Below are 55,469 nucleotides of genomic sequence, written 5' to 3'. Positions count from 1 at the left end.
ATTTGCCTGGCGGCAATAGCGCGGTGGTCCCACCTGACCCCATGCCGAACTCAGAAGTGAAACGCCGTAGCGCCGATGGTAGTGTGGGGTCTCCCCATGCGAGAGTAGGACACTGCCAGGCATCAAACAAAGCCGAAAGCCCTGAACTGACGTTCAGGGCTTTTTGCTGTGCGTAAAACGCAAAAAAGCGCAGCTACGCTGCGCTGCTTTCTCCTCCTTCTTCTCCGTCAGCGAGCCAGAGAAAAGGCCCCGAAGGGCCTTTGATTAGGGTGTGTTTGCTTTTTTCACTTATTATTCGGTCAATGCGAGCTGCCCTGAGAAATGCCCAGCCCGGTTTGCGAACGAACAAACTGCGCCCGGAAGCGTTCCCGCTCTTGCTGCCCGGCCAGTGAGCTGTCGGTGATCGAGAACAGCCAGGTGCCGACAAAGGCCACGATCATCGAGAACAGCGCCGGGTATTCGTACGGGTAAATCGGTTTCTCATGGCCGAGGATCTGCACCCAGATCGTCGGGCCGAGGATCATCAGAATCACTGCCGTCAGCAGGCCTAACCAGCCGCCAATCATCGCGCCGCGGGTCGTCAAACGCGACCAGTACATCGACAGGATGATGATAGGGAAGTTACAGCTGGCGGCGATGGAGAACGCCAGCCCGACCATAAAGGCGATATTCTGCTTCTCGAACAAAATCCCCAGGGCAATGGCGACCAGGCCTAATACCACGACGGTGATCTTGGAGACCTTCAGCTCATCGCGCTCGGTCGCCTTGCCGTTTTTAATCACGCTGGCGTACAGATCGTGGGACACGGCCGAGGCGCCGGCCAGCGTCAGGCCTGCAACCACCGCCAGAATGGTGGCGAACGCCACCGCCGAGATAAAGCCGAGGAAGAAGTTGCCGCCAACGGCATTGGCCAGATGCACTGCCGCCATGTTGGTGCCGCCCAGCAACGCGCCGGTGGCATCTTTGAACGCCGGATTGGCGCTGACCAGCAGGATGGCGCCGAAGCCGATGATAAAGGTCAGAATATAGAAGTAACCGATAAAGCCGGTGGCGTAGAACACGCTCTTGCGCGCTTCCTTGGCGTCACTCACGGTGAAGAAACGCATCAAGATGTGCGGCAGACCGGCGGTGCCGAACATCAGCGCCAGGCCAAGCGACAGCGCGGAAATCGGATCGGACACCAGCCCGCCGGGGCTCATGATGGCGATGCCTTTCGGATGCACCTTCACCGCTTCGGCGAACAGGGTATTGAAGTCGAAGTTAACCGACTTCATCACCATCAGCGCCATAAAGCTGGCGCCGGCCAGCAGCAGCACCGCTTTGATGATCTGCACCCAGGTGGTGGCCAGCATGCCGCCGAACAGCACGTACAGCACCATCAGGATACCGACCAGGATCACCGCCACATGGTAGTTGAGCCCGAACAGCAGCTGGATCAGCTTGCCGGCGCCGACCATCTGCGCGATCAGATACAACGCCACCACCACCAACGAGCCGCAGGCCGAGAGGGTGCGGATCGGTTTCTGCTGCAGACGGTAAGAGGCGACATCGGCGAAGGTATAGCGGCCGAGATTGCGCAGGCGTTCCGCGATCAGGAACAGAATGATCGGCCAGCCGATGAGGAAGCCGATGGAGTAGATCAGGCCGTCATAGCCCGAGGTATAGACCAGTGCGGAGATGCCGAGGAACGAGGCGGCGGACATGAAGTCGCCGGCGATCGCCAGCCCGTTTTGCAGACCGGTGATGCGCCCGCCCGCAGTGTAGTAGTCCTGACGGGAACGGGTGCGTTTGGAGGCCCAATAGGTGATGTAGAGCGTGGCGCCGACAAACAGGATAAACATCACGATCGCCTGGATGTTCAGCGGCTGACGATGCACCTCGCCGCCAATGGCGTCGGCGCAGGCCAGGCCCGGCAGCAACAGCAGCGCGGCGGCGGACAATAAGCGCTTCATTGTTTCACCTCGCGCAGAATCTCTGCGGTGAGGCGATCGAATTCGCCGTTGGCGCGAAACACATAGATCCCGGTCAAGACGAAAGAGATCACGATCAGCCCGACGCCGACCGGGATCCCGCGGGTAATGGTCGATCCGGCGGCGATCGGCGTGCCGAGCCATTGGGGATCGAAGGCGATCAACAAAATGAAGCCGACGTACAGCGCCAGCGTAATCAGCGAAAGCAGCCAGGCGAACCGGCCGCGTTTTCTCACCAGCTCTTTAAAGCGCGGGTTTTCTTCAATCCCTTGATAAATGGTGTCATTCATCAGAGTGTCTCCAGTAGGTATTGATAGAGTACGCCGCGCCAGGGCCGCTCAACGGCGCGTTATCCGAATGAGCGGCCTGAAGCGGCGTAAATTATGACGGCACTTTCATTGATTGTTTTTCTTCCAACAGCTTGTCGACTACAGCCGGATCCGCCAGCGTGGAGGTATCCCCCAGGTTGCTGGTGTCGCCGGCGGCAATTTTGCGCAGGATACGCCGCATGATCTTGCCGGAGCGCGTTTTGGGCAGCGAGTCTGTCCAGTGCAGCACGTCCGGCGTGGCGATCGGCCCTATCTCTTTGCGCACCCAGTTGCGCACTTCGGCATAGAGCTCCGGCGTCGGTTCTTCGCCGTGGTTCAGCGTGATATAGGCGTAGATCGCCTGGCCTTTGATGTTATGAGGAATGCCGACCACCGCCGCTTCGGCGATTTTCGGGTGAGATACCAGCGCGGACTCGATCTCGGCGGTGCCCAAACGGTGGCCGGAGACGTTCAGCACGTCATCGACGCGGCCGGTGATCCAGTAGTAACCGTCCTCGTCGCGGCGGGCGCCGTCGCCGCTGAAATACATGCCTTTGAAGGTCGAGAAGTAGGTTTGCTCGAAGCGGTCATGATCGCCGAACAGGGTGCGCGCCTGGCCCGGCCAGGAATCGACGATCACCAGGTTGCCTTCGCAGGCGCCTTCCTGCGGCGTGCCGACATTATCGACCAGCGCCGGCTGTACGCCGAAGAAAGGCCGCGTGGCGGAACCGGCCTTCAGCTCGGTGGCGCCCGGCAGCGGGGTAATCATGAAGCCGCCGGTTTCAGTTTGCCACCAGGTGTCGACGATCGGGCATTTGGCGTTGCCTATCTTGTTGTAGTACCACTCCCAGGCTTCCGGGTTGATCGGTTCGCCGACCGAGCCCATGATGCGCAGCGAATCGCGTCGGGTGCCTTCGATCGCCTTGTCGCCTTCGGCCATCAGGGCACGAATGGCGGTCGGCGCGGTATACAGAATGTTGACCTGGTGTTTGTCTATCACCTGCGATAGACGATTGACGCCCGGATAGTTAGGTACGCCTTCGAACATCAGCGTGGTGGCGCCGCAGGCCAGCGGGCCGTACAGCAGATAGCTGTGACCGGTGACCCAGCCGACGTCGGCGGTGCACCAGTAAATGTCGCCGTCGTGATAGTCGAACACATACTTAAAGGTCATCGCGGCGTACACCAGGTAGCCGCCAGTGGTGTGCAGCACGCCTTTTGGCTTGCCGGTCGAGCCGGAGGTGTACAGGATAAACAGCGGATCTTCGGCGTTCACTTCTTCCGGCGGGCAATCGGCGGAAACGCCCTGGGTCAGCTCATGCCACCACAGATCGCGCCCTTCCTGCCAGTAACCCGGTTTGCCGGTGCGCTGGAACACCACGACGTTGGCCACGCTGACCACGCCGGGGTTTTTCAGCGCATCGTCGACGTTCTTTTTCAGCGGCACGGCGCGGCCGGCGCGCAGGCCTTCATCGGCGGTGATCACCAGTTTGGCGTTGGAGTCGATAATGCGTCCGGCGACCGCTTCCGGTGAGAAGCCGCCGAAGATCACCGAATGTACGGCGCCGATGCGGGCGCAGGCCAGCATCGCGACCGCCGCTTCCGGCACCATCGGCATATAGATAGCCACCACGTCGCCTTTTTTCACGCCGAGCTTTTTCAGCACGTTGGCGAATTGGCAGACATCATGGTACAGCTGTTTGTAGGTCACTTTCTTGGATTGGGTCGGGTCATCGCCTTCCCAGATAATGGCGGTCTGGTCGCCGCGCTCGGCCAAATGACGGTCCAGGCAGTTGGCTGCCAGGTTCAACGTGCCGTCTTCAAACCAACGGATGCTGACGTGGCCCGGATCGAACGAGGTGTTTTTGACTTTGGTATAGGGTTTGATCCAGTCCAGGATTTTGCCATGCTCACCCCAGAAAGCTTCTGGGTCTTGAACCGACTGTTGATAATACTGTTGGTATTGTGCCGGATTAATCAGGGCGCGTTCTGCAATTGCAGAAGGAATAGCGTGTTTATGCAGTTGGCTCATAGCTTTTCTCCTTGAAGTTGTTAATGATATGTCAACTGAAGGTTAAGTATAGTTTGCTACGATTCTTTGTTTCTTTTTTGCGCGGCAGATCACGCAACAAAGATATTGATTTGTAATAGTTCTGCCGCATTTGCAGTACGTATCTATCTATTTGGCGTTTAAATCATCATAAACCCGCTTTTTTAGCCAAAAACACTTATCTAAAGAACAAAAAAGAATAAACAAAGGCGAGGGTATTTGCCTCGCGCTTAATAAGGGTGGCAGAGACCGACATTATTTCGCGCTATAAATCTTTTTTGATTATTTTTCGCTATTAATATTCGAAGTTGGTATTAACGCGATATAACGATGGACGGCACATCGTGAAATAACGTTCTATTAACGCTTAATTCCTGATGAAAACTCGGGAAATACCTTGTGGCATTCATCCTGCCGAATTGTTCGATTTTTAATCGGAATATAAAACGGCGCTGCATTTATGGGTGAAAATGTCACTCGGCCAATTCCCATTTATTTGACTTTTGGGTAACAAAATATAAACATTTGATGCGGACTAAATATGCAGAATGGACGAAAAATAACGCATTTTAATCGCGTTCAAAAAAACGTCGCCGGCGCGGTTATGTGCTTCATTATATGAAAAATTATGTTTTTAATAACAAGCAATTATGCCATTTGAAATAGTTACGCGAATTTTTTGTGATTCGATTCAGCGCTCAACCCTGACAAATCAAGGCTTGCAGAGCATGCCGCCCGGATGATACAGATTTATACTGCGTCGCACCCAGGGCAGGTGAACGCTTCCACTGAATTAACATAAGCCTGTAATAAATGATTAAGTATTCTTTTCGCCGTGTTGCGACTTTGTACGGCGCAAAGAGTCTTTGAGGACTTTTTGGGTATGAAAAGTGTAAAAATTAGCCTGGCTTGGCAAATCCTGATCGCGTTGGTGCTGGGTATTATTGTTGGCGCGGTATTGCACAACCAGACCGAATCTCGTGAGTGGCTGGTGAGCAATATTCTCAGCCCGGCGGGTGATATCTTTATTCGTCTGATTAAGATGATTGTGGTGCCGATCGTTATTTCCACGTTGATCGTCGGTATTGCCGGCGTGGGGGATGCGAAAAAGCTGGGCCGCATCGGATTGAAAACCATTATTTACTTCGAAGTGATCACCACGATCGCCATCGTGGTGGGGCTCACTTTGGCCAACGTCTTCCAACCGGGCCACGGCATCGATATGTCGACGCTGACCACGGTGGACATTTCGCAGTATGAGAAAACCACCGAACAGGTGCAAAGCGGTTCGCACAGCCTGGTGGCGACCATTCTGTCGCTGATCCCGTCGAACGTCTTCTCGTCGATGGCCAAGGGCGACATGCTGCCGATTATCTTCTTCTCGGTGCTGTTCGGTCTGGGGCTGTCGTCGTTGCCGAAAGAGACCAAAGAGCCGCTGCTGAAGGTCTTCAAAGCCGTGTCCGAGAGCATGTTCAAAGTCACCCACATGATCATGCGCTATGCGCCGATCGGGGTGTTTGGTCTGATTTCGGTCACGGTGGCGAACTTCGGTTTCGCTTCGCTGCTGCCGTTGGCCAAGCTGGTGGTGCTGGTGTACTTCGCCATCGCGTTCTTCGCCCTGGTGGTGCTGGGGGCGGTCGCTCGGCTGTGCAACCTGCGCATCTGGACGCTGATCCGCATCCTGAAAGACGAACTGATCCTGGCTTATTCCACCGCCAGTTCGGAAACGGTGCTGCCGCGCATCATCGAAAAGATGGAGGCTTACGGCGCGCCCAAGTCGATCACCAGTTTCGTGGTGCCTACCGGTTACTCCTTTAATTTGGATGGTTCGACGCTGTACCAGAGCATCGCCGCCATCTTTATCGCCCAGCTGTACGGCATTGAGCTGTCGTTGGGGCAGGAGATCGTGTTGGTGCTGACGCTGATGGTGACCTCGAAAGGGATCGCCGGCGTGCCGGGCGTCTCGTTCGTGGTGCTGCTGGCGACGTTGGGCAGCGTCGGCATTCCGCTGGAAGGCCTGGCGTTTATCGCCGGCGTGGACCGTATCCTGGATATGGCGCGCACCGCGCTGAACGTCGTGGGCAACGCGCTGGCGGTACTGGTTATCGCCAAGTGGGAGCACCAGTTCGATCGCAAGAAGGCGCTGGCCTACGAAACGGAGTTCCTGGCGCAGAAGGTGAAGCCGGCCAATCAAGGCTAATCACCGGCTAGCGGGATATGAAAATCGCCCCGGGCATCCGTGCCCGGGGCGATTTGTTTTTATGCCCTTTCAGCCTGCCACTTTCTTTTCTCTGCCCCCGCTGCGTCGCTTGCATCCCCGCTTAACAGAATCTAAAGTGTTACCAAATTATTGGAAATGATAATAGATGTTATTATCATTTTCATTTGATGATGTATGGAGACACACAAAAGCCGTTGAACGGCGGGGTATCGCCCGTTCGGCGCTTTTATTCAGGCTTATCAAAGGTAGGTAACATGTCGGACACCGCTTTGGCCTCTGAATGGTTGCCGCTGGCGCCAGCGCAGCTTGATTTCTGGGAAGAATACACCTTGCACCCTGGGCAGACCTTATCCACCGTCGCCCATTGCACCGAACTGTGCGGCGCAATAGATGAAGCGGCGCTCTGCCGGGCGATCGCCGCCACCCTCGCCGAGACGCAGGCGTTTGCCCTGCGCTTTGGCGAACGGCGTGGCGACCATCCTCCGCCGCTACGGCACGAGCCACAGCGCATACCGTCATTGCAACGTATCGATCTGCAAACGCATCGCGATCCCTGGCAGGCGGCGCAAAGCCTGATGCACGAGGATATCGCGCAGCACCGGGCGTTGCACCGCGAACCGTTAGCCGCCGCCTGGCTGCTGAAGCTGGGACCGGAGCGTTACCTCTGGTACGTGCGTGCGCACCATATTCTGGTCGACGGTTTCGGCATGGCGCTAATCGAACACCGCTGCGCCGCGCTATATGCGCACTACCTCGGCCAGGGGAGCGCGGGCATCCCTTTGGGTGCTTTCGCCCCCTTTCAACAGGCCGAGTTGGCCTACGTCGATTCTGAATGCTGCGAGCGCGATCGGCGCTTTTGGCAGGCCTATCTGCCGCCGTCGCAGGCGCTGCCGACGGTGCGTAAGGGTGGCGGAGAGTATGGCGTGCGACGCCTGAGCGTCAACCGTCGGTTGCCGACAGAAGTCGCGCAACGTCTGGCGCAGCAGTCGGAACGCAGTGGCATCAATTGGCCCGACTTGCTGGTGGCGCTGTCGGCGGCCTGGCTGTTTCAGGTCATGCCGCGCCACGTCCGGCAGGGCGATGCGTTGCCGATGTGGATGCCAGCGATGAATCGCCGCGGGCAAGCCGCCACCAACGTCCCTTCGCTGGCGGTTAATACCCTGCCGCTGCTGGTATCGCCGTCGCCAATGGAGACGCTGGGGAGCTTTCTGACCACCCTGACGCAGCAGCTGCGCGAGCTGCGCAGCCACGCCGGCTATCGTCTGCGCCAACTGGCCGCCGATCGCGGCGTGGATCCGAACTCGCGCTTCTTTATTTCTCCCTTCATCAACGTGCAACCCTTCGACGCGCCCCGTTTTGTCGGTTGTCGCGGCGCCCGGCGCGTATTGGCCGGGGGCTCGGGCGACGGTTTCAACCTGACGTATCGCGGCCGCACCGACGCCCGCGATCTGCAGGTGGATATCGACATTTATCTGGAACAGTTCCCGACGGAGGATGCGCTGGACTATGGCGAGGCGCTGCAAGAATTTCTGCTGCGCGCGCTGCAGCGGGAAGCCTGGGAACAACCGCTCGCGGCCCTGACGGCATTGCCCGCCTGATAACCTGCGGGCGGGGGATATCCCCGCCCGAGTGATGTGGCTTCAGCTGGTCAGTAACGCCGCCACTTCGCGCGCATTCTTGCACGGCAAGAGCGCACTGCTCACCAGCCGGGTGCCGAAAGCGTCATTGAGGCGCTCCGCCACCTGTTTGATATGCGGCAGCTTCAGCCCCATGGCGATAAACGCCGTCTCTTCTCCCCATTCCGGGCGCGGCGTCACGCCGATCGCCTGCCAATAGATGGTCAGGATCTCTGCGCTGCGCGCCAAAGGCGCGTTCGGCGGCGGGGCTGCGCAGGCATTCAGCGCCGGCGCGGTTTGCCGCTGGCTCAGGTCGGCGCGGATGCGATGGCGGTCGGTTTTGCCGTTGGCAGACAGCGGCAGCGCCTCGGCGTGGATAAAGCGCGTGGGAATATGGGTACAGGGCAGATAGCCGGTGGCGAAGGCGCGGATCTCGGACAGCGGCAGCGGCTTGCCGTCGCGGGTCAGATACAGGGCGCCGAGCGCCGCCTCGTTGTTCTCTCCGCTGGGATAATCCACGACCACCATATCCCGGATCGCCGGATGGCGGCGCAGCACGTCTTCGATTTCCGGCAGCGAGACGCGCACGCCGCGGATCTTCACATAGCCGTTCACCCGGGTGGCGAACATGATGTTGCCGTCCGGACGGTAATAGCCCTGATCGCCGGTACGGAAAGCGCGCAGCGGCTGCCCGTCCGGCCCTGCGAGGGTGACGAAGTCGTGCTGCTTCAGCTCCCCCTGCTCCAGGTAGCCCAACGCCAGGTTGACCCCGGCGGTATGGATGCGGCCGACCACGCCGGCCGGGCAGTGGCTGCCGTCGTCATGGCAGATGAAATAGCGGTTGGCCGGCAGCGGGCGGCCGTAAGGCACGGTGCCGCTCTCCTGCGGGGCGATCGGGTGCCAGATGCTCCAGATGGTGGTTTCGGTCGGCCCGCCGAGTGAGAACAGCGCGAGATCCGGGCGCAAGGTGCGCAGGGTTTGCACCGTCGCCGGCTTGATGTAGTCGCCGCCCTGCGCCACCAAGCGCAGCGAGCGCAGGCTGTCGGCCGTTTTACAGGTGAGCAGCATCTCCAGAATGGCGGGCACCGAGCACCACAGGCTGACCCGATGTTTTTCCACCAGTTGGTTCCAACTGATGGCGTCTTTTTCCTGATGCGGCGCCGGCAGTACCAGCGTGGCGCCGGCGCACAGCGAACCGAACAGATCGAACATCGACATGTCATGGTGCGGCGGCGTCACGGAAATAAAGACGTCGTCGGCGGTGACTCTCCAGCGCTGTTGGGTTTGGTGCACGACATTGGCGGTGGCGCGGTTGTTGAGCACCACGCACTTGGGTTTACCGGTGGTGCCGGAGGTATACAGGTAATAGCTCGCGGCCTGGCTGGCGCTGCGTTCCGTCAACGCCTGTTCATCCGGTAGCGCGGGCGCGCGATCCGTCGGCGCCAGCAGGGTCGCCGGCGTCACGCCGATCGGCGTCTCCAGATCGCCGCCGTGCACCACCAGCGTCGGCCGGCAGTTCTCCAGCAGGTAGGCGGTGCGCTCCGGCGGCGAGTTGATGTCGATAGGCACCCAGATCACCCCCTGTAGGGCGCAGGCGAGGCTGAAGATGATCTGTTCCGGGCTGCGCGGCAAATACAGCGCCACCACGTTGCCCGGCTGTACGCCGCGGCTCTGCAGGTTGGCGATCGCCGTGGCGATCCGCTGGCCCAGCTCGCGATAGGTCAGCGTCTGCTCGCCACAGATAAGCGCGTTGCCGCCGTTATGCGCGCCGAACAGCCGCTCGGCCAGCTGCGCCAGATAAGGATAAGGCACGTAATTCGCTTCGCTGTCGTTGTGGCGGTAATGCGCCAGATCGATGAAATCTCGCGGGGCGATCGCCAGATCGGCGCGTTGGCAACTGTGCAGGATGCGCCGCTGCAAGGCCGCCAGCATGGCCGCTACCTGCTCGCCGTGCAGCGCCTGCTCGGCGTAATCCACGCACAGTTGCAGGTTTTTTTCGCTGTCCAGCGTCAGACGGATATCAATAGCGACCTGCGGCGTTTGGGTCAGGCCATCGTGGAAGCGCATCGGCGCCTCGGCCGGCAGCGTTTCCCAACCCAAACAGTTGGTCAGGATCACCGGCAGCGCCGGGCCGCCCTGGCTTTGGCCGAGCAACTGACGCGCCAGATCGACGCCGGAAAACGCCAGGTGATCGAGCGCGCCGAGCACATCGTCCTGCAAGGCTTGCGCGCGCTGGATAAAGTCTTCGCCATAGCGCGAATAGCGCACCGCCACGAAGCTGGAGGCGTTGCCCAGCGCGGCGTCGGCGGCGGGGAACGCCACCGGCACCCCGACGCACAGCTCCCCGTCGGTGGTCCAGTGGGCCAGCGTATCGAGGATCAGCGCCGAGAGCAGGCTGTTGCGCAGCAGCGCATGCGGCGATCCCAGGCGGCCGAGTTGTTTGACCGTGTCGTGCGGCAGCGTCAGGGTGGCGCGGCGATAGCGTGATGCGGTGAGATTGGCGAGCGGGGCGCGCCACGGCAACGCCGACGGGGTGGTGACATCCTGCAGCTTCTCGCGCCAATAGGCGGCATCGGCCTGGCGCTGCGCCGCCGATGCCGCAGGGGGCGGCAGCGCGGCGGCGGTCGGCGTCAGAGGGCGATCGTCGAACAGGCGCGCGATCACGGCGGAGATCCCCTGGCCGTCGAGGATCAAGGCATCAAAGCTGGTAAAGATCAGCGTATCGTACGGCGATCCCGTCGGATCCTGCTGTTCGGCGCATTGGATCACGGCGATGCGCCACAGCGGTTGGCTCGGATCGTGGCGCTGGTGGGAGTAACGCTCGCGCAGTTGTTCCGTCTGGCGCTGCGCCGCTTCGTCATCCAGCGAGCGCAGGTCGTGGCGATCCAGATGCAGCGTGATTTCCGGGCGCACGTGCTGCGTGCCTCGCTGCACATCGATGCAGGTGCGCAACGCTGGGTAGTGCTGTACCAGCTCGGCCAGGCGCGCTTCAAGGCGCAGCACATCCCGCTGCCGGGCGCGGTATTCGCGGAAGTCGTGCATCGCCACGCCGCCGAGCGGCCATCGATCGCTGCGGCCGAGAAGATAGGCCTGCTGCAGTGCGGTTAATGGTGTCTCCATGGTGCTTCCCTATAGTCGCTAACCGATTAAAACGTGCCGGACGTCGCGCGCCCGGAAACCGATCTCAGTGCTGCGGCGCCAGCGCGGCGAGCAGCGTTTTCGCATGCCGTCCTGCCTCAGGCGAGCGTTGGCAGATCAATGCCGCCAGCGCCGCCGGAGAGGGATGCGCCGCCAGATCCTGCGCCGTCAGCGCCGCCGCCAGATATTTGTTGAGCACCGTTAGCAGCGCGTTCACCCCAGCATCCGGCAGGGCCAAGCGGTGGATATCGTCGTGGTCGCGCAAGCCGGCCTCGGGAGCCACCCGTGCCAGCAGCCGGTGCAACACCTGGCGCACCGGCGCCTGCTGCGCCAGCGCGTCGGGGGTACACTGCGCCAGCAGTTGCGACAGCGGGCGATCGAACGCCCCCGCTTGCCGCGCGGCCAGGTGCAGCAGCGCCCGGTAACAGGCCTGCAGGCGTGGCAACACGTGCTCGGGAAACGCGTCCAGCCGCACGTCCCAGTTGATCAGAATGCCGTCGTCGACGTGGGCGACCTGCGCATCCAGCGCGACCTGCGGCCCCTGAGAGATGACCCAGCCGAGAGGGCCGAAGGTGTCGGCGACCCGTTCGGAAAACAGCGTCTTGCCGCGGATGCCGAAACCGGCGGTAAACACCACCGGCGAAGGCTGCAGGCTGCCGTGCAGGCGTGACAGATCGCGCATCACGCTGACGCCGGGGTAATCCGCATGCTCGATCAGCTCCGCCAGCTGCGCCATCAGGCGTTGGCAGAAGGCATTCAGGTTTTCCGTCGGGTTCAATTCCACGCCGAGCAATACCAGATTAGAGAAGTCGCCGACGAGGCGATGCGCGTCTTCCCGTTCGCTCTCGCGGTGGAACAGCGGCACGTTGAGCCGGAAGCGCGTCATGTTCCAACCCTGGCCGACGGCCAGCGCGAACAGCGCCAGAAACAGCGTCGAGAGGGAGGTGTGGTGCCGCTTGGCCACGCTCTCCAGCGCGCGGCTTTCTTCTGCATTCAACTGGATGGCCAAACGATCGCTGCGGCAGCGATCCGGCGTGCGCAGCAGGCGCGGCGCCGGCGGCACCTGCGCCAGGCGAGCACGCCACCAACGCTGGCCGCGTTCGCGCCGCTGGCGCAGCGCCTCGTCGGCGTTGCGTCGTTCGAGGTGATCGAAGTAGGCCGGCGGCGCGTCATGGGAGGGCGCCGCCGGACACTGGTGATAAAACGCCGCCAGATCCTCCATCAGCAGGCGAAAGCTCATGGCATCGCCGGCGATCATGTCGAGATCGACGTGCAAGCGGCTGCGTCCCGCCGGCAGCAGGCTCAGGCTGATATCGCAGGGAACGCCCTGTTCCAGCGGCAGCAGTTGGGTGCTTTTCGCCTGGCGTTTGGCGGCGAGCGCGGCCGCCAGCGTCGCTTCATCGGCGTGTCGCCAGTCGTCGAGATGCAAGGTATGCCGGGGACCGGGGGGCGCGATCGTCTGTCGGCCATCGTCGGTAATGCGCAGGCGCAGCAGCGGATGATGCAGGTACAACATCTCTACGGCCTGGCGCAGCTGAGCGGTATCCAGCTCGCCGCCGTCGAACTCCGCATACAGGTGGGCGGCCATGCCGCCCAGAGGGGGAGCGGACTGTCGGCCTACCCAATAGGCGGCCTGCATCGTGGTTAACGCTTTCATCGGGTATCCATTTTGATTCAGCCAACGAGACTGCAAGAATATATCCAAATGTTAATAGGAATGAAAATTATTATTATTTGATCCATTTGGCGCACGGGTGCTATCTATAAGGCGTTTTAGCAATACCGAGCAGAGAGCGCGTTGGGCGTGAATAATTTATCTATATTATTCTTAGCATTGAAATGATTGCTTGTTATTTCAGCGCTCGTTTTTCCTGCGAAAGCATAAGGGCTTCTGGCAGTTATCTTGTCAGCCCTCACACCTTTATTGATAATGATTTGCATTAGAAAATGCAAAATATTATCATTCTTAACATTATTTTACGTTTTTATACAAGCTGCCGGCCGCTCCGCCGGCGGCTTGGCCGTGGACGGGGCCGCGCCCGTTCGGCCGCGAAAGACATGGGTTTGCCGCAGGGATAAGCAACAGCAAGGCCGGGAAGGCCGCAGCGTCATGATCTGTGTGAGTGTCGATGTAGGTTGTGTAAAAAAAAATCAAATTTTGTGCACCTCTGGGATGAAAGGAGAAGACATCTATGGGCAAGCATTTTGCGGCTCAACGGCATGAAAGCGTAGGAAACGGGGAAAAGGCGGGGTTGAAAGCCATTGGGGCATTTTCCTCCGTATTTTTAGGGGTTTGTTCACTGGCGATCGGTAACGTCAACGCGGCGGAAACGAAGAGCAACGAAACCTACCAGGACGCGGAAACGCTGCTGGTCACCGGTGAGAAGATCAAACGGTCCATTTTCGACACCGGCTCCAGCGTGCAGGTGTTCGACAGCAACCGCATCGCCTCGATGCCCGATGCGGTGCAGATCCCCGACCTGCTGCGCATGACCCCCAACGTGGTGGATTTGGGCATCGGCAACGAACTGCCGACCGTGCGCGGCATCGACGGTTCCGGCCCGAACGTCGGCGCCAACGCTTTCCTCAGCGGCACCCGCCCGCGCCTCAATCTGTCATTGGACGGCCGTTCGCTGACTTATAACGAACAGGCGTTCGGTCCGCAGTCGCTGTGGGATCTGGATCGCGTCGAAGTGTTCCTCGGCCCGCAAAGCTACATCCAGGGGCGCAACGCCATCGCCGGCGCCATCGTCATGGCCAGTAAGGATCCGACCTTCGAGTGGGAAAGCGCCTTCAAGGGCGGGGCCGGCAACCAGCACTCTTCACAGTTGGCGGCCATGGCGTCCGGCCCGCTGGTGGAAGATCAGCTGGCGTTCCGCGTCAGCGTCGATCGCCAGCGCCGCCGCAGCGAAGCCGATCTGCCGGCCTATGCGCCGGTGGGCGATCCGCGCGAAGTGGAAGCCACCACCGCCCGCGCCAAGCTGTTGTTCAACCCGGCCGGCCTGCGCGATCTGACCACCAAGCTGACCTTCAACCACTTCGGCAGCACCGCGCCGCAGAACGAAAGCCTCAACCCGCAGCCACATCCGACCAATCCGCGCCACGATCCGCGCCGCGCTGTGTTCAAAAGCAACATGAACAGCACCATCTGGGATCTGGCCTGGGAGCAGTCCGACGCACTGACGTTGCAAAACCGCGTTATCTACACCGACTTCAACATCAACCGTCCGACCGCTTACAACATCCAATACGCCGAGATCGACGGCCAGGAAGTTCACGTGGAGCCGGTAGTGCGCTTCGGCGGCGCGGACAGCCGCCTGCACGGGCTGGCGGGGCTGCGTTACTTCCACGGCACGCAGGATGAGTTCGTTAACATCTTTGGCGGCTCGACCTTCAAGGATAAGACCGATACCCATTCGGCGTTCGCCGAGCTGACCTATGCGCTGACGCCGCAGGTGGACGTGACCGCCGCCAGCCGTCTGGAGCGCGAACATCGTCGCCGAGACGGTGGCAGCCAGGCGGTGCGCATCGATTTCGATGAAACCTACACCGTGTTCCTGCCGAAGCTGGACGTGGCCTGGAAACCGACGGATACCCAAACCTACGGCGCCAAGATCGCACGCGGCTATAACGCCGGCGGCGGCGGCATCACGATCGGCACGCCGGTGGTCAGCTACACCTACGGTTCCGAGTATGTCTGGAACTACGAGCTGTACACCCGCCATCACCTGAAAGACGCCAACGTGGTGCTGACGGGTAACATCTTCTACAACGATTACAAGGATATGCAGCTGCCGTACTCGCTGGGTGAGAACTCCAGCGTGATCCGCAACGCCGACAAGGTGGAAACCTACGGCGCGGAAATCGGCGCTACCTGGCAGCCGCGCTGGGATTTCGAACTGTTCGGTAACCTCGGCCTGTTGAAAACCGACATCAAGAAGTTCTCGGGCAGCGGCGTGGAAGGGCATGAGCTGGCGCGCGCGCCGGCTTACACCGCCAACATGGGCGCCAAATATCAGTTCCTGAAAGGGTGGGAGCTGAGCAGTAACGTGGCGTTTACCGACTCCTACTATTCGCAATACGACAACGACTCGCGCGGGCGCATCGGTTCCTATTGGACGGCCAACGCCCAGCTGGCCTACACCTTCGACTACGGTCGCGCCACGCTGTATGCGAAAAATCTGTTTGATTCCGACCGCCGCGAGATGGTCAGAAGCAATGACATTTACACGGCGACGCTCCAGCGAGGCCGCCTGGTCGGCGCAGCGGTTGAGCTGACTTTCTAACGCTATCGCGGTGACGGGGGACGAATGTCCCCCGTTTTATGCGCTATACCGGCACGGCCGGGCAAAGGAGATAACGCAGTGATCGGTGATTTTGACAGCATTCTGAGCGATGAAGAGGCCCAGCGGCTGGAGAGCGCGTTTCAGGCGCTGGGCGCGGGGGCGGCGAACGGCGAGCGGCCGGTAAGCGAAGCCGAAGAGCGGGCATGGTTTGCCCATCTGCAGCAGGGTGACGCACGCGGGCAGCGGACGTTGGCCTGGCGCCTGACGGGAGAGGTGGATATCGCCCAACTGACGGCGGCGTTGCAGGCGCTGGTGCGGGAAACGCCGGGCGTGAACGTGCATTACGTTTTTGATGACGAAAACGGTCTGATTAAACGCGCCGCCGATTCGGCGCCGTTGCCGGTGAGCCTGCGTCAGGTGGCGGATGAACAACACGCCATGGATTGCCTGCTGCAGGCGCAGGCGGCGCCGTTTGAACTGGAAGGCGAAGCGCCGCTGCGCTTCTTGCTGTTGCTCACGCCGGGCGGTGACGTGATGTTGGGCGCGGTATTGCATGACATCCTGGCGGAAACGCTGCCGTGGCGCCACCTGCCGGCGATGTTGTCCGCCCGTTATAACGGAGATGCGATGCCTCTGCCTTTCGCGGCGGAGCCGGTCGAGCCGCCGGAAATCCCGGAGCCACAGCTGCCCTGGGCGCGCCAGGCGGTCTCGCTGCAGGATTACCGCAGCCCGGCGCAGCGAGCTGAAACGTTGCCGCCGGTGGGTGGGCGCGTGGTCACGCGCATTGCGCGCTCGCTGTTGCCCGCCAACGAGACGCCGCGGGCCTTGCTGGCGGCGGTGGCGGCGCGTTTTGCCGAGTTCGTCGCCACGCAGGCCGGCGGCCAAGCGGTGCAGCTGTGCGTGCCGGCGGCTGAGACGGCGGAGTGCGTCGGCCTGGAACTGGGGCTGACGGCAGCGCCGCTGATGCGCTTGACCGTACGTCATGGCGACGGCGATGCCGGGCAACGGCTGCTGGCGCAGACCGTGGCTGAACAGCCGGATCCGCAGCGGGCGCAGCTGCTGGTGGCCTGGCGCGACGATCTGGCTGCAGAGTGGCGGTTGGAAGGCGTTCACGCCGAACGCCTGTTGCTGCCGCCGCTGCATACGCCGTTTGAACTGGCGCTGCTGTTGAGCTCGCCCGAGGCGGAAACGCTGACGCTGGAGCTGGTCACCGATCCGCGTCTGTCTCCGCACGCGGCGCCTTTCCTGCTGGAGCAGTTCAGCGCGTTCCTGGCCGGGCAGCGGATTGCCGTCGCATTGCCGGCGGCTGAGGCCGTTTCCCCGGCGATGGCCGCGCCGGCGACGAACGGCGACGCGGACGAAAGCATTGTACCACTGATTTTGCAGGCGTTCCGTGAGGCGCTGGCTGCGCCGGAAATGACCCTGGATGAAGACTTCTTCGATCGCGGCGGCCATTCGCTGGTCGCCACCCGGGTGATCGGCCGCTTACTGAGCCTGCATCAGATCGAAATCAACATTAACGATCTGTTCAGCCATCCGACGGCGCGCGGGCTGGCGGGGTACGCCAAACGCCTGAACGTCGCGCAGCCGAATGCCGCACCGACGACCGCCGACGATCATGATCGGGCGCAGGCGCCGCTGTCGTTGGCGCAGGAATCGTTGTGGAAGGTGTATGAAGCCTTTGGTCATGACGAGATCTTCAACCTGCCGTTCTCTCTGCGTTTCTTCGATGAGGTGGATGAAACGGCCCTGCGTCAGGCGTTTATCGACGTCATGACTCGCCATACCGTGCTGCGTTCACGCTTCGTCGAGCAGCAGGGCGAGGTGGTGCAGGTGGTGGTGCCGGCTGCCGAACTGTCGGATTACCAATGGTTCCGTTTCTCTCAGGAAACGCCGGCGGGCAACGCCGCCGCCCTGTTGGCCGACGCCGGCCAGCACCGTTTCGATCTGGCCGCCGAGCTGCCGCTGCGCGTCACGCTGCTGCGCGATGCGGACAACGGCCAGCAGCTGCTGTCGCTGCTGTTCCACCACGTGGTATTGGATGAATGGTCGCTCAACCTGATGATGGATGAGCTGGGCGTCGCCTATCGCCATCGCGTCGTCGGCCAGGCGCCGCAGTGGAGCGGACAGCCGCCGCAGTTCCACACCTTCGCCCGGCAGCAGCGGGCCTCGGGGGTGCAGCAGCAACATCTGGATTACTGGCTCGATGCGCTGCGCGGCGCGCCGGTCGGCCAGCCGATCTTCCGGCAAGAACCGTCCACCCATCCGGCGGTGCCGGCGCCGGCGGACGTCAACGGCGGCTGGCTGGAGTTCGAGGTCGATCCCGCCGTGGCGGAAGGCCTGTATCAACTCGCTCGCCGCAACAACGCTTCGTTGTTCAACGTAGTGTATGCCGGGATTACCTCGGCGCTGCGCCTGCTTGGCGGCCCGGCGGATCTGCTGGTGGGCACCTCGACCTCCGGCCGTAACGACGCCGAGTTCTTCGATACCGTCGGCTACTTCACCACCGTGGTGGTGCACCGCGTGCGCTTCGACGAAGGGCTGACGGTCGCCGGGTTGGTCAGTCAGGTGAAAAACACCATCAATGGCTCGCTGCCGTACACCGACATTCCGATCGACCTGGTGGAAGAAGGGCTGTTCGGCGTGGATGCCGACCGCAAGAACCACATGTTCGAAGTGTTCATCCAGATCCACAGCCGCATCAAGCTGAACGGCGAGTTCCGGCTGCAGGACGGCCGTGCGATCGCCTACCGTCAGGTGGAGCCGGAGAAAGCCGAATCGCTGCTCGGCCTGCAGTTTGAGGTGATGGAAGACGATCTGGCCGGGAAGAAATCCCTGCGGGTGATGATGACCTATCGCCAGGATCACTACAGCAGGGAGCAGGCCACTCTGATCGCCGACGGCGTTCAGCACGTCTTTACCCAGTTTGCGCAGCACATCGCTGGCGATATCGCTCTGGCGGCGCTGCCGCCCGGGCCGCAGGCATGACGTTGTTTCACTCTAACCGAAAGCATGATTTTCAAGGAGATAAAAGGATGTCTGGAACCCTAGCAACCCCGCGCGCGTTACTGTCGCTGCTGGTGGCGGCCTCTCTGGTGGTCGCCGGCGCCGCGCAGGCGGACGATGCCAGCATCAAACCGCAGGACATCAAGCGCCAGGCGCTGTCGTCGGCGGTGGTGGAGATGGCCTACAGCACCTCGCAGCAGGCGCTGTTCGTCAGCGCGCCGGACTGGAAGGAAGAAGCGCGCTCCCGCGTGCTGCGGCTGGATCCCAACACCCTGGCGATCAAGGCGGAGATCCCGCTGCAGGTGAAAGGCTTCGGCGTGGCGCTGAACGATGCGGGCAACCGTTTGTACCTGACGCAGGCCTTCAATGGCGAAGTCGGGGTGGTGGACACCACCACCAACCATGCGCTCGGCAGCATCAAACTGCTGGATAAAGCGGTGCTAGAGCAGGCTTACAAGCAGGCGGGCATCAGCGGCAAGCGCCTGGATTTCCTGCTGGCGGAGCTGAAGAAGTTCAAGATCACCGAAGACTACCTGTACCGCATCCGCGAGATTAAATATGACGCGCAGAGCGGCCGCCTGTTCCTGCCGGGGCTGGGCTTCGGCGTCGACAGCGTGCTGTACGTGGTCGATACCAAGGCCGGCAAGCTGGAGAAAGTGATCCCGGGCTTCGGTTACAACGCGGTGGGCATCACGCTGGATGAGAAGGGCCGCCGGGTGTTCGTCTCCAACATGCAGGGGCAGGTGATCACCCTGAACGCCGACACGCTGGCGATCGCCGCCACGCACGAGGTGCAGGCCGATCAGCTGCTGAACCTGGTGTATGACCCGGCGAGCAATCGCCTGCTGGGCGTCGATCAGGGCATCGATCGCGACGACTACCGCAACCATCATCTGGGGCACGATTACGTGAAGCGCAGCAGCGGCCACCGGGTGTTTGCGCTGGATGCGGACAGCGGCAAGGTGCTGGCCAGCGAGCTGACGGATGAGGTGCCGATCGGCCTGCTGCTCGACGAGCGCAGCCAGCGGCTGTATGTCGCCAACCGCAAAGGCGTGCGCGTGGATCATGGCGCCGGGACGCTGACGGTGTTCGACGCCAAGACGCTCAAGCGCCTGCAAACCGTCGACCTGCCGCCGCACCCTAACAGCCTGGCGTTGGATCCGAAAGGCGACACGCTGTTCGTGACGGTGAAAAACGACGGCGCTGCCACCAAGGCCGGCAAGCCGGAAAGCGTGGTGCGCATTCAGCTGCACACCAACTAACTGAATATAAATATAAAAAAGGGCGCCTCGGCGCCCTTTGTCGTTGGGTCATGTCATCAGAAGTGGGTGTTGATGCTCATGTAGTAGGTACGCCCCGATTCGTTGTAGGTGGCCGCGCCCGCACCGGCGATATTGATCGCACCGGTGTTCGGATCGCCGACGTTCTGCGCGTTGCCGGCGCGGAACTGGCGTTTATCGAACAGGTTGTCGATGCCGGCGGTGAGGCTGACGTTTTTGGTCAGATCATAGGTCGCGCTGGCGCCGACGACGGCGTAAGGGCTAACCTCGCGGGTTTCGCCGCCGGTGGCCGGTTTACCCTGGTAGTTGTACTTCTTCGGCTTCTGCCGGCCGTACCAGGTCAGGGTGGACTGCATCGACAGATCCTGCATGGCCTGCCAGCTGAGGGTCGAGTTGACGGTGAACTTCGGGATCACCGACAGGTAATCGCCGGTGGTCTTGTTCTTGTTCTCGATCATGTAGGTGGCGTTGTTGCTCCAGGTGACGGTCTCGCTGACCGGCACGTTCAGCGAGCCTTCCAGCCCTTGCACCACCGCCTTCGGCACGTTTTCCCACTGATAGACCGCCGTACCGGTGCTGCTGGTGGCGATGCGGGAGTTACCCGCTTCAATCTTGTTGTGGTAATCGTTGCGGAAGTAGGTCACGCCGGCCAGCCAGCCGTCGTTATGGAACTCCAGCCCGATCTCTTTGTTGACGCTGGTTTCCGCCTTCAGATCGTCGTTGCCGAGCAGGTAGCAGCCGTTTCTGGTATCGCTACCGGCGCATCCCTGGCCTTTGCTGTACAGCAGATAGTTGCCGTTGGTCTGGAACAGGGTCGGCGCCTTGTAGGAACGGGCGATGCCCATCTTCAGCGTGAAGTAGTCGCCCAGTTCCTGCGACAGGTTCAGCGCCGGGCTCCAGTTGTTGCCGGATTCCGAATGCAGATCGTAGCGCAGACCCGGCGTCAGCATGGTGGTGTCGGTCAGTTCAATGTTGTCTTCGGCGAACAGCGAGAAGATATGCGCGGAAGCGTAAGGGCTGCGCGTACCGGTCGTCATGCCGGGAATGGTGCCGCCCATCAGCGTTTGGCTGGTGGAGGTGCCGTCCTTCATCCGTTGCTGGCTCCATTCGGTACCCAGCGTAGCGGTTTGCGCGACGCCCAGCTCGAACGGCACGCTGACTTCGCTGTGCGCCAGGAAGTCATCCAGCTTGGTGGTGCCGAAACCGGTGTTCTTGGTATCGAAGATGCCTTCGGTGCCGCCGGCCAAGCCTTCGTTCAGGCGGGTGTTGCGGGTGCGTTCGAACTGCACGTAGTTGTTGGTGCTCACGCCGTTGTCCCAGGCGCCGCGGTGGGTCAGGCCGAAGGTTTCACGGTAGATGCGGTTGGTCTCTTTGCCGTAGTTGCTCTGCACCAGGGCGTTGGTGTTGGTGTTCTGAGTATCGCCGGCGTACAGGTTGCCCTGGCGGCCATAGGCGTATTCGAACTCCAGCGACTGCAGATGGGCGAAATCCCAGTGCAGCAAGGCGTCGATGTTTTTATCGACCACCCCTTCGCGCCCGGCGGGCACGCTGTTGGCGTAGGCGCCGACGCGTTCGGATTTGTGCGATTCGTTAATGTCCCAGGCATCGGCCTGCGTTTTGCTGTAGCCGCCGAACAGGCGGAAGCTCAGGGAATCGCTCAGCGGGCCGGACAGGCTGAAATCGGTGCGCTTGGTGGCGCCTTCCTGCTTGTGCTGCGGCACGTTGAAGTAGCCGTTCAGCGAGCCGTGCAGCGCATCGCCGGCCTTCTTGGTGATGATGTTGACCACGCCGCCCGCGGCGCCGTTGCCATAGCGCGCCGCAGCCGGGCCGCGCAGCACTTCGATGCGTTCGATCATTTCCGGCGGCACCCAGGCGGTATCGCCGCGTGAGTCACGTTCGCCGCGCCAGCCCTGACGCACCGAGTTGCGACTGGAGGCCGGTTTGCCGTCGATCAGAATCAGGGTGTTTTCCGGGCCCATGCCGCGGATATCGATCTGGCGGTTGTTGCCGCGCTGGCCGCTGGTGGAGTTGCCGGTCAGGTTAACCCCGGGCATGGTGCGGATCAGCTCGCTGATGTCGCGCGCCGGCGGGCGTTTCTTGATCTCGTCGGCGGTGATGGTGGATACCCCCGGCGCCTGCAGGTTCTGCCGGGCGGCGGTCACGACGATGGTGTCTTCGCCGCGCGGCTTTTTATCCGCTGTGCCGCTGTTTTCTTCCGTGGTGGGGGTGTCGGTCTGCTGCGCGGCGTTGGCGAACGCGGACGCGCCCAATCCCAAGCCGATAAGAGTGGCCAAAGAATAACGTGATAGCTTGCTTTTCATTTGAGTGCCCTACCTTGCTGCCCTCCCTCGCCGAATGGGGGAAAGGCGGTTGTAGTTTTTGTGTAGTCGGAATAGAAAATCGGCTGCGGCAAGGGATGCCATTGATGTATCCCCGATCCCTGTCCGTTGCGCGCAATACCAGCACGATCTCCAAGCCTTACACACTATTGCAAATGCAAATTATTATCAATAGTATTTGGCCTACAGTGTGTTCGGGCGGTGGCCGGCGATAGGGAAAAGTCGACGTTCCCGGTGCCGCCAACTACAAAATGGGTAGGCGTTGTGAATACAGAACTAGAATCAGAAAGCAGCAGATTATTGGCCAGCAGCAATGCGGGCAGTCCAGGGTGGTGGTTGACGGTGGCACGACGCGGTACGCCATGGGTAGAACCGGCGGGTAACGGCCGGTGGCGAACCACCTTTTTCTGGCGCGATCCGCAGGGATGCGAATTGACTTCTGCCTACCGCCGGGTGTGGATCAACATCAACTGCCTGACCGACCACCATCAGCCGAATCCGCCGCAAAGCCTGCTGCGTTTGGCCGGTACCGACGTATGGTACTGGCAGACCGAGCTGAACGGCGCCTGGCGCGGCAGCTACTGCTTTATTCCTTGTTTTGACGAGCGGCCGCCGGCGTTCAGCGACGACGACGCGCACGCCAACATGCACAACCTGCGTCACTGGTGGCACCAGGTGTTCGCCTGCGCCACTCCCGATCTGCTCAACCCCTATCGCTCCTGGCAAAGCGCCAGCGGCCACAGCGTTTCCGGTCTGCATATGCCGGATGCGCCGCCGCAGCCGGTGTGGCGCTCGTTCGATGAGTATGAGATCGCCAGCGGGCGCTGCACGCCGCCGCTGCCGGCGCGTTTGCAGCGCCATACCTGGCAGAGCGAGCGTCTGGGCAACAGCCGCGATGTCTGGATCTACACCACCGGCGACAGCAAGCCGGCCGAACGCCCGCTCGCGATCCTGCTCGACGGCCAGTTCTGGGCGAAGCAAATGCCGGTCTGGGCGCCGTTGATGCAACTGACCCGCGAGGGGGCGTTGCCGGAAGCGGTGTATGTGCTGATCGACATTATCGATCTGCCGCACCGGGCGCGTGAGCTGACCTGCAAGGACGATTTCTGGCTGGCGGTGCAGGAAGAACTGATGCCGCAACTGGCCGAATGGGCGCCGCACAGCGACAATCCGGCCGAGACGGTGGTGGCGGGGCAAAGCTTTGGCGGCCTGGCCTCTCTGTACGCCGGGCTGCGCTGGCCGCAGCGCTTCGGCGCGGTGATCACCCAGTCCGGCTCCTATTGGTGGCCGCGGCGCGACATGCTGCAGCTGCCGAGCATTCCCGACGACGCCTGCTGGCTGATGCAACAGGTCGAACGCCACGGCCTGGGCAACCACGGCGCGCTGAAGGTATTTATGGAAGCCGGTACGCAGGAAAAGCTGGTGCATCAGGTCAGCGGGCAAATGGCGGCGCGCCTGAGCGAAGCCGGCCATCGGGTGCACTACCGGGTGGTGGAAGGCGGGCACGACGCGCTGTGCTGGCGCAGCGGCCTGACCGACGGGCTGCAGGCGGTGTGGGCTTCCGCTTTCGCCACCGCTTATCCGGCATCGGTAACGACGGCGGCACAAGGAACGCAGGATGGAAAGCCTGAATCCGTTCGATGATCAACAGCAGCGCAGCCTGGTGCTGCGCAACGTACAACAACAATACAGTTTGTGGCCGGATTTCCGCGCCATTCCACCCGATTGGACGATCGTATTTGGCCCGGCGGCGCGCACCGAATGCGCCGAGTGGCTGGAACAGCATTGGCAAGATATTCTGCCGGTCGCAGCACGCAAGGCGTGACCGGCGCCTGGTAATCACGGGAGCAATAAGCAGTGTCACACACCCCTAACTCTCTCAGCGGCCCGGCGCTTGCGGGCGAATGGCCGCTGGTCGCGGCGCAACCCGGCATCTGGGTCGCCGATCAAATCTCCCCGCATCGCAATGCTTACGCGGTGGCGCATGCCATCGAACTCAACGGCTCCGTCGCCGTGGAGCCCCTGCTGCAGGCCATCACCCAGGGCCTCGGCGAGGTTGACATGCTGCGGCTGCTTTTTGCGGAACGCGACGGCGTACCGGTGCAATGGCTGGATGACTCGCTGGCGGTGCACGCGCCGGAACGGGTCGATCTGACGACGTCGCTGGATCCCGAAGCTGCCGCTCGCGCGCTGATGGACATCGATCTGGCGAGCGATCTGCGCGCCGGCAGCGGCGCACCGCTGTATCGCCATGTGGTGATGCGCCTGGCGGACGATCGCTGGTTCTGGTATCAGCGTTATCACCATCTGCTGGTGGACGGTTTCAGCTTCACCGCCATCGCTCGCCGTGTGGCGGCGATTTATACCCACCTTTGCCGCGGCGACGCGCTGGAGCCGACGCCTTTCACGGCGTTCAGCGACGTGGTGGCGGAATACCAGGCTTACCGGCAGGCGCCGGCCTGGCAACGCGACGCCGATTTCTGGCGCGAAAAAGCGCGGCAGCTGCCGCCGCCGGCCACGATCTGCCCGCAGCCGCTGGCCGGGCAAACGCCCACGCCGCGCATCCACCGGCTGGAACAGCGCTGCGATCCGCAGGCCTTCGCCGAACTGGTGCAGCGTGGCGCGCAGCAGAAGCTCAACGCCGCCGATATGGCGGTGGCGCTGGTGGCGCTGTGGGTCTCGCGCCTGAGCGGCCAACCGAGCTTCAGCGCCGGTTTTATCTTCATGCGCCGTACCGGCTCGGCCGCCTTGTGCGCCGCCGGCCCGGTGATCAACGTGCTGCCGATGGAGATGCATCTCGAGCCGCAGGCCACGCTGTATGAGGCCGCCGCCCGCATCAGCCGCGAGCTGAAAACGGTGCGCCGCCATCAGCGCTACGACGCCGAACAGGTGCAGCGCGATCTGGGGCGCATCGGCGACGGCGAACCGCTGTACGGCACGGTCTTCAACTTCAAAATGTTCGATTACCAGCTGGATTTCGCCGGCATCGAGGGCATTACCCACGATCTGGCCTCCGGGCCGGTGCGCGATCTGGAGATTGCGCTGTTTATCGATGAAAACCACCAATTGAAGGTGGAGCTGCTGGCCAATGCCGAACGTTACAGCCGCCAGGAGCTGCAGGCGCACCTGCAACGGTTGCCGCTGCTGCTGGCGCAGTTCGCCGCGCAGGCAACGTTGCCGATCGGCGAGGCCGATATGCTGACCGCCGACGATCGCGCGCTGCTGGCGCGGATCAACGACACGGCGCATCCGGTGCCGGCGACCACGCTGAGCCAATTGCTGGCGCAGCAGGCGCAAGCCACGCCGGACGCGCCGGCGTTGGCGGATGCGCATTTCAGCTTCACCTACCGCGAAACGCGCGAGCAGGTCACGGCGCTGGCGCGCCAACTGGTGGCGCAGGGCGTGCGGCCGGGCGACATCGTGGCGGTGGCGCTGCCGCGGTCGGTGTTCCTGTCGCTGGCGTTGATGGCGATCGTCGAAGCGGGCGCCGCCTACCTGCCGCTGGACACCGGTTATCCGGACGAGCGGCTGGCGATGATGCTGGAAGACGCCGCGCCCCGCTTGATCATCACTCACCCGGCGCAGCAGGCGCGTTTCGCCGACAAGGGCGACATGTTGCTGTATGACGCGCCGCTGGCGGCCGATCACGCCGCCGGGGTGGCGATCGCGGGCCCGACGCCGGACCATGCGGCCTATATCATCTTTACCTCCGGCTCCACCGGGCGCCCGAAAGGCGTGCTGGTCGGCCATCAGGCGATCGTCAACCGCCTGCTGTGGATGCAACACCAGTATCCGCTGGGGGCCAACGACGCGGTGCTGCAGAAAACGCCGTGCAGTTTCGATGTCTCGGTGTGGGAATTCTTCTGGCCATTGATGGTCGGCGCCCGGCTGGTGATGGCGCCGCCGGAGGCGCACCGCGATCCGCAGCAGCTGCAACAGCTGATCGCCCAACACCGCATTACCACGATGCACTTCGTACCGTCGATGCTGGCGGCTTTCGTTGCCGCCCTGGACGACGACGCGGCGGTGGCGAGCTGCGCCGCACTGCGCCAGGTGTTCTGCAGCGGCGAAGCGCTGCCGGCGGAGCTGTGCCGCCTGTGGCAAAGCCGCACGGCGGTGCCGCTGCACAACCTCTACGGCCCGACCGAAGCGGCGGTGGACGTGACCTGGCATCCGGCCTACGGCGAGGCGCTGGCGAAGGTGACCGGCGCCAACGTGCCGATTGGCCTGCCGGTGTGGAACACCGGGCTGCGCATTCTGGACGCGCGTCTGCGGCCGGTGCCGCCGGGCGTAGCGGGCGATCTGTATCTGACCGGCGTCCAGTTGGCGCACGGCTACCTTGGCCGGCCGGATCTGACCGCCAGCCGCTTTGTCGCCGATCCGTTCGGCGAGGGCGGGCGCATGTACCGCACCGGCGACGTGGCGCGCTGGCTGCCGGACGGCGCGGTGGAATATTTGGGCCGCAGCGACGATCAGCTGAAGATCCGCGGGCAGCGTATCGAGCTGAGTGAAATCGACCACGCCCTGCTGTCGCTGCCGGGCGTGCGCCAGGCGGTGACGCACGCGCGGGTGCTGCAGGGCACGCCGGTGGACGCCGGCGGCGATGCGCGCCAGCTGGTGGGTTATCTGGTGATGCAGCCTGGCGCGAGCTGGGATGCGGAAGCCTTGCGCGCGGCGCTGGCCGACCGTCTGCCGCCACACATGGTGCCGGTGGCATTGGTGGAAATGAGCGATTTGCCGCTGAGCGCCAACGGCAAGCTGGATCGCAAGGCCCTGCCGCAGCCGCAGGGCGGCGAGCGCAAGTCAGGGCGGCCGCCGCAGGCCGGGTTGGAAAGCGAGATCGCCGCGGTATTCGCCCGCCTGCTGCAGCGCGAGCAGGTGTTCGCCGACGATGATTTCTTCGCGCTGGGCGGCCATTCGCTGCTGGCGATGCGTCTGGCGGCCGAGCTGCGCCGCGATTTGGGCAAGGCGGTATCCGTCGGCCAGGTGATGGTGGCGTCGCGCGTCGAGCAACTGGCCGCCTTGCTGGCGGAAGATCGCACGCAGGAAGAGGCCGATCGCAGCGGCTTCGACAGCGTATTGCCGCTGCGCGTCACCGAGGGGCCGACGCTGTTCTGTCTGCATCCGGCGTCCGGTTTCTCCTGGCAGTTCAGCGTATTGCCGCGCTATCTCGATCAGCACTGGTCGCTGGTCGGCATCCAGTCGCCGCGGCCGGACGGCCCGCTGGCGCTGAGCGAAGACATGGACCAGGTAGTGGAGGCGCACCTGCAGACGGTGCTGCAGGTGCAGCCGCACGGGCCGTACCACTTCATCGGCTACTCGCTGGGCGGTACGCTGGCCCAGGGCATCGCCGCCCGGCTGCAGGCGCGCGGCGAGCAGGTGGCGTTCCTCGGCCTGCTGGATACCTATCCGCCGGAGACCCAAAACTGGGACGTGATGTTGGACGACAACGTGTTGAAGGAAGTGCAGCGCGAGCGCGAACAGTTCCTGGCGGTGTCGCAGGATACGCTCGATCCGGCGCTGGGCGAGACGCGCACCATGATGTTCGACAACATCGAAGCCAACTACGCCGATTCGGTGCGGTTGCTGTCGCACACGCGGACCGCCCGCTTCCACGGCCAGGCGACGCTGTTCGTCGCCAAACGCACGTTGCAGGCAGGGATGGACGTGCAGCAGACCTGGTCGCAGTACGTCGATGCGCTGCAGGCGCACGAACTCGACTGCGCGCATGTCGATATCGTTTCGCCGGCGTCGTTCAAAGTGCTGGGGCCGCTGCTGAACCGGATTTTGCGCACGCTGTAATAACGCCCGTCATCTCGCCGCCAGGCACGGGGATTGCCCCGCGTTTGGCGGCGTTTCTTGCGTCCGCTCACAATTGAATATCAATGATTTCTATTATCATTATTGATTTCGTTATCTGTGCTAGCATAGCGCTCCGCAACTGCAGAATCCCCGTTTAAAGATGTGGTGAACAACCGATGAGTAGCAAACCCTCCATCCTGCTTGATTTTAGCCTGCTGAAAACCCACCGGGCCTTTCGCGCGGTATTCTGCGCGCGTTTCATCTCCATTGTGGCGCTGGGGCTGATGGCGATCGCCATCCCGGTGCAGATCCAGGCGCTGACCGGTTCCACCCTGCAGGTCGGGTTGGCGGTGACGCTGGCCGGCGGCGGCATGTTCGCCGGGCTGCTGATGGGCGGCGTATTGGCCGATCGCTATGAGCGGCGCCGACTGATCCTGTTCGCGCGCTCCACTTGCGGCATCGGGTTCGTCGGCCTGTGCCTCAACGCCCTGTTGCCGTCACCTTCGCTGGCGGCCATTTATCTGCTGGCGGTGTGGGACGGTTTCTTCGGCGCAGTGGGGGTGACGGCGCTGCTGGCGGCCACGCCGGCGCTGGTGGGCCGCGAAAACATCGTGCAGGCGGGCGCCATCAGCATGCTGACGGTGCGCTTCGGCTCGATTCTTTCCCCGGCCATCGGCGGCCTGGTGATCGCCCATATGGGCATCGCCTGGAACTACGGCCTGGCGGCGTTCGGCACCCTGTTGACGCTGTTGCCGCTGCTGAGCCTGCCGCAGCTGATGCCGCCACCGCAGCCTCGTGAACATCCACTGCGCGCGCTGGCGGGCGGTTTCGCCTTCCTGTTCCAGAACAAGGTGATCGGCATGGTGGCGCTGATCGGCGCGTTGCTGACCATGGCCAGCGCGGTGCGCGTGCTGTACCCGGCGATGGCGGAAAGCTGGCGCATCGATGCAGCCCACCTCGGTTATATGTACGCCGCCGTGCCGCTCGGCGCGACTATTGGTGCGTTCACCAGCGGGCGCGTGGCGCACGTGGCGCGCCCCGGTTGGGTGATGCTGCTGACGGCGATCGCGGCTTTCGCCTCTATTGGCCTGTTCGGCCTGATGCCGTGGTACAGCCTGGCGTTGCTGTGCCTGGTGGCGTTTGGCTACCTGAGCGCGCTGAACTCGCTGCTGCAATACGGCCTGATCCAGGGCCTGACGCCGGACAATTTCCTTGGCCGCATCAACGGCCTGTGGACGGCGCAGAACGTGGTGGGCGATGCGCTGGGCGCGTTGCTGCTGGGGGCGATGGGCGCCTTTATGCTGCCAGCGATGAGCGCCAGCGGTTTCGGCTTTGGCGCGGCGCTGCTCGGCATCCTGTTGCTGTTCGCCATGACCGGTTTGCGCCAGGTTACGCTGCACAAACCGGAGCCGCAGCCCGCCACAGAAAAGTAGTCGAACGCGTTAAAACAACGCTGTGGGATCAAATAGCAATGCTTATCATCGGCATGCGTAAAACCCACAGCGTTTATGTCATGATTTCGAAATGAAAGAAGTGCTTACGTTTATTGACATAGCAAATATCGGCGAGTAATTTAGCGCGGAATCAACTCAAATGATAATCATTATTATATTGGTTATCACTTCAAATTCTTGAGGGCGAAGCGATGGTTACTGCCGTGAACGACATCAATCGAAAGGAAATGCAGGAGCGCGAAGAACATCGGTTCGCCGCTGATTTTTCTCCGGCGTCGGGCTTCTTCTATACCTCCCCTTACCGCAGCTTGACCACCACCGGTTGTTTCAGCCGCATTCGCCTGCCGGCCGCGGACGGCGCCGATCTGAACGGCGAGTTCCAGCGCCGCGTGCGGCAGGCGTTTGCCGAGGCCCGTCAGGCCGGCATCAAAAAGCCGCTGCTGTGCGGCGCCATTCCGTTCGATACCCGGCAGCCTTCGGCGCTGTTTGTTCCCCAGCAGAGCCGCTGGTTCGACCGCGCCGCCTTTATGGCCGGCGTTCGGCCTTCGGCGAATGGCCCTGAACTGGCCGGGGTAACGGAGCTGCCGCCGCAGCAGACGTTCATGAACATGGTCAGCGACGCCGTTGCCGCGATGAAGGCCGGTGAGCTGGATAAAGTGGTCTTGTCGCGCCTGCTGGAGATCGAAACGCGCCAGCCGGTGGATCGCCATGCGCTGATGGCGCGCGTGATCGCCCAGAACCCGCACGGTTTCCACTTCCATGTGCCGCTGGAGCAGGGCGCACTGTTGGGCGCCAGCCCAGAGCTGCTGCTGCGCCAGGACGGCGGCCGTTTCTATTCCAACCCGCTGGCCGGTTCCGCCCGGCGCGAGGCCGATCCGCAGCGCGATCGCGAAGTGGGGGAGCGGCTGATGGCCTCGGCGAAAGATCGCCACGAGCACCGCATCGTCACCGAAAGTATGCGTGACGTGCTGGCCGGCCGCTGCCGCTACCTGAACGTGCCGCACACCCCTGAACTGCTGACCACCACCACGCTGTGGCATCTCTCCACGCCGATCGACGGCGAGGCGGCGTCTCCGGACGAAAACGCCCTGTCGCTGGCCTGCCTATTGCACCCGACGCCGGCGCTGTGCGGCATGCCGACGGCCGAGGCGCACGCCCTGATCGGCAAGCTGGAGCCGTTCGATCGCGGCCTGTTCGGCGGCATCGTCGGCTGGTGCGACGACGAAGGCAACGGCGAGTGGGTTGTGACTATCCGCTGCGGCACCGTTGACGGCAACCGGGTGCGGCTGTTCGCCGGCGCCGGCATCGTGGAAGACTCTTCACCCGAATCTGAATGGCATGAAACAGGTACCAAACTCAGCACCATTCTGCGTGCCTTTGGTATGAATCAAGGATAACGACAAGATGAGCATTGCCTTTACCCCCTGGCCGGCGGAGTTCGCCAGCCGCTATCGCGAGCGCGGCTACTGGATTGACAAGCCGCTGACCGAGATCCTCGACCGCCAGGCCAATAACGACGCTTCGGCGATTATCGACGTCCAGGGCAGCCTGACCTACCGCGAGCTGCAGCAGCGCTCCGATCGCCTGGCGGCCGCTTTGCTGCGCCGCGGCGTGAAATCCGGCGACACCGCGCTGGTACAGCTGGGCAACGTGGCGGAATTTTATATCGTGTTCTTCGCGCTGCTGAAAATTGGCGTGGCGCCGGTCAACGCGCTGTTCAGCCATCAGCGCAGCGAGCTGAACGCCTATGCCGAACAGATCAAACCGGCGCTGCTGATCGCCGATCGTCGGCACGCGCTGTTTGCCGACGATCAATTCCTGAACGCCTTCCGCGATGCGCATCCTTCGCTGCGTGCCGTGGCGCTGCGCAGCCAGGCCGAGGGCGAGCTGGCGCTGGGCGCCTGGCTGGAAGAAGCCAGCGACGGTTTTGTCGCGCAGCCTTCCGCGGCCGATCGGGTGGCGTTCTTCCAGCTTTCCGGCGGCAGCACCGGCACGCCGAAGCTGATCCCGCGCACCCACAACGATTACTACTACAGCATTCGCCGCAGCGTGGAGATCTGCCGTTTCGACGCGCAGACCCGCTATCTGTGCGCGCTGCCGGTGGCGCACAACTACCCGATGAGTTCGCCGGGCGTGCTGGGCGTGTTTTATGGCGCTGGGCTGGTGGTGTTCGCCGCCGATCCGGACGCCGCGCAGTGCTTCCGCCTGATCGAACAGCATCAAATCAACGTGACGGCGCTGGTGCCGCCGGCGGTCACGCTGTGGCTGCAGGCGATCGAAGAGTGGGGCGGCAATGCCCAGCTCGCCAGCCTGGAACTGCTGCAGGTGGGCGGCGCCAAGCTGGGCGAAACGCTGGCGGCGCGCATTCAGAATGAAATCGGCTGCCAACTGCAGCAGGTGTTTGGCATGGCGGAAGGGCTGGTGAACTACACCCGGCTGGACGACGACGAACGCCACATCCTGACGACGCAAGGGCGGCCGATGTCGCCGGATGACGAAGTGTGGGTGGCGGATGACGACGGCAATCCGTTGCCGGCGGGTGAGATCGGGCGGTTGATGACGCGCGGGCCTTACACCTTCCGCGGTTACTACCAGAGCCCGGCGCACAACGCCGACGCCTTCGACGCCGACGGTTTCTACTGCTCCGGCGATCTGATCAGCATTAGCGAAGACGGTTACATCACCGTACAAGGGCGGCAAAAAGACCAGATCAACCGCGGCGGAGAGAAGATCGCCGCCGAGGAGATCGAGAACCTGCTGCTGCGTCATTCGGACGTGATCAACGCCGCGCTGGTGTCGATGCCGGACGCGCTGATGGGGGAGAAGAGTTGCGCCTATATCATCGCCAACGCGCCGCTGAAGCCGGTAGTGCTGCGTCGCCACCTGCGCGAACAGGGCGTGGCGGACTTCAAACTGCCGGATCGCTTTATTCAGGTGGACAGCCTGCCGCTGACTCCGGTCGGCAAAGTAGACAAAAAACGGCTGCGCGAGCAGCTCGACGCGCAACTACAGACTCAGGCTCAGGGAGATTAATTGATGGCCATTCCAAAACTTAATGATTACGCGCTGCCGACGGCGGACGAACTGCCGCAAAATAAAGTCACCTGGCAGGTAGAACCGCAGCGCGCCGCGCTGCTGATCCACGACATGCAGCAGTATTTCCTCAATTTCTGGGGCGAAGACAGCGCGCTGATTAAACAGGTGGTGGAGAACATCGCCAACCTGCGTCGCTACTGCAAACAGCAGGGCATTCCGGTGTTCTATACCGCGCAGCCGAACCAGCAGAGCGATGAAGATCGCGCGCTGTTGAACGACATGTGGGGGCCGGGCCTGAACAAACACCCCGAGCAGCAGGCGGTGACCGCCGCGCTGGCGCCGGACGAAGACGACACGGTGCTGGTGAAATGGCGCTACAGCGCTTTCCACCGCTCGCCGCTGCAGGAGATCCTGCAGGAGTCCGGCCGCGATCAGCTGATCATCTGCGGCGTGTATGCGCACATCGGCTGCCTGACCACCGCCATCGACGCCTTCATGCGCAACATCCAGCCTTTCATGGTGGCCGACGGCCTGGCGGACTTCTCGCGTGACGAACACCTGATGGCGCTGCGCTACACCGCCGGCCGCTGCGGCCGGGTGGTGACCACCGCGTCTCTGCTGCCGGCGATCGGCATCGCCAGCATCGACGCGTTGCGTCAGCAGATCCTGCCGCTGCTGGACGAAGACAGCGAAGACATGGGCAACGATGAAAACCTGATCGATTACGGTCTGGATTCGGTGCGCATAATGGAGCTGGCGACCCGCTGGCGCAAGATCCGCGGCGATATCGACTTTATCGCGCTGGCGCGCAACCCGACCATCGACAGCTGGTGGGCGCTGCTTTCCGAAGAGAAAGCCTGATTTTAATAATGAAAAGAGGGCGGCCGCGCGGTCGCCCCGTTGGCTCTATAAGGAGATTTCGATGAATGCTTTGATCACCAAGGGAAAACGGGCGGCATTTCCGCTGATGCTGTTGTCCACGCTGCTGTTCTCCAACACCCTGCAGGCGCAGACTGCGCCGGACGTGCTGCGCAAACCGGTCGGCAAGGGCGCTTATGAAATGGCCTACAGCCCGAGCGAGAACGCGCTTTACCTGGCGACGTCGCAGAGCCGCAAGCTGGATAAGGGCGGCATCGTCTACCGCCTGGATCCGACCACGCTGGACGTGACCCAGATTATTCATAACGACATCAAGCCGTTTGGCGCCGCCATCAACGCCAAGACCGGTACGCTGTTCTTCGGCAACACCGTCAATAACTCGGTGACCGCCATCGACGCCAAGACCGGTGACGTGAAAGGCCGCTTGGTGCTGGACGCGCGCCAGCGCTCCGAGACCGTCAAGCCGCTGGCGCCGCGCGAGCTGGTGGCGGATGCCGACAGCAATACCCTGTATATCACCGGGCTGGGTGAATCCAGCGTGGTGTGGGTGGTGGACGGCAAGGATCTGACCCTGCGCGCCACCGTGGCCGACACCGGCAAATACGGTACCGGCCTGGCGCTGGACGCCGCCGCCAAACGCCTGTACGTCACCAACGCCGACGGCGAGCTGGTGACCATCGATACCCAGAGCAACAAGGTGCTGTCGCGCAAGAAGCTGGATGCGTCCAAAGAGCACTTCTTCCTGAACCTCAGCCTGGATACCGCCACCCATCGCGCCTTCATCACCGATTCCAAGCAGCCGCAGGTGCTGGTGGTGGATACCCGCAACGGCTCTATCCTGAGCAAGATCGACGTGCCTGAATCGCTGGCAGTGCTGTTCAACCCGGCGCGCAATGAAGTCTACGTCACCCACCGCCAGGCGGGCGAAGTGAGCGTAATCGACGCCAAGAGCTACAAGGTGCTGAACACCATCAAGACGCCGACCCATCCGAACAGCCTGGCGCTGTCGCCGGATGGCCAGACGCTGTACGTCAGCGTCAAACAGGCGTCCAGCCGCGAAAAAGAAGCCACCGCGCCGGACGACGTGATCCGCGTAGCGCTGAAATAATCCCGCGCAGGGTAAATCCCCCTCGAACAGGTGAAGCGGCGACGCTCCGCCTGTTTTTTTTCGCCGTGCGATCTGCGGTATAAAGAGGGGATTGCCCTATTGACCCGAAGGAACGTTGGTTATGGCCGCCTCGCGCACTCCGTTGTTGTTGTCTGTTATTACCCTGCTGCTGCTGGCCGCGCTGATCCACAGCGGCATCCGCCCTTACGATCGCACCACCTGGCTGATGGAGGTGGCGCCGGTATTGATTGTTTTGCCGCTGCTGTGGCTGACCCATCGCCGTTATCCGCTAACGCCGCTGCTCTATACGCTGATTTTCTTCCATGCGTTGATCCTGATTTTCGGCGGCATGTACAGCTACGCCCGCGTGCCGCTGGGGTTTGAGGTGCAGCAGTGGCTGGATCTCGGCCGCAATCCGTACGACAAACTGGGGCATTTCTTCCAGGGGCTGGTGCCGGCGCTGGTGGCGCGCGAGATCCTGCTGCGCGGCGGCTATGTGCAGGGGCGCAAGATGCTGGGCTTTGTGGTGTGTTGTATCGCGCTGGCGATCAGCGCCGTTTACGAGCTGATCGAGTGGTGGGCGGCGCTGGCGCTGGGCCAGGGCGCCGATGAGTTCCTCGGCACCCAGGGCGACCCGTGGGACACCCAGTCCGATATGTTCTGCGCCTTGCTCGGTGCGCTATGCGGTTTACTGCTGTTCGCCGGTTGGCAAGACCGGCAAATTCGCCGCCTGCGCGGATAATTGATTGGCTTTGCACAGACCCGCCTTATGGCGGGTTTTTATTGTGATTCAGGTTGTTCACTCCAGGTTGTTAGCTCACTTTGCGCGTTCACTGAATTATGTATATACGGCGAAATATTCTTTCTAATCGAGACGTTTTGTTTTTATATATAATTGTTTTATATGTATTTTATGAATTTTGTTAAGAATTTTCTTATCTATTGCGCTATGCTAATATCGCCATGTTTGGCAGGGGCTAATTGGTATTAATGGGTTTATCGCGCAGGGAATTATGAGATACATAATTAATAATAATATTAAATATCATGAGGATAGATCGGAGCTGATCTCGCTGCATGACGATATCCCGCCGATTGTGCTGACGGCCACGCTGAACCGCCTGCTTTCCGCGCTGGTGCGCAACAATAACCTGGTGCTTTCCCGCGAAACGCTGCTGACACAGGTGTGGGAGGCGCACGGGCAGGTCGCCTCCGGCAACAACCTCAACAATACCATTTCGATTCTGCGCAAAGCGTTCTCTTCGCTCGGTGAGGAAGAGATCATCGTCACCCTGCCGCGGCAGGGGTTTATGTTTACCGCCAGCGAGCTGAAAACGACGGACAGTATGGCGGAAAATCTGATAACGCCGGATGCGGCGGCGGTGCAGACTGAATCGATCGCGGAGCAACCCGCCGTGGTTCAGCGCCGTGGGTTTAAATTCGCCGCCGTTGCGCTGGCGTTAGCGGCGCTGGCTAGCGGCATCTGGGCATGGTTGGAGGCGGGCTACCCGTCCGTTCGCACGATGGTGGTGGGTAAAATCGGCAACTGTGAAGTCAGATTTGTCTCTTCCTATCACAAACCGGGGCCGGGCCAAGTCGATTTGGCGCATCTGAAAACGATGCTGGAACAGCGGAATCATATCGACTGCAGTGAACCCGGCACGCTGTTTTATTACGACAGTTCTTCGATAACGCCAAATAGTACGGGGCGAGTGAGGACCTCGTATTTCTACTACTGCCCACGGAAACAGATGGAAGCAGGAAAGGTTCAATGCGAGAATTTTCATGAAAACAGTGAGTTATAGTTTTTTTTATCGTTACCGGTATCTCATGCTCGCGCTGCTGGCGATGGTGGGTTGCGCGGTCTCCGCTTACGCGCTGTGGGTAAAACCCCAGATCCCGGAGTGCCGGGCAGTCGTGTGGGTGGCCGATCAGATGGGTGGGGAAGCGATGCGGCACGCACTGTTGATCAGCGTCGTGCCGAATGGCGCCCGGCGCGCCAATGTGATCATCAACGGCAGCTTTTTCGTCGGCGATGCCCGGTACAATATCGATCGGGTAGTGATGGCGAATTATCGGCGAAAGGGCGACAACTATACTTTAACCATAGCGGCGAACATCAAAAGACCTCAGGACTCTTTGGCGTCGCCTGAGCTGAATCGGCGTTTGCCGATGGCAGGGTTGCAGTATCATTTGCGTATTGAACGGATAGACAGTCGGCATTTTTTGTTTGTCAGCAATGCGAAGCCGCTATTTGTCTGCACCGTGGCCTCGTAATAACGGGGATTCCCTTGATCAACGAGGCAATCAAGGGAACCTGTAACACGTTCATACCTGGTTGGATAAACTAAAAAAGACTAACGCTCGTTCTGATCTTTGTAATTATTGATACATGGGCTATGGGCATCGCGTGGGCAGAAGGTTATTTGCTCCTCGTTGCTTTGTGAGTTCTCGTTAAAAATATTATCGTAGTAATAGACATCCGCCCGTTGTTGGCAACTTAGGCCCGCCTGTTGAATCATGCGCTTCACCTTATCAAGATCCCCACTGCCTAACGTCATGCCATAGATTTGGCAGTGCTGATAGCTCCCCAGTGGATAAACATTGATACGTGTACTGTTTTGATACAATACGACGGCAGCAAAAGGCACTAAACACGCGGCGGCGATCATAATTAAGCGTTGGATAGCCTGCCACATTCCCAGTCCCCCCTTTTGAGGGAGGGCGGGAGGAACTATCTCAGGTCCAATTTTTTCATTTTCTGTATATTCTCCTTGGTTTGTATTTATTTTTTGAATGCTTTTGACGCTGAGTTTAAAACCCTGGCGGGGGTAGGTGATAATGATTTCCTCTGCGCCACACTGCGCCAGCGACTTGCGCAATCCTGAAATATAGTTGTTCAGGTTATTATTGGACGCTTTCAGCCCATGCTCTACCCAAACCTCATTTAACAACCTTTCCCGTAGCAACAGCTTGTTATTATTCCTGATAAATAATGAAAGCAGGCGACTGGCAGGTTTGAGTAAAGCTATTTTATTATTGGCGTTGTCTATATGCGCCAACGTACCTTCCTCCTCGTTATAGAGGATGCTGTCATTTATACAATAAATCATTTTATTTACCCATCAACCTTCCTGTCGAGAGATTATTCTGAGACCTGCTCAGGCTTTTTTCAATCCTTGCTGAAAGGTGTAAATCGGATTTTTCTCTATATGGGTATACATGGTGTGAAATGTTTATTAAGTGACAAGTTTTTTAAAATAAACATTGATAATTAATTTATATTTTTCGGAGTTAAAACCTATTTAATTTGTATTTTTTTTATAAAAATCCTGTGTTTCTGTATTTTTACGACATAACATTTTATTTTTTGTTTCTGGAGGGTAAATTTGTTCCCACTGATACGGAGCGAAATGATGCAACGTATTAGCCACAGACGTCACGCAGGGAATAAACCAAGGCGTGGCGAATGTGACTCTTATGGATTTAATTTTTCTCTCTACTTACTAAGGAATGTAAGGGATCTCTATGAAACTGAATAAAATTATGCTGGCTGCAGTCATGGCTTTTGGTGTTTCTTCTCTGGCGCACGCAGCAGACCAGGGGCACGGTAAAGTGACCTTCAGCGGTTCTATTATCGAGGCACCATGCTCTATCGCACCTGAGTCTGTGGATCAGACCGTTGAACTGGGCGCCATCTCCAACGTAGCGCTGAAATCGGGCGGTAAATCTACCCCGCGCAACTTCCAGATCAAGCTGGAAAACTGTGACCTGATCACTGCAACTCCAGGTAAAAACAATACCGTTGCTGTGGCCTTCAGCGGCTCTGTATCTGCAGCGAACGACAAGCTGCTGGGCATTACCGGTACTGCCAAGGGTGCAGGCATCGCCATCACCGACGGCTCTGGCAACGATATCGCACTGGGTACACCTACCAAAGCGGCTACGCTGCAGAATGGTGCCAACACCCTGAGCTTTGCGGCTTATCTGCAGGGCGCAACGGCTTCTACCGCCGTTATTACCCCGGGTGAGTTCCAGTCCGTCGCCGACTTTACCCTGGCTTACCAGTAATTCGTTATCTGACGAACTGCGTGTGATTATCGGGCATGCGGGGCAACCCGCATGCCATTACCCAACGGCTGTGAAATCGCAAGGGAATAACGATGACCAACCGAGCCAAAGGAATAACGACGTTTTGCCTATTGCCGCTGCTGTTTTTTTCTGCCGGGCAGGCTATTGCCGTCATGCAGGGAGAAGGCCGCGTCAATATGCAAGGGGCCATTATCGATACCGCCTGCGCAATCGCCACGGAAAGCCGGGAACAGGTTATTCATATGGAAACCCTCCCACTTTCCGAATTGGCGAGAGAGGGGCAGGGTAAATCCATGCCTTTCAGTATTGAATTAGTCAATTGCATATTGGAACGACCCAATACCGCATTGCCAAACTGGAAGCAATTCCAAATTACTTTCGATGGCCAGGCGGATGGAGAGTTGTTCGGCGTGAATGGCGAGGCCTCTGGGGTGGCGTTAAGAATAGTCGACTCGGCGGGACATATCGCCAGGCCGGGAATTCCTTTGCCTACGCGTGATATTGTGCCGGGAAATTATCGATTGGATTACGCTCTGGCGTTAATAAGCAATCAACAACCATTAAAAGCAGGGCGTTATTTTTCATCGGTGCGTTTTAAAATGGATTATTACTGAAACGGTCGGTGCCTTTAAGGAAATAGATTATAGGGTTGTGGACAATGATGTTTTTGCCTGCTGGGAAGCCGTTTCGTTTACATATTTTAAGTGCGTGCGTGGCCTTGGTCTTAGGGTCTCTGGCGTCCAATGCGGACGCGGTGGAAGAGATCCAGTTCAATACCGATGTGCTGGACGTGAACGATCGCAAAAACATAGACCTGAGCCAGTTTTCGCGCGGCGGGTACATCATGCCCGGCAGTTACAGCATGGTGGTGCACGTGAATAAAAGCGATCTGTCGGAACAACCGGTCGCGTTTTATGCGCCGGACGACGATCGGAACGGCAGCCGCGCCTGCCTGGCGCCGGCACTGGTGGAGCAGCTCGGCCTCAAAGAAGAGATGCGCAAAAAACTGAACTGGTGGCACCAGGGGGAATGCCTGGACGAAACCAGCCTGCCGGGCATGGAAGCGCGCGGCGATCTGGCCAGCTCGGCGCTGTATCTGAGTATTCCGCAGGCGTACCTGGACTATGTTTCGGATGACTGGGATCCGCCGGCGCGCTGGGACGAAGGCATTCCGGGCGTGCTGCTCGATTACAACCTCAATATGCAGACTCAGAAGCAGCTGCGCTACGGCACGCGCAGTGACAGCGTCAGCGGTAATGGGACGGCGGGCGCCAACCTGGGCGCCTGGCGGCTGCGTGCCGATTGGCAGGCGAATTTCAATCGCCAAACCGGCACAGGACAGGGAACGGAAAAGCGCCTGGACTGGAGCCGTTACTATGCCTATCGGGCGGTGTCGGCCCTGCGTGCCAAGTTGACCGTCGGCGAGGATTATCTCGATTCCGGGCTGTTCGACAGTTTCCGCTTTGGCGGGGTGAGTTTGCGTTCCGACGACAACATGCTGCCGCCCAACCTGCGCGGCTATGCGCCGGAGGTGACCGGCGTGGCGAAAAGCAACGCGAAAGTGACTATCAGCCAGCAGGGGCGGGTGCTGTACGAAACCACGGTGGCGGCGGGGCCGTTCCGCATTCAGGACCTGAACGACGCAGTCTCCGGCGATCTGGACGTGAGGGTGGAAGAGCAGGACGGCAGCGTGCAGGAGTTCAAGATGAACACCGCCAGCATACCGTACCTGACGCGCCCCGGCTCGGTGCGTTACAAGCTGGCGGCGGGCAAGCCGTCGGATATGGATCACCGCTACCGTGGGCCGCTGTTCGGCACCGGCGAGTTTTCCTGGGGGATCAGCAACGGCTGGTCGTTGTACGGCGGCGCGTTGCTGGGCGGCGACTATAACGCGCTGGCGATGGGGATCGGGCGCGATCTGATGCTGTTGGGGGCGTTGTCTTTCGACGTCACCCAATCGCGCGCCAAACTGCCCTACAGTGGCGAGACGCTGAGTGGCGCTTCGTATCGCCTCAGCTACTCGAAAAGCTTCGACGAGTTGGACAGCCAGGTGACCTTCGCCGGCTACCGCTTCTCAGAGCAGAACTTTATGAGCATGAGCGAGTACCTGGAGGCGCGGGAGTATGGACGGCGCTTCGGTAACAGCAAGGAGATGTACACCATCACCTACAACCAGCAGCTGCGCGATCTGGGGTTGAGCGCCTATCTCAACTATAACCACCAGACCTACTGGGATCGGCCGGCCAACGATCGCTATAGCCTGACGCTGTCGCGCTATTTCGACCTCGGCCGCTTCAAGAGTCTGAGTTTGTCGCTGTCGGCCTATCGCAACCGCTACAACGAGCGCAACGACGATGGTGCTTATCTCTCGCTGTCGGTGCCCTGGGGGCGCGGTGCCACGCTGAGCTACAACGCCACGCTGGATCGCAACGACAGTAGCCATCGGGTGGGATATTACGATCGCATTGACGATCGCAGCAATTACCAAATCAACGCCGGCGGCTCGCGCAGCGGCGCGAGCCTGAGCGGCTATTACAACCGCGACGGCGATCTGGCGCGCATGAGCGCCAACGCCAGCTATCAGCAGGACCGGTACAGCGCGTTCGGTTTGTCGGCGCAGGGGGGGATGACGCTGACCGCCGAGGGCGGCGCGTTGCATCGCAGCAATATGGCGGGGGGGACCCGCCTGCTGCTGGACACCGAAGGGGTGGCCGGGGTGCCGGTGCGCGGCTATGGCAGCGCCATCGCCACCAACCGCTGGGGCAAGGCGGTGGTGGTGGACGTCAACAGTTACTACCGCAATAAGGCCAGCATCGATTTGGACAAACTGAGCGACAGCACCGAAGCCACCAAATCGGTGGTGCAGGCGACCCTGACCGAAGGGGCTATCGGCTATCGCAAGTTTGAAGTGATCGCGGGGGAGAAGGCAATGGCGGTCATTAAATTGGCGGACGGCAGCGAACCGCCGTTCGGCGCCACGGTGCTGAACGCCCGCAAACAGGAGACCGGCATCGTCAACGACGGCGGCAGCGTTTATCTGAGCGGCATCAACGCCGGCGAAAGCATGACGGTGCACTGGAACGGCGCGGCGCAGTGCCGGGTGCAGATGCCGACGCCGCTACCGGCGGAGATGCTGACCACCAATTTACTGCTGCCGTGCCGGGCGCTGAGCGCGGGTGATGGCGGCAATGAACACTGAATTGAGGAGTTTTTATGATGAGCAAACGTAACGTTATCGGCCTGCTGGTCACCACTTCGCTGTTGGCCCCAGTGGCGAATGCCGCTATCGCGCTGGACCGCACCCGGGTGATTTTCGACGGCGGCGTGCAGTCGGTGAGCCTGAGCGTCAGCAACCAGAACAAGCAGTTGCCTTATCTGGCGCAGGGCTGGCTGGAAGATGAACAGGGCAACAAGATCCAGAGCCCGCTGACGGTATTGCCGCCGGTGCAGCGCATCGAGCCGGGTAAGCCGAGCCAGGTGAAGATCCAGGCATTGCCGGCGGCCAAGCTACTGCCGCAGGACAGGGAAACGCTGTATTACTTCAACCTGCGGGAGATCCCGCCGAAGAGCAACAAACCGAATTCGCTGCAGCTTGCGTTGCAGACGCGCATCAAGCTGTTCTACCGCCCGGCGGCGATCGCCCCGGAGCGCAACGCGGCGCCGTGGCAGGAGCAGCTGACGCTGAGCAAGCAGGGTGACAAGTACATCGTCAATAACCCGACGCCGTATTACGTCACGATTATTGATGCCGCGACGCGCAAAGGTGTGGAAGGCGCCAAAGGGTTCGAGCCGTTTATGGTACCGCCGAAGGGCAACACGCCGCTGACGGTGAGCGCGGGCAGCGTGGGGAACAGCCCGGTGCTGACCTATATCAACGACTACGGCGGCCGGCCACAGCTGAGCTTCAGCTGCAGCGGCAGCACCTGCACGGTGGTGCCGGAGAAGACGGCGTCGTAATCCGGCGTTGAACCAGAGTTAAGGAGAAAGGGAATGGCAGGGTGCGACGCGAAACAGGGCGAGTGGCGACAGGCGATGAGCGAGCTGCGCTATTACAGTGTGCTGGCCGGGCTGGCAATGATGGCGCCGCTCAGCCTGGCCACCTTGCTGTGGTTGTTGCCTGCCGCGCAGGCGGTCGATAACTGGGACGTCGAGGGGGCCAACGGCGTGCTGTATGTAGAAGGGAGCCTGACCGAAAGCGCCTGCCGGCTGGAGATGGACAGCGCCCGCCAGGATATCCGCTTGGCGGATGTTGCCACCGGGCAGCTGGCGCAGGCCGGTGAGCGTGGCACGCCGGTGGCGTTTGAGCTGCGGCTGCGCGACTGCCTGCGCAGCCCGGCGAGGAGCCGGGACGAACGCACGGGGGCGCTGAGCTGGATGCCGGATCAACCGGCGGTACGGGTGAGTTTTCGCGCACCGGCCGATGCGGATAACCCGCAGTTGGTGAAGGCCAGGGGCGTGTCCGGCCTGGGACTGCGGATACTCGACGGCCATGGGCGCGATGTGCGGCTGGGTAGCCGTGGTGAACCGCTGTGGCTGCTGCCGGGCAGCAATGCGCTGAGTTATAAGGTAGCGCCAGAGCGCACCGCCGCCCCGCTCAGGGCTGGTGGCTATCGGGCAGTGGTGGATTTCTATCTGAGCTACGACTGATCGATGGCGATGGTTAGCGGGAGAGGAAAATGACGGTGAGCTCGTACAAGGCTGTGTGCCGGCGTGCAATTGGCGTGATGCTATTGGCCGGGGTGAGCTGGGGCAGCATGGCGGCCGACAATCTGTACCTGCATGGCGCATTGGTGGCGGAGCCTTGCACGCTGCGCCCGGGCGACGAGGACATCAGCCTGGATTTCGGTTCGGTGATCGATAAATACCTGTATGCGCATGGCCGCACGGCGGGTAAAGCGTTCGCTTTAGTCCTGCAGGATTGCGATCTCAGCCTGGGGAAAACGGTGAAGGTTACCTTTACCGGCGCAGGGAGTGTCGCGTTGCCGGGGCTATTGGCGCCGGATGGCGGTAAACCCGCCGGGATTGCTTTGGGTATCGAGACGATGGCAGGCGCGCCGGTGGCGCTGAATAAACCCGGCAAGGGGTATGCGCTGGCCCAGGGCAACAACAGTCTGCAACTGCAGGTGTATGTCCAGGGGGAGCCGACGGCGATCGCGCAAAAGAGCATCGGCCTCGGCACCTTTTCTGCGGTAGCGACCTTTAGCCTGGAATATGAATGAGTGGATACGAAGCATGGCGGAGTGAGTCACGATCGTTTTACCCGTCGGGGATGGGCAACGGCGTGCCGAACTGTGTTGTTACGCGATGCTGGACGGGTTGGCGCTGATGGCACCGCTAAGCCTGACCGCCCTGCTGTGGCTGCAGCCGGCGGTGCGGCTCGGCTTCATGGCTGTTGCCGACGCGGAGAACCCACAGCTGGTGAAGGTGGCGGGGCGGGGTTTGGTCTGCGGCTGTTGGACTCCTAGGACGGGATGCGTGTTTGGAGAGCCGGGGAGCGCCGTTGTGGATAGCTCCACCGGGCACGGATGTTTTAACCTACACCATCACTCCTGAACGCACATCTGCTCCATTACAATCGGGCGCCTGTCAAGCGGTAGTGGATTTCAATCTCAGTTACGATTAAGACCCGATGGATAGTCGATCAGACAGACTTTATTGAGCGTGATAGCCCACACCTGGCGCTGAATTGACTACGGGGAACTTTCTTGGCAGCGGCGATTTCATCGGCTTGTGTGATGAAAGCAAGGATAATTACTATGGGAAGGCGGAAAAGAGTGAAGCTTGTGATAATGGGGATGTTGGCACTGTCTGCTATGTCTATCAACGTCAGGGCTGATACCGATATCTATTTCAGCGGGACCGTTACTGCGCCGATGCCTTGCACGATTAACGGTAAGCAAAAGATAGAAACCAATTTCGGCAACGATATGATAACCACTCAGGTGGACGGTATTCGCTATTTAAGAACGGTTAATTACAATCTAGCATGTAACAATCAAAGTTCAAATGCACTCAGGTTGAAAGTACAAGGGAATGCGGCCAGTTTTAATCAGTATGCACTACAGACCAACATGAATGATTTAGGAATAGAGTTGCGTGCCGGCAACAAGCCGCTGGCGATTAACACGTGGTTTAACTTTAACTATTCTGATAAGCCAATATTACAGGCTGTACCGGTGAAACGCGCGAACAGCAATCTGCCCGCCGGCTCGTTTTCCGTTAATGCGACCTTGTTGGTGGACTACCAATAGCCGCTGTATTAAGCCGTCTTAAGGAGGATGAGTTATGAGCCTGAACAGGAGAGTAAGAATAGCAGTGTACCTGAGCCTTTTGCCCTCTCTTTTACTGTCGTTGGGGAGGGTTCATGCCATCGCTCAGGGGGAGATGGTTTTCTATGGCACGCTTAACAAACCTCCAGTTTGTATTATCAGCAATGGGCAAAAGATTGACATTGACTTCGGCGAAAAAGTAGGGGTGAATAAGGTTGATGGTAATAATTATCTGCAAAAAATTAATTACAGTTTACGTTGTGAGCCTGGCGTGGCGGGAATGGCGCTGGGGCTGATACTTTCCGGACCAGTGAGTGGTTTCGATAAGGCTGCATTGCAAACTAACATGCCTGATTTGGCCATTCGTCTCCAGTTTCAGGATGGTACGCCGTTTGAGCTTAATAAGCGTGTAGATATTACCGTGGCGAGCCCTCCGGAGTTATACGCGGTGCCGATAAAAAGACCGGGGAGAGAACTTAAATCAGGCACATTTAGCGTTACGGCGACATTGTTGGCCGACTATCTCTAACTTCAATAGTTTTTTAGACGTTAGCGCAAAATAATGAGTGCCTCTCCATCGTATTATTCGTGACGCATTGTCTCTATTAGGAGAAAGAAAGTGACTAAGCGCTTATATTACCCCTGTGTTGTATTGGTTTTTATATTGTTCTCCATGATGAAAGACGCGAGCGCCTTCACATGTAAAACATCCGATGGGGGGGTTATTCCTCCCGGAGGATCGCAGACACCAGTCACTGTAAAGGTGAATATTGGGCCAGATTTAAAGGCCGGAAAAAATAAAATAGCTGCTTTGTCTCAGATTACTTGTAAGAATGATGTGTCTAAGTGGACGGACTATTTAGAGCTCACTACTGTTTTTATACCACCCGCTACCACTAATGGCTTGATTGGAGGGGTGACGCTTGCTGGGGTCGATTATGACTTGGAACAGCCATCTATCAATAAGCGAGTACTGTCAGTTACTGGTCTTAACACCGTTAATGTTCCTATGGACTTATATATAAATATGAATAAGAAACCTAGTAGGGATATTCTTATTAAGACAGGGGACCTGGTTGCTCTTGTCAATTTCTATCAGACGAATGATCAGGCAGGTTGTCCTCAGTGCGGCCCATATCGTTGGCAGCTAATTGCTAATAATGATGCTTATTTTAGTACTACCACTTGCACCATTAATGGCGCTAAACAAATTAATGTTGACTTTGGACGGATAAGTCAAGACAGCTTTACAGAGAGTGCCAATAATGCAGTGATTAAAAAAGATCAAGAGCTTACATATCGGTGTGAGGATGCCACTGCGACTCAAGATATTCTTATTAGATTGGTTGGCGGAGCGAGTGTTTTCTCTCCAGAAGCAATAAAAACCACAAATAGCAACATAGGTGTGCTCATGATGTACAATGGGAAGGTAGTTAAGCCAAATGAAGCCTTTAGAACGAAAATTATAAATGGTGTAGGAAGCGACACTTTAACTTTTGTTCCGATCAAAAGCAAAAGCTCATCGACAAATATATCTACTGGGCCATTTTCAGGTTCTGCAACGTTAATATTCAGCGTGCCTTAATGAATTTTTAAAGGGGCTGGCTATTCATAGCGGTTGCTAGTAATTAACGATTTAAAATTATAAAGTTGAAGGTGGTTGCTGTTTTATAAATATTAATCCTCGGCGAACTGCTGTTTTAGCTGGTTCGGTTTTTGGGCGTCATGAATGTGAGCTACGGGTGTCTGGATTGTACTGGGGTAGAGGAATGTTCACGGAATGAATATTTTCAGCGTAATGAAAGAACAGTTCGCTTACGGAGAGGTAGATAATGAAACCGATGAATATCATTATCGATGACGAGAATCGTTATTTCGCTGCGGGCTTGCGCCTCAGCATCACAGAATATGCGCAGGCCAACAATAAGTCGGTGTGTTTTTTAACGCCTGGGAGCATAGAGTGCCCCGATATCGTGCTGACGTCGGTACGGCGTCGTGCTCAACGCTGGCGTCGGGCGGGGTATGGCGTGTCAACAGCGCCGATTGTCACGATTAAGGAAAGGCCGGTTAAATTCGTTGATGAAATCAGCCGTGTGCTCTACCGTTCGGACGATCAACACCGGCTGTTTGAGTTGCTGACTGAAACCTTGTCTGGCGTTCAATATTCAGTGAATGAGCGCCGCGCGTTGACCTCGCGTGAGCTCCAGGTGATGGGTTATATGCGCCACGGTTTTGATCAGTCGCAGGTTGCCAGAATTATGGGGGTGAGCGTTAAAACGGTGCATAGCCATAAGCGTTCTGTCATGGGCAAGTTAATGCTCTGCCGAAATCATGAGTTGCTGTATTGGCTTCTATCGCATGAGGGAGAATTCTCTTAACCGTGATGGGGTATATTATATTTTCTCTTGTCTGATATTTTATTTTCTGTTCACTTGCTGCTATCAATTTATCGTTTCCTTTAAATTGATGATGTGAATGCTATTGAGCATTATTACAAACCTATCATCAGGGAATGTATCTTATGAAACAGACTATCGCTTCGGCTATTGTGGCTGGCATTATACTAGCGGCGTCTCCGGTGCAGGCCGGGTTTAATGGTCAATCCGATGTGCAGGGTAATCAGGGCAATAATAACGTCGGGGTATGTATTGAAGGCAAAGGCCCTAATGCCGGGCAGTGTGTGGGTGAAATTAATGGTGTCTCCCGGCCCAAGGGCAAAGAACAGAGTGATTTAATCACGTCTATTTGCCAGTTGCCGTTTATGAAAAAATATGCCGCAATCTGCCAGTGATCATGGTTCGTATTAAAAAGCAGGGAGCTTTCCCTGCTTTTTTTGGTGCCCAAGTCGGGATGGGTTATTGAACTAGTCGGACTGATAATTCTTATAAATAATTCGGTTCTAATGTGATTAAGGTGAATTTATTCACCGAAATACATCCAAGGAAGGTCAAGTGAGCCTGTTTTTTCTGGCGGTATTTCTGTTTTTTTTGAGTCTCTATTCATTTTTGCAACATGCCAGGCGCATGAGAAAAAGGCGATTGACCCTGCAAGAATCGATAGTCGACAAAACGCTATGGCGATGGCTGAATGGGTAGCGCCGGCTCGGGGAAGCCCGTACCCCAGAAAGCGAAAAACCCGCCATAGGCGGGTTCTTCTGAATATGGTGCCCGGACTCGGACAACCGGCGCTGGCCCGCAGGGTGAGGCCCTTGGCCGAATCATCGAACGCAGTTCGATGGAGAGTCCGTACTCCAGAAAGCAAAAACCCAGCCATAGGCTGGGTTCTTCTGAATAGGGCACCCGGACTCGGACAACCGGCGCTGGCGCCGCGTTGAACAGCGCTTTAGCGCTGGCCCGCAGGGTGAGGCCTTTGGGCCGAATAATCGAACGCAGTTCGATGGAGAGTCCGTACTCCAGAAAGCAAAAACCCAGCCATAGGCTGGGTTCTCTAAATATGGTGCCCGGACTCGGAATCGAACCAAGGACACGGGGATTTTCAATCCCCTGCTCTACCGACTGAGCTATCCGGGCAACGGGCAGCATTAAACCGTATTGGCCGAAAGCCGTCAACGGCTTTATGCGTGAAAGACGCTAAAATGCGTCCGGTTGCTGGCTTTTCAGGCAAAGGGCGCAAAAAAAGCGCCTGTTCGCGTTATCGCCTTGGGTTGGCGGCGCCGCAAGCGCAGCTCGCCTAGCTCAGCGCCCCGTTGCGGCGGCACTGTGCCACCTGCAAGATGTCTTCCGCCAGCCGTTTGGCGACCGATACGTCCTGGAGCTGGCGTTTTACCAGCAGTTTGCTCAGGCAGCCTTCCTGAATCAATTCCATTTGATGCGCCACCATGTCGGCGTCGTCGGCGTCCATTTCGCGCAGCAGTTCGCGGGTCAGCTCCAGCGAGGTCAGCTTTTGCTGCTCCGCTAGCTGGTGGATCGGGTGATCCGTTTCCGGGAAGAAGCTGCAGGCGGCGATAAACAGGCAGCCGGGGTAGCGGTCTTGCTGCACGTATTCCGCCAGCACGTCATAACGCGCCAGGAGCTTTTGCTGCGGGCTCAGGTTTTCGTCCAGCAGCAGCTGGCGTCGCCAGGTGTCGATCTGTTGGCCGTGGTAGCGCAGGCAGTCGTACAGCAGCGCTTCGCGATCCGGCCAAAACCGCTTGAGATCGCCGGGCTGAACGTCGAGTTTTTCCGCCAGCATCTCTAATGTGGCGGTCGCCAGGCCCTGTTGTTCCAACAGGCCCAGCGCGGTATCAAGGACGTGTTCACGTTGCACTTGTGCTTCCTCCCATTCGCTTCCGATCTTCAGTGTCAGTTATCGCATCACTTTCTGCAAATGCGCGTTGAAGGCTTCCGCCTTCATAAAACCCGTGACCCGCTCGGCCGTCAGCTCGCGGCCCGCCGGATCGAAGAACAGGATCGTCGGCAGCCCCAGCACCTGCAGGTGCTTCAGCAGCGCCGCCTGTTCGGCGTTGTTGGCGGTGACGTCCGCCTGCAGCAGCACCGCGTTGGCCAGGCTCGCCTGCACTGCGGCGTCGCTGAAGGTATATTTTTCGAACTCTTTACAGGCCACGCACCAGTCGGCGTACAGATCCAGCATCACCGGCTTGCCCCGCGCCTGTTGCAGCGCCTGATCGAGCTGTTCGACGTTGCTGATGCGGGTAAAGGCCAGGTGCGGTTGAGCCGCCTGCTGCGCCTGGTCGGCGCCGAAAGCCCAGTCCTGCAGCGGCCGTGCGGCGATCACCGCCGCCGCCAACAACAGCAGTTGCAGGGCGCGCGCCCAGCCGCGTGCGCTCCTCAGGCTCAGGGCGAAGGCCCAGCCGAAGAACGCCAGGCCGAGCAGGCTCCACAGGCGCAGGCCCCACAGATCGCCGATCACCCGCTCCAGCAGGAATACCGGCAGCGCCAGAATGACGAAGCCGAAGGCTTCTTTCACGTACTGCATCCACGGGCCGCTGCGCGGCAGCAGGCGGTTGCCGAACAGGGTGACGATCACCAGCGGAATGCCCATCCCCAGCGCGTACAGGTACAGCGTGCCGCCGCCGGCCCACAGATTGCCGCTCTGGGCGATATACAGCAGGATGGCGCTGAGTGGCGCGGTGGTGCAGGGGGAACAGATCAGCCCGGCCAGGGCGCCCATCAGGAACACGCCGGTCAGTGAGCCGCCGCGCTGGGTGTTGCTCCAGTTTGCCAGCCGGGTTTGCAGCGCCGAGGGCAACTGCAGGGAATAGAGGCCGAACATCGACAGCGCCAGCGCAATGAACAGCACCGACAGGCCAATCAGCACGTAAGGATGCTGCAGCGCCGCCTGGAACTGCAATCCGGCGGCGGCCACCACCAAGCCCAGCAGGGTGTAGGTGAGCGCCATGCCCTGCACGTAAACCACCGCCAGCGCCAGAATGCGGCCGCTGCTTTGCGGCCGGTCGCAGCCGAGGATGATGCCGGAGATCAGCGGGTACATCGGCAGCACGCACGGGGTGAAGGCGATGCCGATGCCGATCAGCAATGCCCACAGCGGGGAGAACGGCAGGCTGGCCGGTGTTGCGGATTGTTCGGCTGGCTCAGAGGCAGCGGCCGAGAGCGGCGCGGCTGCGGTGGCGCTGACCGCGTCCAGCGGGATGGTTCGGGTTTCCGGCGGGTAGCAGAAGCCTGCCTCGGCGCAGCCCTGATAGGTGACGCTCAGGCTGGCGTTGGCCGCCGCCTGTTGCAGCGGCACCTGCAGATTGAGCTGCTGCTTGAAAATCGCCACTTCGCCGAAGAACTCGTCTTTGTGGTTTAACCCTTCGGGCAGGGTAAAGGCGCCGAGCGTCGCCTGCTGCGGCACCAGTTTGATCTGCTGACGATACAGGTAATAGCCGGGGCGGATCTGCCAGTTCAGCGTCACCTGGCCGCCTTGCTGTTTGAAATCGAAGGCGAAGGCCTGATCGACGGGCACGAACTGGCTGCCGCCCTTCGGCGCGAACAGCGAAGCCTGCGCCGCCTGCGGCAGGAAGCACAGGCTGCACAGCAGCAAAATCAGTTTAATGAAGCGTTGATCCATAACAGGTAGTCTTTATCTCCGGCCATCACCGGCAAGACCAGCAGCTCAGGCGTCTGGTAAGGGTGATGTTGTTTCAGGGTGTCGAGCAGGGCTTGCTGACGGCGGCGATCGCTTTTGAACAGCATCTGCACTTCGTATTCCTGTTCCAGTTTCCCTTCCCAGTAATACAGCGAGGTGGCGCCGGGCAGCAGCGTGGCGCAGGCCGCCAGCTTATCGCCCAGGACCCGCGCCGCCAGTTCCTGGGCGCTGGCTTCATCGGGTGCGGTACAGAGTATGACGACAGCTTCGCAATCAGACATCTTCAGCCCTCTCATCGGTTCGAATGGGCACTATACCCTGAAGGCGGATTGGCTAGAAGGCGAGTTTATCGCCAGAAAGAAAACCGGGGCCGCAGCCCCGGTCGACGCCTTACAGCATGACGCTGCCGAGCAGGAAGCCGAATACCACCGCGAAAATCACGCCCATGGTGCCGGGAATGAAGAACGGGTGGTTGAACACGAAGCGGCCGATGCGCGTGGTGCCGGTATCGTCCATCTGCACCGCGGCGACTAATGTCGGGTAGGTCGGCAGGATGAACAGGCCGGAAACGGCGGCGAAGGAGGCGACGGCGGTCAGCGGCGACACGTTCAGCGCCAGCGCCATCGGCATCAGCGCCTTGGCGGTGGCGGCCTGCGAGTACAGCAGCGCCGAGCAGAAGAAGAAGATCACCGCCAGCAGCCACGGGTGCGCCTGAATGACGCTGCCGGCCGTCTCTTTGATCCAATCGATGTTGGCCTGGACGAAAGTATCGCCCAGCCAGGCGACGCCGAGGATACAGATACAGGCGCTCATGCCGGCCTTGAAGGTGCTGGAGTTCAGCACCATGTCGGTGTCGACGCGGCACAGCAGGGTGGTCAGCGTGGCGACGCTCAGCATGATGATCAGAATGGCGTTGGTGGTGTTCATCAGCGGCTTGGCCACCAGACCCAGGCCCGGGCTGTTGATGATGGCGTAGGCGACCACGCACAGCACGCCGAGCAGGAACAGCAGCACCGAGGTTTTGGCGCGTGGTTTGATCGCCAGCGCGTTGTTGCCGCGCAGGGTGATCAGGCCTTCTTCCAGGCGTTTCAGGTACACCGGATCGTTAGACAGCTTGGAATCGAACAGCCAGGTCACCAGCAGCGACATCAACAGCACCGCGCAGAAGGTGGACGGGATCACCACCATCAGCAGGTGCAGGTAGCTGACGCCATGGCCCTCCATCACCGAAGACATGTACACCACCGCGGCGGAGATTGGCGAGGCGGTGATGGCGATCTGGGCGGAGACCACGGCGGTCGACAGCGGGCGGCAAGGCTTGATGCCCTGTTCTTTCGCCACCTCGGCGATCACCGGCAGCGCCGAGAGCGAGATATTGCCGGTGCCGGCGAAGATGGTCAGGAAGTAGGTGACGATAGGGGCGAGAATGGTGATGTGCTTGGGGTTCTTGCGCAGCAGTTTTTCGGTCTGTTGCACCAGGTAGTCCATCCCCCCGGCGACCTGCATGGCAGAGATCGCCGCAATCACCGCCATGATGATGGAGATGACGTCGAAGGGAATATTGCCCGGTTTGACGCCGATCAGCGCCAGCGCCAATACGCCCAGTCCCCCCGCGAACCCGATACCGATACCGCCCAACCTGGCCCCTAAAAAGATGGCCAGCAGAACGATAACCAATTCTACGGCTAGCATAGTGTTTACTCCTTAAAATGAGAGAAATTGAAAATCAAACGTTAAAATTTTGTGGGCGCCTAAAAGTAAAAAGGCACGCTATCCAGAGGATTTAGCGTGCCTTTCAGGGCTACCGGGTAGGTCTGTTATTGTTCATTTTCATCCGTATAGCGTTTGGCTTTATAGGCCGGGTGCATCAGGTTCTCCACGGAGAAGATGTCATCCAGCTCGGCTTCGGTCAGCAGGCCGCGTTCCAGCACCACTTCGCGCACGCTCTTGCCGGTTTCGGCGCAGATCTTCCCGACGATGTCACCGTTATGGTGGCCGATGAACGGGTTCAGATAGGTGACGATACCGATCGAGTTGAAGACGTAGTGTTCGCAGACTTCTTTATTCGCGGTGATGCCGTTAATGCATTTTTCCAGCAGGTTGTAGCAGGCGTTGGTCAGGATGTGGATCGACTCGAACATTGCCTGGCCGATCACCGGTTCCATCACGTTCAGCTGCAGCTGGCCCGCTTCGGCCGCCATGGTAACGCAAGTGTCGTTGCCAATCACCTTGAAACACACCTGATTGACCACTTCCGGCACCACCGGGTTCACTTTGGCCGGCATGATGGACGATCCCGCCTGCAGCTCCGGCAGGTTGATTTCGTTCAGGCCGGCGCGCGGGCCGGAGGAGAGCAGGCGCAGGTCGTTACAGATTTTGGACAGTTTTACCGCCAGGCGTTTGAGCGCGCTGTGCACCATCACGTAGGCGCCGCAGTCGGAGGTGGCTTCGATCAGGTCTTCCGCCGGCACCACCGGCAGGCCGCTGACTTCCGCCAGTTTTTGCACCGCCAGCGGCTGGTAGCCTTCCGGGGTGTTGAGCGCGGTGCCGATGGCGGTGGCGCCGAGGTTCACTTCCAGCAGCAGCTCCGCGGTGCGGTGCAGGTTGCGGGTCTCTTCGTTCAGCAGCACACTGAAGGCGTGGAATTCCTGGCCGAGGGTCATCGGCACCGCGTCCTGCAGCTGGGTGCGGCCCATTTTCAGGATGGTTTCGAACTCTTTCGCCTTGCGATCGAAGCCTTCGCGCAGCTGGTTGATGGCGTCGATCAGTTTCTGGTTGGAGGCGTACACCGCGATGCGGAACCCGGTCGGGTAGGCGTCGTTGGTGGACTGGCATTTATTGAGGTGATCGTTCGGGTTCAGGTACTGGTATTCGCCTTTTTGATGGCCCATCAGCTCCAGGCCGATGTTCGCCAGCACTTCGTTGGTGTTCATGTTCAGCGAGGTGCCCGCGCCGCCCTGGAATACGTCCACCGGGAACTGATCCATGCACTTGCCTTTATCCAGCACCTCGTCGCAGGCCTGGATGATCACGTCGGCGATTTTGCGCGGGATGGTTTTGAGTTCTTTGTTGGCCATCGCCGCGGCCTTTTTCACCATCACCATGCCGCGAACGAACTCGGGGACATCGCTGATTTTGCTGTTGCTGATGTAGAAGTTTTCAATCGCACGCAGAGTGTGAACTCCGTAGTAAGCGTCTGCGGGGACTTCACGTGTTCCTAACAGGTCTTCTTCGATACGAATGTTGTTTGACATGAGAACCTTCTCTATGTGTTGCTGCCGAATTAATAATTTGTCAGGTCAAGGCTAGTAAGGGCACAGCCTAAATTAATATTGCCGAAGGCTTGGGGCGTGAAACGATTAACCAAATCGCCCGTAGCTGCCCAGATCATATGCTGGTTGGTAAGAAATGACTGAATCCAGATCACCTTATGGTGTTTAAGGATATGCCCTTTTTCGGTTCTGTGACTTCTTTCACGTTTGTGAACTTTAGCAATAAAAACCGGCTCTCGGTTGAAATGGTGGGGGGATGCCCTCATTGTAATAGTGTCGGCCGTTTACGGCCTCTTTTTTCGCGCCGTCGCCCCGTGGCGGCCGTGCCTTACCTACCGATAGGAGAACCAGGTGCGCTGGTTACCGCTACTGCTGATATTTCTGCTGGCTTACATAGAAATATCCATCTTTATCAAAGTCGCCGCCGTGCTCGGCGTGGCTGTCACCCTGCTGCTGGTGGTGTTCAGCTCCTGCGTCGGCATTTCGCTGGTGCGCAACCAGGGCATGAAAACCTTCGTGCAGATGCAGCAAAAACTGGCGGCCGGCGAAAGCCCGGCGGCGGAAATGGTGAAAAGCGTTTCGCTGGTGCTGGCGGGCTTCCTGCTGCTGATACCGGGCTTCTTCACCGATTTCCTCGGCCTGTTGCTGCTGCTGCCGCCGGTGCAAAAATCGCTGACGCTGAAACTGATGCCGCACCTGTCGGTGTATCGCCCCGGCGGTTGGACGGGCGGCGACGCCGCCAACGGCAATACCTTCGACGGCGAATTCCAGCGCAAGGACGATGAACGCCCGGTGCTGGAACACCGCCCGGACGAGGATCGCAAACCTCACGATCGTTAAGCAAACGCGGCTCTGGCCGCGTTTTTCATCTCTGCGGCACTCGTCGGACCAAAAATGCGAAATTTTTTTTGTTCGCCCCCTTGAAGGGGGCTGGAACGCCCCCATCTCAAATGCCACGAGGCCGGTAATAACAACCATCCGGTGTACAACCCTAAATCTGATAGAGACCTTCTTACAGGAGAGCGTTCAATGAGTATTCGTCCATTGCATGACCGCGTTATCGTCAAGCGCAAAGAAGTTGAATCAAAATCTGCTGGCGGCATCGTCCTGACTGGCTCTGCTGCGGGTAAATCCACTCGCGGTGAAGTGGTTGCAGTGGGTAAAGGGCGTGTGCTGGAAAACGGCAACATCCAACCGCTGGATGTGAAAGTTGGCGATATCGTGATTTTCAACGACGGCTACGGCGTGAAAGCAGAGAAGATCGACAATGAAGAAGTGTTGATCATGTCCGAAAG

41 protein-coding genes, 1 tRNA gene and 1 rRNA gene (1 of these 43 running past the window's edge) are annotated in these 55,469 nt (G+C 59.8%); 30 read left to right on the top strand and 13 right to left on the bottom strand.

All coding sequences use genetic code 11. The annotated features are described in order from the left end of the window. Window positions 1–5: 5 nt before the first annotated feature. Window positions 6–121: ribosomal RNA gene (gene rrf, locus ACSBQV_RS16210) — 5S ribosomal RNA — on the top strand. A gap of 178 nt (window positions 122–299) precedes the next feature. On the opposite strand, the gene actP is transcribed toward rrf, so the two are convergent. The 3 genes from actP to acs all read right to left on the bottom strand — a co-directional run bounded on the left by actP (window position 300) and on the right by acs (window position 4,310). Next, window positions 300–1,952, bottom strand: coding sequence for a cation/acetate symporter ActP (gene actP / locus ACSBQV_RS16205; protein WP_004930048.1), 1,653 nt, complete (start codon window positions 1,950–1,952; stop codon window positions 300–302). Continuing rightward, window positions 1,949–2,260, bottom strand: a complete 312-nt coding sequence (locus ACSBQV_RS16200; protein WP_004930047.1) for a DUF485 domain-containing protein — start codon at window positions 2,258–2,260, stop codon at window positions 1,949–1,951. The genes actP and ACSBQV_RS16200 overlap by 4 nt, the downstream gene beginning before the upstream one ends. Before the next feature lie 91 nt (window positions 2,261–2,351). Further along, entirely contained in the window at window positions 2,352–4,310 is a 1,959-nt protein-coding gene (acs, locus tag ACSBQV_RS16195) for an acetate--CoA ligase (protein ID WP_099783372.1), read from the bottom strand. A gap of 901 nt (window positions 4,311–5,211) precedes the next feature. On the opposite strand from acs, the gene gltP reads away from it, so the two are divergent. Together gltP and ACSBQV_RS16185 are read left to right on the top strand one after the other, a co-directional pair. Then, complete coding sequence (gltP, locus tag ACSBQV_RS16190) at window positions 5,212–6,528, top strand: glutamate/aspartate:proton symporter GltP (RefSeq protein ID WP_033641576.1); 1,317 nt, start codon at window positions 5,212–5,214, stop codon at window positions 6,526–6,528. A gap of 275 nt (window positions 6,529–6,803) precedes the next feature. Further along, window positions 6,804–8,147 (top strand): condensation domain-containing protein, encoded by a 1,344-nt coding sequence (locus ACSBQV_RS16185; RefSeq protein ID WP_099783370.1) that lies wholly within the window; start codon window positions 6,804–6,806, stop codon window positions 8,145–8,147. Between the two features lie 42 nt (window positions 8,148–8,189). On the opposite strand, the gene ACSBQV_RS16180 is transcribed toward ACSBQV_RS16185, so the two are convergent. Continuing rightward, window positions 8,190–11,285, bottom strand: a complete 3,096-nt coding sequence (locus ACSBQV_RS16180; RefSeq protein ID WP_099783368.1) for an amino acid adenylation domain-containing protein — start codon at window positions 11,283–11,285, stop codon at window positions 8,190–8,192. Window positions 11,286–11,349: 64 nt separating this feature from the next. Continuing rightward, window positions 11,350–12,960, bottom strand: a complete 1,611-nt coding sequence (locus ACSBQV_RS16175) for a condensation domain-containing protein (protein ID WP_099783366.1) — start codon at window positions 12,958–12,960, stop codon at window positions 11,350–11,352. A 535-nt stretch (window positions 12,961–13,495) separates the two neighbouring features. On the opposite strand from ACSBQV_RS16175, the gene ACSBQV_RS16170 reads away from it, so the two are divergent. The 3 genes from ACSBQV_RS16170 (at window position 13,496) to ACSBQV_RS16160 (ending at window position 19,857) form a co-directional block, all read left to right on the top strand. Then, complete coding sequence (locus ACSBQV_RS16170) at window positions 13,496–15,589, top strand: TonB-dependent receptor (protein ID WP_099783364.1); 2,094 nt, start codon at window positions 13,496–13,498, stop codon at window positions 15,587–15,589. A 78-nt stretch (window positions 15,590–15,667) separates the two neighbouring features. Next, window positions 15,668–18,577, top strand: coding sequence for a condensation domain-containing protein (locus ACSBQV_RS16165; RefSeq protein ID WP_099783362.1), 2,910 nt, complete (start codon window positions 15,668–15,670; stop codon window positions 18,575–18,577). A gap of 47 nt (window positions 18,578–18,624) precedes the next feature. Beyond that, window positions 18,625–19,857 carry a YncE family protein gene (locus tag ACSBQV_RS16160; RefSeq protein WP_099783360.1) on the top strand — a complete coding sequence of 411 codons (1,233 nt, stop codon included), beginning with the start codon at window positions 18,625–18,627 and terminating at the stop codon, window positions 19,855–19,857. Between the two features lie 56 nt (window positions 19,858–19,913). On the opposite strand, the gene ACSBQV_RS16155 is transcribed toward ACSBQV_RS16160, so the two are convergent. After that, window positions 19,914–22,196 (bottom strand): TonB-dependent siderophore receptor, encoded by a 2,283-nt coding sequence (locus ACSBQV_RS16155; RefSeq protein ID WP_099783358.1) that lies wholly within the window; start codon window positions 22,194–22,196, stop codon window positions 19,914–19,916. Window positions 22,197–22,478: 282 nt separating this feature from the next. Here ACSBQV_RS16155 and fes point away from each other — a divergent pair, with 282 nt between their 5' ends. The 11 genes from fes to ACSBQV_RS16100 all read left to right on the top strand — a co-directional run bounded on the left by fes (window position 22,479) and on the right by ACSBQV_RS16100 (window position 36,770). After that, window positions 22,479–23,858, top strand: coding sequence for an enterochelin esterase (fes, locus tag ACSBQV_RS16150; RefSeq protein ID WP_080273360.1), 1,380 nt, complete (start codon window positions 22,479–22,481; stop codon window positions 23,856–23,858). After that, window positions 23,833–24,039 carry an MbtH family protein gene (locus ACSBQV_RS16145; protein WP_033644173.1) on the top strand — a complete coding sequence of 69 codons (207 nt, stop codon included), beginning with the start codon at window positions 23,833–23,835 and terminating at the stop codon, window positions 24,037–24,039. Before fes ends, ACSBQV_RS16145 begins: the two co-directional genes overlap by 26 nt. A gap of 32 nt (window positions 24,040–24,071) precedes the next feature. Continuing rightward, window positions 24,072–28,016 carry an enterobactin synthase subunit F gene (locus ACSBQV_RS16140; protein WP_099789730.1) on the top strand — a complete coding sequence of 1,315 codons (3,945 nt, stop codon included), beginning with the start codon at window positions 24,072–24,074 and terminating at the stop codon, window positions 28,014–28,016. 176 nt (window positions 28,017–28,192) lie between these two features. Continuing rightward, on the top strand, window positions 28,193–29,449 hold the full coding sequence (gene entS / locus ACSBQV_RS16135; protein ID WP_033641586.1) for an enterobactin transporter EntS: 1,257 nt from the start codon (window positions 28,193–28,195) through the stop codon (window positions 29,447–29,449). 212 nt (window positions 29,450–29,661) lie between these two features. Beyond that, window positions 29,662–30,867, top strand: coding sequence for an isochorismate synthase (locus ACSBQV_RS16130; RefSeq protein WP_099783354.1), 1,206 nt, complete (start codon window positions 29,662–29,664; stop codon window positions 30,865–30,867). Window positions 30,868–30,874: 7 nt separating this feature from the next. Next, window positions 30,875–32,503, top strand: a complete 1,629-nt coding sequence (locus ACSBQV_RS16125) for a (2,3-dihydroxybenzoyl)adenylate synthase (protein ID WP_099783352.1) — start codon at window positions 30,875–30,877, stop codon at window positions 32,501–32,503. 3 nt (window positions 32,504–32,506) lie between these two features. Continuing rightward, complete coding sequence (locus ACSBQV_RS16120) at window positions 32,507–33,367, top strand: isochorismatase (RefSeq protein WP_099783350.1); 861 nt, start codon at window positions 32,507–32,509, stop codon at window positions 33,365–33,367. A 106-nt stretch (window positions 33,368–33,473) separates the two neighbouring features. Then, window positions 33,474–34,493 carry a DUF5074 domain-containing protein gene (locus ACSBQV_RS16115; RefSeq protein WP_434991466.1) on the top strand — a complete coding sequence of 340 codons (1,020 nt, stop codon included), beginning with the start codon at window positions 33,474–33,476 and terminating at the stop codon, window positions 34,491–34,493. 121 nt (window positions 34,494–34,614) lie between these two features. Beyond that, window positions 34,615–35,235 (top strand): DUF2238 domain-containing protein, encoded by a 621-nt coding sequence (locus tag ACSBQV_RS16110; protein WP_099783346.1) that lies wholly within the window; start codon window positions 34,615–34,617, stop codon window positions 35,233–35,235. 271 nt (window positions 35,236–35,506) lie between these two features. Beyond that, the gene (locus ACSBQV_RS16105; protein WP_099783344.1) at window positions 35,507–36,298 is read left to right on the top strand and encodes a winged helix-turn-helix domain-containing protein; all 792 of its coding nucleotides are present in this window, start codon (window positions 35,507–35,509) and stop codon (window positions 36,296–36,298) included. After that, window positions 36,279–36,770, top strand: a complete 492-nt coding sequence (locus ACSBQV_RS16100) for a hypothetical protein (protein WP_099783342.1) — start codon at window positions 36,279–36,281, stop codon at window positions 36,768–36,770. The genes ACSBQV_RS16105 and ACSBQV_RS16100 overlap by 20 nt, the downstream gene beginning before the upstream one ends. 80 nt (window positions 36,771–36,850) lie before the next feature. Here the strand turns inward: ACSBQV_RS16100 and ACSBQV_RS16095 are convergent, their stop codons facing one another. Then, the gene (locus ACSBQV_RS16095; protein WP_232094798.1) at window positions 36,851–37,555 is read right to left on the bottom strand and encodes a winged helix-turn-helix domain-containing protein; all 705 of its coding nucleotides are present in this window, start codon (window positions 37,553–37,555) and stop codon (window positions 36,851–36,853) included. 466 nt (window positions 37,556–38,021) lie between these two features. Here ACSBQV_RS16095 and ACSBQV_RS16090 point away from each other — a divergent pair, with 466 nt between their 5' ends. The 11 genes from ACSBQV_RS16090 (at window position 38,022) to ACSBQV_RS16040 (ending at window position 47,645) form a co-directional block, all read left to right on the top strand. Then, window positions 38,022–38,564, top strand: a complete 543-nt coding sequence (locus ACSBQV_RS16090) for a fimbrial protein (protein ID WP_099783338.1) — start codon at window positions 38,022–38,024, stop codon at window positions 38,562–38,564. A gap of 92 nt (window positions 38,565–38,656) precedes the next feature. Continuing rightward, window positions 38,657–39,199 carry a fimbrial protein gene (locus ACSBQV_RS16085; RefSeq protein WP_099783336.1) on the top strand — a complete coding sequence of 181 codons (543 nt, stop codon included), beginning with the start codon at window positions 38,657–38,659 and terminating at the stop codon, window positions 39,197–39,199. Window positions 39,200–39,243: 44 nt separating this feature from the next. Beyond that, entirely contained in the window at window positions 39,244–41,784 is a 2,541-nt protein-coding gene (locus tag ACSBQV_RS16080; protein ID WP_099783334.1) for an outer membrane usher protein, read from the top strand. Between the two features lie 14 nt (window positions 41,785–41,798). Beyond that, on the top strand, window positions 41,799–42,542 hold the full coding sequence (locus tag ACSBQV_RS16075) for a fimbria/pilus periplasmic chaperone (protein WP_099783332.1): 744 nt from the start codon (window positions 41,799–41,801) through the stop codon (window positions 42,540–42,542). A 33-nt stretch (window positions 42,543–42,575) separates the two neighbouring features. Beyond that, window positions 42,576–43,232: a fimbrial protein gene (locus ACSBQV_RS16070; protein ID WP_099783330.1), complete on the top strand. Its 657-nt coding sequence runs from the start codon at window positions 42,576–42,578 to the stop codon at window positions 43,230–43,232. 29 nt (window positions 43,233–43,261) lie between these two features. Beyond that, entirely contained in the window at window positions 43,262–43,804 is a 543-nt protein-coding gene (locus tag ACSBQV_RS16065; protein WP_373275120.1) for a fimbrial protein, read from the top strand. Window positions 43,805–44,290: 486 nt separating this feature from the next. After that, a complete protein-coding gene (locus ACSBQV_RS16060) occupies window positions 44,291–44,836 on the top strand; it encodes a fimbrial protein (RefSeq protein WP_232094799.1) in 546 nt (181 codons plus the stop codon). 34 nt (window positions 44,837–44,870) lie between these two features. Beyond that, complete coding sequence (locus ACSBQV_RS16055) at window positions 44,871–45,383, top strand: fimbrial protein (RefSeq protein ID WP_232094800.1); 513 nt, start codon at window positions 44,871–44,873, stop codon at window positions 45,381–45,383. Between the two features lie 90 nt (window positions 45,384–45,473). Then, complete coding sequence (locus ACSBQV_RS16050; protein WP_241900230.1) at window positions 45,474–46,439, top strand: fimbrial protein; 966 nt, start codon at window positions 45,474–45,476, stop codon at window positions 46,437–46,439. A gap of 247 nt (window positions 46,440–46,686) precedes the next feature. Then, entirely contained in the window at window positions 46,687–47,232 is a 546-nt protein-coding gene (locus ACSBQV_RS16045; RefSeq protein ID WP_099783324.1) for a response regulator transcription factor, read from the top strand. Window positions 47,233–47,375: 143 nt separating this feature from the next. Next, a complete protein-coding gene (locus ACSBQV_RS16040) occupies window positions 47,376–47,645 on the top strand; it encodes a hypothetical protein (protein WP_099816218.1) in 270 nt (89 codons plus the stop codon). 663 nt (window positions 47,646–48,308) lie between these two features. Here the strand turns inward: ACSBQV_RS16040 and ACSBQV_RS16035 are convergent. From ACSBQV_RS16035 to aspA, 6 genes are all read right to left on the bottom strand, one after another. Continuing rightward, window positions 48,309–48,384, bottom strand: a tRNA-Phe gene (locus ACSBQV_RS16035). Between the two features lie 160 nt (window positions 48,385–48,544). Further along, window positions 48,545–49,120, bottom strand: a complete 576-nt coding sequence (dicD, locus tag ACSBQV_RS16030) for a division control transcriptional repressor DicD (RefSeq protein WP_063991643.1) — start codon at window positions 49,118–49,120, stop codon at window positions 48,545–48,547. A 39-nt stretch (window positions 49,121–49,159) separates the two neighbouring features. Continuing rightward, the gene (locus tag ACSBQV_RS16025) at window positions 49,160–50,884 is read right to left on the bottom strand and encodes a protein-disulfide reductase DsbD (protein ID WP_099783320.1); all 1,725 of its coding nucleotides are present in this window, start codon (window positions 50,882–50,884) and stop codon (window positions 49,160–49,162) included. Continuing rightward, window positions 50,860–51,183 carry a divalent cation tolerance protein CutA gene (gene cutA / locus ACSBQV_RS16020; RefSeq protein ID WP_004929657.1) on the bottom strand — a complete coding sequence of 108 codons (324 nt, stop codon included), beginning with the start codon at window positions 51,181–51,183 and terminating at the stop codon, window positions 50,860–50,862. Before cutA ends, ACSBQV_RS16025 begins: the two co-directional genes overlap by 25 nt. Before the next feature lie 109 nt (window positions 51,184–51,292). Further along, window positions 51,293–52,594 (bottom strand): anaerobic C4-dicarboxylate transporter, encoded by a 1,302-nt coding sequence (locus ACSBQV_RS16015; protein WP_033641606.1) that lies wholly within the window; start codon window positions 52,592–52,594, stop codon window positions 51,293–51,295. Window positions 52,595–52,719: 125 nt separating this feature from the next. Continuing rightward, window positions 52,720–54,156 carry an aspartate ammonia-lyase gene (aspA, locus tag ACSBQV_RS16010; RefSeq protein WP_004929659.1) on the bottom strand — a complete coding sequence of 479 codons (1,437 nt, stop codon included), beginning with the start codon at window positions 54,154–54,156 and terminating at the stop codon, window positions 52,720–52,722. Between the two features lie 369 nt (window positions 54,157–54,525). Here aspA and ACSBQV_RS16005 point away from each other — a divergent pair, with 369 nt between their 5' ends. After that, window positions 54,526–55,014: an FxsA family protein gene (locus tag ACSBQV_RS16005; protein ID WP_004929660.1), complete on the top strand. Its 489-nt coding sequence runs from the start codon at window positions 54,526–54,528 to the stop codon at window positions 55,012–55,014. A gap of 189 nt (window positions 55,015–55,203) precedes the next feature. Continuing rightward, window positions 55,204–55,469, top strand: partial view of a co-chaperone GroES gene (locus ACSBQV_RS16000; protein ID WP_004929661.1) — the 5' portion only. Its footprint extends 28 nt past the window's final position; only the first 266 of its 294 coding nucleotides appear in the window; the start codon lies at window positions 55,204–55,206; its stop codon lies off the right edge, out of view.

The sequence above is a fragment of the Serratia sp. B501 genome, from assembly GCF_051172315.1.
Taxonomy (GTDB): domain Bacteria; phylum Pseudomonadota; class Gammaproteobacteria; order Enterobacterales; family Enterobacteriaceae; genus Serratia; species Serratia ureilytica.
Note: the sequence above shows the minus strand (reverse complement) of the source record. Positions and strands in the feature narration are given on the sequence as shown.

Coding starts and splice junctions, on each gene's coding strand:
- actP (WP_004930048.1), bottom strand. CDS start 1,952: ATGAAGCGCTTATTGTCCGCCGCCGCGCTGCTGTTGCTGCCGGGCCTG.
- ACSBQV_RS16200 (WP_004930047.1), bottom strand. CDS start 2,260: ATGAATGACACCATTTATCAAGGGATTGAAGAAAACCCGCGCTTTAAA.
- acs (WP_099783372.1), bottom strand. CDS start 4,310: ATGAGCCAACTGCATAAACACGCTATTCCTTCTGCAATTGCAGAACGC.
- gltP (WP_033641576.1), top strand. CDS start 5,212: ATGAAAAGTGTAAAAATTAGCCTGGCTTGGCAAATCCTGATCGCGTTG.
- ACSBQV_RS16185 (WP_099783370.1), top strand. CDS start 6,804: ATGTCGGACACCGCTTTGGCCTCTGAATGGTTGCCGCTGGCGCCAGCG.
- ACSBQV_RS16180 (WP_099783368.1), bottom strand. CDS start 11,285: ATGGAGACACCATTAACCGCACTGCAGCAGGCCTATCTTCTCGGCCGC.
- ACSBQV_RS16175 (WP_099783366.1), bottom strand. CDS start 12,960: ATGAAAGCGTTAACCACGATGCAGGCCGCCTATTGGGTAGGCCGACAG.
- ACSBQV_RS16170 (WP_099783364.1), top strand. CDS start 13,496: ATGGGCAAGCATTTTGCGGCTCAACGGCATGAAAGCGTAGGAAACGGG.
- ACSBQV_RS16160 (WP_099783360.1), top strand. CDS start 18,625: ATGTCTGGAACCCTAGCAACCCCGCGCGCGTTACTGTCGCTGCTGGTG.
- ACSBQV_RS16155 (WP_099783358.1), bottom strand. CDS start 22,196: ATGAAAAGCAAGCTATCACGTTATTCTTTGGCCACTCTTATCGGCTTG.
- ACSBQV_RS16145 (WP_033644173.1), top strand. CDS start 23,833: ATGGAAAGCCTGAATCCGTTCGATGATCAACAGCAGCGCAGCCTGGTG.
- entS (WP_033641586.1), top strand. CDS start 28,193: ATGAGTAGCAAACCCTCCATCCTGCTTGATTTTAGCCTGCTGAAAACC.
- ACSBQV_RS16130 (WP_099783354.1), top strand. CDS start 29,662: ATGGTTACTGCCGTGAACGACATCAATCGAAAGGAAATGCAGGAGCGC.
- ACSBQV_RS16125 (WP_099783352.1), top strand. CDS start 30,875: ATGAGCATTGCCTTTACCCCCTGGCCGGCGGAGTTCGCCAGCCGCTAT.
- ACSBQV_RS16120 (WP_099783350.1), top strand. CDS start 32,507: ATGGCCATTCCAAAACTTAATGATTACGCGCTGCCGACGGCGGACGAA.
- ACSBQV_RS16115 (WP_434991466.1), top strand. CDS start 33,474: ATGCTGTTGTCCACGCTGCTGTTCTCCAACACCCTGCAGGCGCAGACT.
- ACSBQV_RS16110 (WP_099783346.1), top strand. CDS start 34,615: ATGGCCGCCTCGCGCACTCCGTTGTTGTTGTCTGTTATTACCCTGCTG.
- ACSBQV_RS16105 (WP_099783344.1), top strand. CDS start 35,507: ATGAGATACATAATTAATAATAATATTAAATATCATGAGGATAGATCG.
- ACSBQV_RS16100 (WP_099783342.1), top strand. CDS start 36,279: ATGAAAACAGTGAGTTATAGTTTTTTTTATCGTTACCGGTATCTCATG.
- ACSBQV_RS16090 (WP_099783338.1), top strand. CDS start 38,022: ATGAAACTGAATAAAATTATGCTGGCTGCAGTCATGGCTTTTGGTGTT.
- ACSBQV_RS16085 (WP_099783336.1), top strand. CDS start 38,657: ATGACCAACCGAGCCAAAGGAATAACGACGTTTTGCCTATTGCCGCTG.
- ACSBQV_RS16080 (WP_099783334.1), top strand. CDS start 39,244: ATGATGTTTTTGCCTGCTGGGAAGCCGTTTCGTTTACATATTTTAAGT.
- ACSBQV_RS16075 (WP_099783332.1), top strand. CDS start 41,799: ATGATGAGCAAACGTAACGTTATCGGCCTGCTGGTCACCACTTCGCTG.
- ACSBQV_RS16070 (WP_099783330.1), top strand. CDS start 42,576: ATGGCAGGGTGCGACGCGAAACAGGGCGAGTGGCGACAGGCGATGAGC.
- ACSBQV_RS16065 (WP_373275120.1), top strand. CDS start 43,262: ATGACGGTGAGCTCGTACAAGGCTGTGTGCCGGCGTGCAATTGGCGTG.
- ACSBQV_RS16055 (WP_232094800.1), top strand. CDS start 44,871: ATGAGCCTGAACAGGAGAGTAAGAATAGCAGTGTACCTGAGCCTTTTG.
- ACSBQV_RS16045 (WP_099783324.1), top strand. CDS start 46,687: ATGAAACCGATGAATATCATTATCGATGACGAGAATCGTTATTTCGCT.
- ACSBQV_RS16040 (WP_099816218.1), top strand. CDS start 47,376: ATGAAACAGACTATCGCTTCGGCTATTGTGGCTGGCATTATACTAGCG.
- ACSBQV_RS16025 (WP_099783320.1), bottom strand. CDS start 50,884: ATGGATCAACGCTTCATTAAACTGATTTTGCTGCTGTGCAGCCTGTGC.
- cutA (WP_004929657.1), bottom strand. CDS start 51,183: ATGTCTGATTGCGAAGCTGTCGTCATACTCTGTACCGCACCCGATGAA.
- ACSBQV_RS16015 (WP_033641606.1), bottom strand. CDS start 52,594: ATGCTAGCCGTAGAATTGGTTATCGTTCTGCTGGCCATCTTTTTAGGG.
- aspA (WP_004929659.1), bottom strand. CDS start 54,156: ATGTCAAACAACATTCGTATCGAAGAAGACCTGTTAGGAACACGTGAA.